Annotated in this window: 51 protein-coding genes and 2 tRNA genes (1 of these 53 running past the window's edge); 27 read left to right on the top strand and 26 right to left on the bottom strand. The window is 37.2% G+C overall.

Going from position 1 to position 57,671, the window contains the following annotated elements:
- The 4 genes from coaBC to FFS26_RS17920 all read right to left on the bottom strand — a co-directional run.
- Nucleotides 1–769, bottom strand: partial view of a bifunctional phosphopantothenoylcysteine decarboxylase/phosphopantothenate--cysteine ligase CoaBC gene (gene coaBC, locus FFS26_RS17935; RefSeq protein WP_137905710.1) — the 5' portion only. Its footprint begins 437 nt before the window's first position; the window shows 769 of its 1,206 coding nt (coding positions 1–769); its start codon is at nt 767–769; its stop codon lies off the left edge, out of view.
- A 123-nt stretch (nt 770–892) separates the two neighbouring features.
- Nucleotides 893–1,216: a DNA-directed RNA polymerase subunit omega gene (locus tag FFS26_RS17930; RefSeq protein WP_029298198.1), complete on the bottom strand. Its 324-nt coding sequence runs from the start codon at nt 1,214–1,216 to the stop codon at nt 893–895.
- Nucleotides 1,217–1,258: 42 nt separating this feature from the next.
- Nucleotides 1,259–2,254 (bottom strand): outer membrane protein assembly factor BamD, encoded by a 996-nt coding sequence (locus FFS26_RS17925; RefSeq protein ID WP_110011530.1) that lies wholly within the window; start codon nt 2,252–2,254, stop codon nt 1,259–1,261.
- Between the two features lie 103 nt (nt 2,255–2,357).
- Entirely contained in the window at nt 2,358–2,987 is a 630-nt protein-coding gene (locus tag FFS26_RS17920) for a TetR/AcrR family transcriptional regulator (RefSeq protein ID WP_034692722.1), read from the bottom strand.
- A 96-nt stretch (nt 2,988–3,083) separates the two neighbouring features.
- On the opposite strand from FFS26_RS17920, the gene FFS26_RS17915 reads away from it, so the two are divergent.
- The 4 genes from FFS26_RS17915 to FFS26_RS17900 all read left to right on the top strand — a co-directional run bounded on the left by FFS26_RS17915 (nt 3,084) and on the right by FFS26_RS17900 (nt 5,663).
- Nucleotides 3,084–3,710 (top strand): TatD family hydrolase, encoded by a 627-nt coding sequence (locus FFS26_RS17915; RefSeq protein WP_110011531.1) that lies wholly within the window; start codon nt 3,084–3,086, stop codon nt 3,708–3,710.
- Nucleotides 3,703–4,434 carry a ThiF family adenylyltransferase gene (locus FFS26_RS17910; protein WP_110011532.1) on the top strand — a complete coding sequence of 244 codons (732 nt, stop codon included), beginning with the start codon at nt 3,703–3,705 and terminating at the stop codon, nt 4,432–4,434. The genes FFS26_RS17915 and FFS26_RS17910 overlap by 8 nt, the downstream gene beginning before the upstream one ends.
- Complete coding sequence (gene rnpA, locus FFS26_RS17905; RefSeq protein WP_110011533.1) at nt 4,434–4,805, top strand: ribonuclease P protein component; 372 nt, start codon at nt 4,434–4,436, stop codon at nt 4,803–4,805. Before FFS26_RS17910 ends, rnpA begins: the two co-directional genes overlap by 1 nt.
- A 249-nt stretch (nt 4,806–5,054) precedes the next feature.
- The gene (locus tag FFS26_RS17900) at nt 5,055–5,663 is read left to right on the top strand and encodes a DUF4126 domain-containing protein (protein WP_110011534.1); all 609 of its coding nucleotides are present in this window, start codon (nt 5,055–5,057) and stop codon (nt 5,661–5,663) included.
- Between the two features lie 39 nt (nt 5,664–5,702).
- Here the strand turns inward: FFS26_RS17900 and FFS26_RS17895 are convergent, their stop codons facing one another.
- From FFS26_RS17895 to FFS26_RS17845, 11 genes are all read right to left on the bottom strand, one after another.
- The gene (locus FFS26_RS17895; RefSeq protein WP_137905709.1) at nt 5,703–7,841 is read right to left on the bottom strand and encodes a hypothetical protein; all 2,139 of its coding nucleotides are present in this window, start codon (nt 7,839–7,841) and stop codon (nt 5,703–5,705) included.
- 1 nt (nt 7,842) lies between these two features.
- Nucleotides 7,843–8,394, bottom strand: coding sequence for an LptE family protein (locus FFS26_RS17890; RefSeq protein ID WP_110011536.1), 552 nt, complete (start codon nt 8,392–8,394; stop codon nt 7,843–7,845).
- A complete protein-coding gene (locus FFS26_RS17885; protein WP_110011537.1) occupies nt 8,384–9,088 on the bottom strand; it encodes a hypothetical protein in 705 nt (234 codons plus the stop codon). The genes FFS26_RS17890 and FFS26_RS17885 overlap by 11 nt, the downstream gene beginning before the upstream one ends.
- Before the next feature lie 13 nt (nt 9,089–9,101).
- On the bottom strand, nt 9,102–10,391 hold the full coding sequence (locus FFS26_RS17880; RefSeq protein ID WP_110011538.1) for a sigma-54 interaction domain-containing protein: 1,290 nt from the start codon (nt 10,389–10,391) through the stop codon (nt 9,102–9,104).
- A 36-nt stretch (nt 10,392–10,427) separates the two neighbouring features.
- Nucleotides 10,428–11,225: a tetratricopeptide repeat protein gene (locus FFS26_RS17875; RefSeq protein WP_110011539.1), complete on the bottom strand. Its 798-nt coding sequence runs from the start codon at nt 11,223–11,225 to the stop codon at nt 10,428–10,430.
- Between the two features lie 225 nt (nt 11,226–11,450).
- Complete coding sequence (gene miaB / locus FFS26_RS17870) at nt 11,451–12,887, bottom strand: tRNA (N6-isopentenyl adenosine(37)-C2)-methylthiotransferase MiaB (protein WP_110011540.1); 1,437 nt, start codon at nt 12,885–12,887, stop codon at nt 11,451–11,453.
- Nucleotides 12,888–13,064: 177 nt separating this feature from the next.
- Nucleotides 13,065–13,547: a hypothetical protein gene (locus FFS26_RS17865; RefSeq protein ID WP_228406576.1), complete on the bottom strand. Its 483-nt coding sequence runs from the start codon at nt 13,545–13,547 to the stop codon at nt 13,065–13,067.
- A 130-nt stretch (nt 13,548–13,677) separates the two neighbouring features.
- Nucleotides 13,678–15,411 (bottom strand): thiamine pyrophosphate-dependent enzyme, encoded by a 1,734-nt coding sequence (locus tag FFS26_RS17860; protein WP_137905708.1) that lies wholly within the window; start codon nt 15,409–15,411, stop codon nt 13,678–13,680.
- A gap of 245 nt (nt 15,412–15,656) precedes the next feature.
- Nucleotides 15,657–16,859, bottom strand: a complete 1,203-nt coding sequence (gene lysA, locus FFS26_RS17855; RefSeq protein WP_170872057.1) for a diaminopimelate decarboxylase — start codon at nt 16,857–16,859, stop codon at nt 15,657–15,659.
- A gap of 261 nt (nt 16,860–17,120) precedes the next feature.
- Nucleotides 17,121–18,344, bottom strand: coding sequence for a PolC-type DNA polymerase III (locus FFS26_RS17850; RefSeq protein WP_110011542.1), 1,224 nt, complete (start codon nt 18,342–18,344; stop codon nt 17,121–17,123).
- Nucleotides 18,345–18,492: 148 nt separating this feature from the next.
- Nucleotides 18,493–20,019 (bottom strand): helicase HerA-like domain-containing protein, encoded by a 1,527-nt coding sequence (locus FFS26_RS17845; protein ID WP_110011543.1) that lies wholly within the window; start codon nt 20,017–20,019, stop codon nt 18,493–18,495.
- Nucleotides 20,020–20,158: 139 nt separating this feature from the next.
- Between FFS26_RS17845 and FFS26_RS17840 the strand changes: the two genes are divergently transcribed.
- The 4 genes from FFS26_RS17840 (at nt 20,159) to FFS26_RS17825 (ending at nt 23,539) form a co-directional block, all read left to right on the top strand.
- Nucleotides 20,159–21,220 carry a hypothetical protein gene (locus FFS26_RS17840; RefSeq protein WP_110011544.1) on the top strand — a complete coding sequence of 354 codons (1,062 nt, stop codon included), beginning with the start codon at nt 20,159–20,161 and terminating at the stop codon, nt 21,218–21,220.
- Nucleotides 21,221–21,434: 214 nt separating this feature from the next.
- Nucleotides 21,435–22,844 carry an MBL fold metallo-hydrolase gene (locus FFS26_RS17835; RefSeq protein WP_137905707.1) on the top strand — a complete coding sequence of 470 codons (1,410 nt, stop codon included), beginning with the start codon at nt 21,435–21,437 and terminating at the stop codon, nt 22,842–22,844.
- Nucleotides 22,845–22,848: 4 nt separating this feature from the next.
- Nucleotides 22,849–23,226 carry a rhodanese-like domain-containing protein gene (locus tag FFS26_RS17830; RefSeq protein WP_137905706.1) on the top strand — a complete coding sequence of 126 codons (378 nt, stop codon included), beginning with the start codon at nt 22,849–22,851 and terminating at the stop codon, nt 23,224–23,226.
- Nucleotides 23,227–23,239: 13 nt separating this feature from the next.
- On the top strand, nt 23,240–23,539 hold the full coding sequence (locus FFS26_RS17825; protein WP_034692844.1) for a thioredoxin family protein: 300 nt from the start codon (nt 23,240–23,242) through the stop codon (nt 23,537–23,539).
- 117 nt (nt 23,540–23,656) lie between these two features.
- On the opposite strand, the gene FFS26_RS17820 is transcribed toward FFS26_RS17825, so the two are convergent.
- Nucleotides 23,657–24,409: a nitrilase-related carbon-nitrogen hydrolase gene (locus FFS26_RS17820; protein ID WP_137905705.1), complete on the bottom strand. Its 753-nt coding sequence runs from the start codon at nt 24,407–24,409 to the stop codon at nt 23,657–23,659.
- A gap of 219 nt (nt 24,410–24,628) precedes the next feature.
- Between FFS26_RS17820 and FFS26_RS17815 the strand changes: the two genes are divergently transcribed.
- The 6 genes from FFS26_RS17815 to FFS26_RS17790 all read left to right on the top strand — a co-directional run bounded on the left by FFS26_RS17815 (nt 24,629) and on the right by FFS26_RS17790 (nt 33,411).
- Nucleotides 24,629–25,069 (top strand): DUF6646 family protein, encoded by a 441-nt coding sequence (locus FFS26_RS17815; RefSeq protein ID WP_110011548.1) that lies wholly within the window; start codon nt 24,629–24,631, stop codon nt 25,067–25,069.
- 106 nt (nt 25,070–25,175) lie between these two features.
- Nucleotides 25,176–26,666: an RIP metalloprotease RseP gene (rseP, locus tag FFS26_RS17810; RefSeq protein WP_110011549.1), complete on the top strand. Its 1,491-nt coding sequence runs from the start codon at nt 25,176–25,178 to the stop codon at nt 26,664–26,666.
- A gap of 80 nt (nt 26,667–26,746) precedes the next feature.
- Nucleotides 26,747–26,820, top strand: a tRNA-Asn gene (locus tag FFS26_RS17805).
- 273 nt (nt 26,821–27,093) lie between these two features.
- Nucleotides 27,094–30,264 (top strand): S41 family peptidase, encoded by a 3,171-nt coding sequence (locus tag FFS26_RS17800; protein WP_137905704.1) that lies wholly within the window; start codon nt 27,094–27,096, stop codon nt 30,262–30,264.
- A 265-nt stretch (nt 30,265–30,529) separates the two neighbouring features.
- Nucleotides 30,530–30,603, top strand: a tRNA-Asn gene (locus FFS26_RS17795).
- A 276-nt stretch (nt 30,604–30,879) separates the two neighbouring features.
- Complete coding sequence (locus tag FFS26_RS17790; RefSeq protein WP_228449455.1) at nt 30,880–33,411, top strand: DUF5686 family protein; 2,532 nt, start codon at nt 30,880–30,882, stop codon at nt 33,409–33,411.
- Between the two features lie 88 nt (nt 33,412–33,499).
- Here the strand turns inward: FFS26_RS17790 and FFS26_RS22605 are convergent, their stop codons facing one another.
- From FFS26_RS22605 to rplU, 3 genes are all read right to left on the bottom strand, one after another.
- Nucleotides 33,500–33,664 carry a bacteriocin-like protein gene (locus FFS26_RS22605; RefSeq protein ID WP_171006347.1) on the bottom strand — a complete coding sequence of 55 codons (165 nt, stop codon included), beginning with the start codon at nt 33,662–33,664 and terminating at the stop codon, nt 33,500–33,502.
- Nucleotides 33,665–33,839: 175 nt separating this feature from the next.
- Nucleotides 33,840–34,097: a 50S ribosomal protein L27 gene (gene rpmA, locus FFS26_RS17785; protein WP_002984034.1), complete on the bottom strand. Its 258-nt coding sequence runs from the start codon at nt 34,095–34,097 to the stop codon at nt 33,840–33,842.
- A 12-nt stretch (nt 34,098–34,109) separates the two neighbouring features.
- A complete protein-coding gene (rplU, locus tag FFS26_RS17780) occupies nt 34,110–34,688 on the bottom strand; it encodes a 50S ribosomal protein L21 (RefSeq protein ID WP_110011737.1) in 579 nt (192 codons plus the stop codon).
- 184 nt (nt 34,689–34,872) lie between these two features.
- On the opposite strand from rplU, the gene FFS26_RS17775 reads away from it, so the two are divergent.
- On the top strand, nt 34,873–35,760 hold the full coding sequence (locus FFS26_RS17775; RefSeq protein WP_137905702.1) for a metalloprotease: 888 nt from the start codon (nt 34,873–34,875) through the stop codon (nt 35,758–35,760).
- A gap of 146 nt (nt 35,761–35,906) precedes the next feature.
- The gene (locus tag FFS26_RS17770) at nt 35,907–37,004 is read left to right on the top strand and encodes an acyltransferase family protein (protein ID WP_137905701.1); all 1,098 of its coding nucleotides are present in this window, start codon (nt 35,907–35,909) and stop codon (nt 37,002–37,004) included.
- 12 nt (nt 37,005–37,016) lie between these two features.
- Here the strand turns inward: FFS26_RS17770 and FFS26_RS17765 are convergent, their stop codons facing one another.
- Nucleotides 37,017–38,186 (bottom strand): porin, encoded by a 1,170-nt coding sequence (locus FFS26_RS17765; protein ID WP_202840940.1) that lies wholly within the window; start codon nt 38,184–38,186, stop codon nt 37,017–37,019.
- Nucleotides 38,187–38,387: 201 nt separating this feature from the next.
- Here FFS26_RS17765 and FFS26_RS17760 point away from each other — a divergent pair, with 201 nt between their 5' ends.
- The 6 genes from FFS26_RS17760 (at nt 38,388) to FFS26_RS17735 (ending at nt 46,234) form a co-directional block, all read left to right on the top strand.
- Nucleotides 38,388–38,966 (top strand): tRNA-(ms[2]io[6]A)-hydroxylase, encoded by a 579-nt coding sequence (locus FFS26_RS17760; RefSeq protein ID WP_110011741.1) that lies wholly within the window; start codon nt 38,388–38,390, stop codon nt 38,964–38,966.
- 23 nt (nt 38,967–38,989) lie between these two features.
- On the top strand, nt 38,990–39,607 hold the full coding sequence (locus tag FFS26_RS17755) for a DUF502 domain-containing protein (RefSeq protein ID WP_047377240.1): 618 nt from the start codon (nt 38,990–38,992) through the stop codon (nt 39,605–39,607).
- A gap of 93 nt (nt 39,608–39,700) precedes the next feature.
- The gene (locus FFS26_RS17750) at nt 39,701–41,077 is read left to right on the top strand and encodes a tryptophanase (protein ID WP_110011742.1); all 1,377 of its coding nucleotides are present in this window, start codon (nt 39,701–39,703) and stop codon (nt 41,075–41,077) included.
- A gap of 328 nt (nt 41,078–41,405) precedes the next feature.
- Complete coding sequence (locus FFS26_RS17745) at nt 41,406–42,482, top strand: FAD-dependent monooxygenase (RefSeq protein WP_110011743.1); 1,077 nt, start codon at nt 41,406–41,408, stop codon at nt 42,480–42,482.
- A gap of 2 nt (nt 42,483–42,484) precedes the next feature.
- Complete coding sequence (locus FFS26_RS17740; RefSeq protein ID WP_110011744.1) at nt 42,485–43,642, top strand: pyridoxal phosphate-dependent aminotransferase; 1,158 nt, start codon at nt 42,485–42,487, stop codon at nt 43,640–43,642.
- Nucleotides 43,643–43,804: 162 nt separating this feature from the next.
- Complete coding sequence (locus tag FFS26_RS17735; protein WP_137905700.1) at nt 43,805–46,234, top strand: TonB-dependent receptor plug domain-containing protein; 2,430 nt, start codon at nt 43,805–43,807, stop codon at nt 46,232–46,234.
- Nucleotides 46,235–46,402: 168 nt separating this feature from the next.
- Here FFS26_RS17735 and FFS26_RS17730 read toward each other — a convergent pair whose 3' ends face one another.
- Nucleotides 46,403–47,617: a PQQ-dependent sugar dehydrogenase gene (locus tag FFS26_RS17730; protein WP_137905699.1), complete on the bottom strand. Its 1,215-nt coding sequence runs from the start codon at nt 47,615–47,617 to the stop codon at nt 46,403–46,405.
- Nucleotides 47,618–47,656: 39 nt separating this feature from the next.
- Here FFS26_RS17730 and FFS26_RS22600 point away from each other — a divergent pair, with 39 nt between their 5' ends.
- Both FFS26_RS22600 and uvrB read left to right on the top strand, forming a co-directional pair.
- Nucleotides 47,657–47,821 carry a hypothetical protein gene (locus tag FFS26_RS22600; protein ID WP_171006346.1) on the top strand — a complete coding sequence of 55 codons (165 nt, stop codon included), beginning with the start codon at nt 47,657–47,659 and terminating at the stop codon, nt 47,819–47,821.
- Nucleotides 47,822–47,987: 166 nt separating this feature from the next.
- Complete coding sequence (uvrB, locus tag FFS26_RS17725) at nt 47,988–49,979, top strand: excinuclease ABC subunit UvrB (RefSeq protein WP_137905698.1); 1,992 nt, start codon at nt 47,988–47,990, stop codon at nt 49,977–49,979.
- Between the two features lie 81 nt (nt 49,980–50,060).
- On the opposite strand, the gene FFS26_RS17720 is transcribed toward uvrB, so the two are convergent.
- The 4 genes from FFS26_RS17720 to FFS26_RS17705 form a co-directional block, all read right to left on the bottom strand.
- Entirely contained in the window at nt 50,061–50,297 is a 237-nt protein-coding gene (locus FFS26_RS17720) for a DUF3820 family protein (RefSeq protein WP_110011748.1), read from the bottom strand.
- Between the two features lie 10 nt (nt 50,298–50,307).
- Entirely contained in the window at nt 50,308–51,387 is a 1,080-nt protein-coding gene (locus FFS26_RS17715; RefSeq protein WP_137905697.1) for an AI-2E family transporter, read from the bottom strand.
- A 12-nt stretch (nt 51,388–51,399) separates the two neighbouring features.
- On the bottom strand, nt 51,400–52,125 hold the full coding sequence (locus FFS26_RS17710; RefSeq protein ID WP_110011750.1) for a beta-carotene 15,15'-monooxygenase: 726 nt from the start codon (nt 52,123–52,125) through the stop codon (nt 51,400–51,402).
- A 72-nt stretch (nt 52,126–52,197) separates the two neighbouring features.
- The gene (locus FFS26_RS17705; protein WP_228406598.1) at nt 52,198–52,749 is read right to left on the bottom strand and encodes a hypothetical protein; all 552 of its coding nucleotides are present in this window, start codon (nt 52,747–52,749) and stop codon (nt 52,198–52,200) included.
- Nucleotides 52,750–52,967: 218 nt separating this feature from the next.
- Here FFS26_RS17705 and FFS26_RS17700 point away from each other — a divergent pair, with 218 nt between their 5' ends.
- Entirely contained in the window at nt 52,968–53,945 is a 978-nt protein-coding gene (locus FFS26_RS17700) for an aminodeoxychorismate synthase component I (protein ID WP_137905696.1), read from the top strand.
- Nucleotides 53,929–54,555 carry an aminotransferase class IV gene (locus FFS26_RS17695; protein WP_110011753.1) on the top strand — a complete coding sequence of 209 codons (627 nt, stop codon included), beginning with the start codon at nt 53,929–53,931 and terminating at the stop codon, nt 54,553–54,555. The genes FFS26_RS17700 and FFS26_RS17695 overlap by 17 nt, the downstream gene beginning before the upstream one ends.
- 2 nt (nt 54,556–54,557) lie before the next feature.
- Here FFS26_RS17695 and menD read toward each other — a convergent pair whose 3' ends face one another.
- Complete coding sequence (menD, locus tag FFS26_RS17690; RefSeq protein WP_110011754.1) at nt 54,558–56,228, bottom strand: 2-succinyl-5-enolpyruvyl-6-hydroxy-3-cyclohexene-1-carboxylic-acid synthase; 1,671 nt, start codon at nt 56,226–56,228, stop codon at nt 54,558–54,560.
- 84 nt (nt 56,229–56,312) lie between these two features.
- On the opposite strand from menD, the gene FFS26_RS17685 reads away from it, so the two are divergent.
- Nucleotides 56,313–57,263: an isopenicillin N synthase family dioxygenase gene (locus tag FFS26_RS17685; protein ID WP_110011755.1), complete on the top strand. Its 951-nt coding sequence runs from the start codon at nt 56,313–56,315 to the stop codon at nt 57,261–57,263.
- Nucleotides 57,264–57,671: the final 408 nt, after the last annotated feature.

Raw genomic sequence — 57,671 nt, 5'->3', positions numbered from 1 at the left:
CTGAAGTCACTTTATGAACTTCAACATTCGGATCGTTGAGGGTTTGCGCGCTTGGCCCTGAAATCAGGATTACTTTTGCTCCTCTTTTTGAAGCTTCTTCTGCCAGAGAAAATCCCATTTTACCGGATGAATGGTTTCCGATGAATCTTACAGGATCTATCGCTTCATAGGTAGGTCCTGCAGTAATTAAAACCGTTTTTCCTTCAAGGCTTCGGGATTGGATATCCGAATTAAAATAATGTTCAACAGCATTAAAAATTGTTGCCGGCTCTGCCATTCTTCCCTGCCCGATCAGTCCACTGGCAAGCTCTCCGTTTTCCGCCGGAATAATAATATGTCCGAAGCTTTCCGCCTGCTCCAGATTTTTTTGGGTAGAAGGGTGTGCATACATATCAAGGTCCATTGCAGGCGCAATGAATACCGGACATTTTGCAGACATATAGGTTGCAATAACGAGATTATCACACATCCCGTGAACCATTTTAGACAGCGTATTGGCCGTACATGGGGCAACAATCATAACATCCGCCCACAGAGCCATTTCCACATGGCTGTTCCATGTTCCGTTATCACTGTAAAAATCCGAATACACCGGTTTTTTGGATAATGTAGACAGACTTAGTTTCGTCACAAAGTTTTCTGTATCAGGAGTCATAATAACCTGTACTTCGGCACCTTTTTTCACAAAATCCCTGATCAGAAAGTGGATTTTATATGCCGCAATTCCTCCGGAGACAGCGATAAGTATTTTTTTACCGGAAACACTCATTAAGTTCTAATTTTTGGAAACACTAAAGTACTTATTTTTTCCCACACAATGAGGTTTTAAAACAACAAAGGTCATAAAAGAAGTGAATTCCTTTATGACCTTGATTTATTAAAACACAGAAGATTACTTTCTTTCTTCTGTTTTTCTGAAATAAACATCTCCGTTTAACCATTCTTCAATAGCAATTGAAGTTGGCTTTGGAAGCTTTTCGTAATGTTTAGAGATCTCAATTTGTTCTCTGTTTTCGAAAACCTCTTCTAATGTAGAATTGTGAACGGCAAATTCATCCAGTTTGTTGTGAAGCTCCGTACGGATCTCCGCATTGATCTGCTCTGCTCTCTTTCCCATGATAACAATAGCTTCATAGATTGAACCTACTTTATCTTCAATCTTATCTTTATCGTAAGTAATTGTATTTACTTCTGCTTTTGTATCTTTTACACTCATTTTGAGAAAATTATTTTTATTTTAAGATGGCAAATTTACGAATTATCTTTGAATTTTGAAAGTCGCTGCCGGCGGAGGTGTTTTAAGTGCTGCACTGTCCCTCTGTAACTGCATTGCTTTCTTTTCATTGCTGATCTGATCTTTGATCTGCTGGTCAGCTTTATCCTTATCAGCCAGTTTTTCAGCTTCTTTTTTCTGTCTTGCCGTTAAAGCCGCCATTCTGGCTTCAGTTTGTTTTTTAACAACTGCGAAGTTTTGTTTTTCTTTTTCCAGTTTTTCTCTAAGATCTGTTGCAGTTTTAGAATATTCTGTATTAGGAAGCTCTTTCTCTACAAGCTTTGTATACGTAAGCGCGCTCTCAATACGTTCATCTTTAAGATTATAAACAGATTTCATCGCCAGTTCATAACGTGCTTTCATGATATAATCGTAAATTTTTGAACGAAGCTTTGTACTTGGAAAATCTTCCAGCACATTATCAAATGCTACGTTTGCTGCTTTATACTCACCCATTTTGTAGTATTGTCTTGCATTTTCATAAGCTTTAAATTCCAGCTTATAAGACAATTCATCAATTAACTGGCTGATATTCTTAGATCTTTCAGAGTTGGGATAATTGTTCAGGAATTCCTGAAGCTCATTAATGGCCAATTCTGTACTCGACTGATCCAGGTTATAGTCCATAGAACCTTCATAGTAGCATAAAGCAGACATATATGCTGCTTCTTCTGCTCTCGGGTCTTTTGGAAAACTTACTGCAAAATTCTTAAACTGGTGTCCTGCCAGCTTATAACTTTTGTCGTAATAGTTGGCATAAGCTGTATTGAAACCTACGTTAGGAAAATCATCTGTTCCCGCCACAAGATTGGCAAGCCTGTCGTAAAGAGCCAATGCATTTTTCCATTTTTTCTTGGCAAAATTTTCATTAGCTGCCTTTAAGATAAATTCTTTATCAGCACTTCTCATTGCTCTCTCCTGCTGACTTACACAAGATGTAATCACCGCTACAGCAAAAAGACCTAAAATATATTTTTTCATATATAAAATTCAACAGTTTTCGGATTATACAGCCGATTTACTAATTTGCAAAAATATAACTTTTTTGCCAATAGATTTTTTTTTATGAATATTTAACGTAATTTTAGTCTGCAGCGTATCCCAAAATTGCAAAAACACTTAATAAAAGATTCATTCTCACCTTTTTCTCAGCTTCTTTGGCATAGGTTTCCTCATTTTTGCTCGGAACATAGAGCTCATAGAAATTTTTATTCCTGATGACAAATAAAGTGGATCCGATGATCATGGTAAGAATATCTTCAGGTTTGGGTGTAAAAGTAAAAACACCTGATGCAACACCTTTCTTAATGACTTCATCCAGTTTTTTCACGAATAGCTGATAGAAATCCAGCAGTTCATCTTTAAGATTCTCCGTATGACGAAGCTCCTGGGTTACAAAACCATGGAAATAATTATACTTGAAAAGCTGAGAAACGATGTACTTGATCATTTCCCGCAGCTGCATTTCAGGTTTACCTTCCTTGATGGTATCCGCAAATTCTGAAAAATTCTCTCTTGTTTTCAATACTCTGTACTGATAGAGATAAGACATCATTTTCTCTTTAGAACCGAAGTAATAAGAGATCATGGCGACGTTGATATTCGCTTTAGAACAAATATCTCTTACAGAAGTTCCCTCATATCCTTTCTTCGCGATAAGCTCTTCTGCAATATCCAGTATGTGAATCTGTTTTTCTGTAAATTTTTTTTTCATGAAGTGTACTTTGAGTAAAGTTAAGAAATTTTTAACACATTTATAAACGATCGTTTAATAATTTTAGATTAAATCTGAAATTGCTTACTTTTGAATATGGATTTTTTTGATTTTCATCATCATAAGAAATATATCAGAAACGGAATTTACAATCTGAACATAGAACAAATTCCTCCTGATTCTCCTTATTCTATCGGAATTCATCCCCAGGATATTGATGTTACCCATCTCGAACAACAGTTTTCATGGATGGAAGACACGATGTTTCAAAACTGTTTTGCTATCGGTGAATGTGGTTTGGATTCTTTGGTTTCTATTGATCAGAAAATCCAGGAAGAAGTTTTTTTAAGACAGATAAAGATGGCCAATGAAGTCGAAAAACCTTTGATCATTCATTGTGTCAGAAAATTTTATGAGGTCATTTCTTTGGGGAAGAAGGCCGAACAGCCCATGATCATTCATGGTTTTAATAAAAAACGTCAAATTGCAGAAGATCTTCTTGCCAATAATTTTTACCTGAGTTTTGGAAAAGCTGTTTTGTATAATTTATCTTTGCAGGATATTGTGAAAAACACTCCATTAAACAAATTCTTTTTAGAAACTGACAATGAAGACTTTAATATCGGAGAATTATACCTTAAAGTTTCGGAAATAAAAGAAATTTCTCTGGAGCAACTTAATGAACAAATTTTAGAAAATTTACATACAATAAAAAATGGATAAATACTGGCTGGAAAGGACTGAACTTTTGATAAAGGAAGATGGATTGGATAAGCTCATCAAGGCCAATGTGCTTGTGGTAGGCTTAGGAGGAGTAGGTTCTTTTGCCGCAGAATTTCTTGCCAGGGCCGGCGTAGGAAATATGACCATAGTGGATGGAGACACCGTAGATATTACAAATATCAACAGACAGCTTCCTGCCTTACATTCTACTGTTGGCAAACATAAAGTAGAGGTTGTAGCTGAAAGGCTGCTTGATATCAATCCACAACTTAATTTAATCAGGATCAATGAGTTTCTGAATCCTGAGAGAATGGATGAAATCCTTGATTCCGGAAAGTTTGATTATGTACTTGACTGTATTGACAGTGTAACGCCAAAAATCTGTTTAATAAAAGCTGCCAGAAGAAGAAAGATCAAGATTGTAAGTTCTATGGGAGCCGGAGGAAAAACAGACCCGAGCATGGTGATGGTAAGGGATATCAGTAAAACCCACAACTGTTTCCTTGCAAAGCAGGTAAGAAAAAGGCTTAAGAAAGAAAAAATCAATAAAGGAATCAGATGTGTGTTCTCCAATGAAATTCAAAAGGAGGAAAGCTTAAAAATGACTGACGGAAGCAATTTCAAAAAATCATTCTATGGCACCATTAGCTTTATTCCTGCAATTTTCGGATTGTATGCAGCCGCTGAAGTGATTAATCATTTAGTGAAAAAGATGAAAGATTAATGCAGAACTTCAAATATCCAAGAGCGGAAAAGCTCAAAAAAAACACGGAAATCAGTTTGCTTTTTGAGAAAGGCAAATGGAGAACGAGTGGAAATCTAAGGATCATTGTTCTGAAAGATAAACCTAACCTTCCGGTAGAAGCTGCAAGATTCGGAGTTTCTGTTTCAAAAAGATACTTTAAAAGAGCTGTGCACAGGAATCGCATCAAGAGGCTGCTGAGAGCATGTTACCGCCTGAATAAAGATCTTTTCAGGCAGGCCTTTGGAGAAAAATCTATGGCAATGCTGTTTTGGGTTTCTTCTGAGATGCCACCGAAATTCCAGGATGTGGAGGCACAGTTTATCAAGCTTTGTGAAGCTCAGAAAAAGTAATCATCTATTCCCATGAAATAATATAGAACTGTGAGGCATTTTCTTACAGTTCTTTTTTATTTCCCACAGATCGCACAGATTGTCACAGATAAGTATGAATAAAATATTTTTAACTCTACGCTAAATCACGAATTGCAAAGCTCGAGACTCGGATCACGTATCACTCACCCCAAACTCAGACATTAACATTACTTCAAATATCATATAGTTTTTGTATTTTTAGGGAAAACAATAAATCTGAAAATTAATATGTTAGACAATGTTCCCTATTTTTCTTATATAATCAGTGCTTTTATCGGTATTGGACTGGCGGCAGCTACAGGCTTCCGGGTATTCCTTCCCATGTTTGTTGTAAGTCTTGCTTCTTATTTTAACTGGATTCCGATGAATGAGCATTTTGAATGGCTTGCTGGTCTCCCTACGCTTATTACAACAGGAATAGCTACTGTTATTGAGATCCTCGCTTACTACATCCCTTTTGTTGATCATTTACTGGATACTGTTTCCATACCTATGGCAACTGTTGCTGGTTCCATATTATTTGCCAGTCAGTTTGCTGAACTTGGAACTTTTCCACAATGGGCACTGGCATTGATTGCCGGAGGAGGTACCGCTGCTACGATCAGCTCCGGATTTGCAGGAATAAGGGCTGCTTCTACTGCTACTACCGGAGGTTTGGGAAATTCCATGGTCGGCACAACGGAGACGGCAGGTGCCGGTATAATGTCTGTTCTTGCGATGGCAGCACCGGTTATCGCCGCAATACTTGCCATTATTACATTAATTATTGTTCTCGTATTCGGACGAAAGGCCTGGAAAAAAATAAGAAGCAGTAAAAGTACTTCTCAGAAATTATAAAATAAAAAGGTACTGTTTTTATCAGTACCTTTTTATTTTTTAGTTTTTACTTCTGAAGTCCTTGATATCCTGAATTTTGGATTCAAAATATTCTTTTTTCTCAGGATTCTTTTTGATTAATATTTCAAACGCTTTTATTGCCTTTGTGTAGAGTTTCTGTTCGAAATAAAGATTAGCTAATGTCTCCGTCATCAAATGCGAGATATCATCGTTCTTTTCTTTTACGACATAGGTACTTTCTTCCTTTAGCTGACTGATTCTGGGATTGTTCTCAATAAAGGTTTCAATAGCCTTTTCTTTGATTTCGGCTTTGTCCTTTACTGTTTCTTCTGTTCTGTCAATCTTAAGCCAGCTCTGCCATGTATTGATAAAACCCGGAACATTACTGTCTATTGATGATTGAGTGGTATTTTTCATAGTAACCTCCTGTACTTTTTCTACAGGTTCCTGTTTCTTTTCTTCAACCTTAAGGGTAGAAATATCGGTTCCAAAGAAAGAAACATTCATTACAGGAACATCTTCATTTACTGTTTCTGTTTCCGTTTTTTCTTCCTGAGCTGATTCAACCGGAGCAGAATGATCTTTTTCAACTTCAGAATTTTCTGCTATTGGTAAAGCTTCTTCCTGAGCAGTTTCTTCAATAATTTCATTTGTCTCACCTGATTTTGACTCCACGGTAGTCACTTCCGGCTCTGCAACAGTTGCAGCTTCTGTTTCCTGAGTTTTAATTTCAGGGGTTGATGCTTTTTCTGCTTTACTGATCAATGAATCGGGTAAATGAGATTCCACACTCATTGGCTTCCATGCAGTCTGCACTTCAGGTGTTTCCTGTAATTCTTCTTCTGCAATTTCTGATGTAACATCCTCGACAACAGACGGTTGGTTTTCAACAATTTCTACCTTTACAGGCTCTTCTTTTATTTCTTCAGGCCTTTCTTCACTGGTTGACCAGAAATGGAAACTTTGGGTATCAGCGAAGCTAATTTCATGATCTTCAGAAGCTTCCGGCTCGACTTTTTCTTCCTGAACAACAGGCTTAGCCTCCTTCATTTTCTTTTCAACTTCCTCAATAAGGCGTCTCATCTCTTCCTCATGTTTATTTACATTGGATTGAGATACTTCAGCTATTTCAGAAATCTCCTCGTTGTTGGCCTGGATTTTAACTTCCGGCATAAAAGATTCTGTTCCATGGAAGCTTACTTCCGCACCAGACAATTCCGCTGAAGGCGCTTCTTCATTACCATTTTCTTCTTCTTTTTCAAGAGAAATCTGATCTTCATCAATGATGGTTTCAGGTGTAAAGTTTTCTCCGGCGTTCTCTTCTGCTACAACTTGTATTTCTTCTTGCTGAACAGGTTCTTCCTCAGAAACAGTTTCCGTTTCATGTGCTGTTGATTCAGCTTTTACAGGTTCTTCTGCTACTGCCTCTTCAATATGTACTTCCGGCGCCAAAGAGGCTACTTCATGGAAGCTGACATTTTCTTCTTCCTCAATCTTTTCTTCCTCTTTTTCTGAAGAAATCTGCTCTTCGTGAATGATGGTTTCCGGTGTAAAGTTCTCTCCTCCATTTTCATCACTCTGAGCTAGTATTGATGCTGCTTCCTCTTGAACCGGTTCTTCAACTACAGTATCTGTCTTTTGTGTTACCAGAGTACCTGATTCAAGGGTAGATTCAATATCTATGGTCTCAGAATTTACTTCATCCAGGAAGTTTTCCTCTCCTTCAAATAAAATTCTGTTTCGTTCACCTTTTACATAAATAGGCTTCGCTTCCTGTGAGGTTGGTAATACACAAGTGTTTTCCTTTTCTTCCGATGGTTTTTCCAAAGAAATATCCTCTTCTCTTTTAATAGGGAAAGATTTTGCCTTTGGAGCTAATTGAGCAGGCTTTTCGATTGTTGCAGAAGGTTTCTTCTCTTCAACAATTTCCGGTTTGGGCTCTTGTTTGATCTTCCCGTTAATCAACTGATACAGAATTTTCTTATCAGTAGTATACGCAGCTGTTGTAGAAAGCTCTTTCTGATAGTTTTCTTTTTCGTACAGATGCACGCCATACAGGTGAAGTGCCCTGATATTCTGAATATAAGGAAAAGCGTGAATCTCTTCTTTCAAAAGACCAAGGTCTTCAGACTGAATATTTTTCGGATTTTTTATTAATTCTAAAACTCTCGGATTCATCTTACCAGTTCGCTACAATGTCGTTAAATATCTTGTTAATAATTCTATCTGTTACCAGTTTTACCTGCTGGTCTTCGATCTGACTTAAGGATACATCACTGTTGAAAGCGGCTTCATCAGAATACGTTCTGTCAAAACTTGCATCCGGATGGATTTTATTTTCATAATGTACCTTTACCGTAATCGTAAGTTTATTCTGTGCCTGTTGAATCACTCCACCAGAAGGGTTGGTCTGGGTATTGGAACTGATGGTGGTAGGCGTAATGGAATAGTCTGTAATTTCTCCTTCAATCAGGATATCCGGGTTTTCTTTCGTTCCCTTCAAAGTTGTTCTTTGAAGGAATCTGTTTTGTATTGCTGTAGAAAACTGTTGTGATAATGCAGGATTTACCAGCGGTGCATTATTGGGAAATTCATTGATCTGAACTGTTTTCTCATCTGTAAGAGACGATCCCGTAAAGCTGTAGCATGAATTTAAAACTCCCAGCAACGCAAAGAGCATTCCCGTGAATAATGATTGTTTCAGGCTTATATTTTTAATTTTAAAATCCATCTTTAAATCCGATTTCCGTAATTTCATCATACTCAATTTGTTGAATAGCATCTTCATAAGCAAAATAATTTGCTGTATATAAGAATGGTAAGGTAATAAAAATTCCTATCCCGCAGGCAATAATACCAATCTGAGCCAAAATACTTACTACCACTGAGAAAAGGAAGATTGACAATAGATTACCTTTGGTCATTATTTTTGAAATAGCCCAGGCTTCTTTTACTTCCCTGATGCCTTTAAGACTGATTAATGGTATGATATAAAAACCTTTTAATACAAAGTAATATATCGCGCCAATCAATAAAAACATATAGGGAAACACAAAAAATGCTACCATTGGATTAGGCTCATTACCCTCAGATAATGCACCTGATATTCCCAGCACAGCAAATAAAGGAATGTAAAGCAGTAAAACACCTCCGAAAACAATTAACTGCAGCATAAAATAAGGCATAAAATCTTTAAAATCAAAGATATCTCCGGGACTTGCCGGCTGGTTTCTGTTCAGTCTTTGAAGGTATTTGTATAAATTACCCATCGCTAATAATCCGCAGAACGGAATAATCGACATGATAAAGCACACTAAAAATGCTACAAAAATATTTCCGAAATCTTTCTTTAAAAGTTCGAAACCTTTATTAATATATTCTCCGAGTTTAAAATTGATCGGCTTAGGTGTTAAATTGACTTTCATTATTTATGTTGTGCTAATCTTCCAGGTTATATTGTTTTATTTTTCTGTATAAAGTTCTTTGTGAGATTCCCAGTTCATCTGCAGCTCTGTTTCTACGTCCCTTATGCTTCTCCAAAGCCTTGATAATCAAATCTTTTTCATTATTCTGAAGAGAAAGTGATTCCGGTCTGTTTTCTTCAATTTCGATATCTTCAATATCTTCATAGCTGTCATCAGGGTTTGAAATAATCGTAGGAGTCTGAACGGCCGGTGTATCATTATTATTTTCAAAATATAACATCGACCCGGAATTCACTTGTGACTGACTATCAGAAGTGTAAATTCTGTTGATCAGGTTTTTCTCATGATTGCTCAGATCTGCTGTACCTCTGTTCTTGATCAGTTCCGAAGTTAAGGATTTTAAATCATTAATATCGTTCCTCATATCGAACAGGATTTTATACATAATTTCCCTTTCGCTTCCGAAATCGTTTTGCTTGGGAGTACTTTGAGTATTTACGACCATTGGGAGATGGGTTTCCATCGGAATATACTCGGCAAGTTTTTCTGCAGTGATATTTCTGTTTCTTTCCACAACAGTCATCTGCTCTACTAAGTTTCTTAGCTGGCGGACGTTCCCCGGGAAAGAATAACTTTCTATATAGTGAACAGCACTCTGCTCCAGCTCCAGCTCCGGCATTCTGTATTTTTCAGCAAAATCTATTGCAAATTTTCTGAATAACAAATGGATATCTCCTTTTCTTTCTCTCAAAGGCGGCATATCAATCTGAACGGTATTCAAACGGTAATACAAATCCTCACGGAACCTTCCGTCATGGATGGCTTTCATCATATTAACGTTGGTAGCGGCCACAATTCTCACATTGGTTTTCTGTACCTGTGAAGAACCTACTTTCATAAATTCACCACTTTCCAGCACTCTTAAAAGACGTACCTGAGTCTGCAGGGGAAGTTCTCCTACCTCATCCAAAAAGATGGTTCCGCCGTCTGCCACTTCAAAATATCCTTTTCTTGTAGCTGTAGCTCCTGTAAAAGCTCCTTTTTCGTGCCCGAATAGCTCAGAGTCTATGGTTCCTTCCGGAATGGCTCCACAGTTTACCACGATATAAGGCTGATGTTTTCTTCTGGATTCTGAATGAATGATTTTCGGAATAAATTCTTTTCCCACCCCACTTTCTCCAATCACAAGTACAGAGATATCTGTGGGTGCAACCTGGATAGATTTTTCCAGGGCACGATTGAGTGCAGGAAAGTTTCCGATAATTCCGAAACGGTTTTTTATGTTTTGTAGCTCGTTGCTCATAAGTAAATTTTTGATTATTGATTGAATGTTAATCTTCTACAGCACTTCAACCTGTTGTGTGTAGACCTTGTTAAATTGATGAGTGTAGACAGCTTTCATGGTCTTTTCTTCATCATACGTTTGCAGGGCTAACATGTTTAAATCCAAATAATCTTTGTTTCTGATCTTAGAAACTTTACTTTTAAAGTATGTATTCTCAGCAAAGTCGTACCCTTTGCTTTGTTTTTCAAAATTTTCCAGGGCTTTGTCATATCTTCCCAGCTCAAGATAGGTAACACCCAGCTGATAATGATCAAACATTCCCTTCGCATAACCTCTGGCAGCCAGAAGCCTTTCTATAATCCCAGCCGCTTTTTCTTTCTGTCCTGAAGCACTGTAGGATATCGCTCTTACTACATCTGCATTATAGTCTCCGTTTTGAGACCTTCCTAAGCCTCCGGGCTTATATTTTTTTAAACCTTCTAAATCCTGAATTGCACTTCTATAGCCTCTCAGAAACTGAAACTTTGTCCAGCCTCTGTAACCAGGGTGCATCCCGGGATCTAAGGCAACGGCTTTATCAATTAAAATCTTCCAGGTTACAAAATCTCCGTTTTTAAGATATGGAACGGCTTTTTCCATATAAGCATGGGAAAAATCCGGACACAATTCAACGGCTTTATTAAAACCTTCCTGAGATTCTGCGAAACTTTGTAAATCTGAAGCCCAGTTGTATAACTCACACGCTTTTTTGCAGTTCTCACCCTCTACTGCATTACAGTTGACCTGTGCAATAGTATTGGTGTAAACGATAAGTAACAAAAAGCTAAGGTAATACCTCTGAAACTTTTCCATTTTCAATTTTATAGGTTAAATCCTGATAATCATCTACTTTTAAACCTTTTATCTCTCCCGGCATCCAGCCCTCGAGTGATTTTGTAAACTGCGTAACAATTTACTAAAAATCTTACGGTAATATACCCGTTGATTTTTTCAGAATATATATTTTTCTTTTAAGTTTTTCAGGGATAGCATCTTTTCGCTTGTCTGGCCAAATTCCTTTGAACCCTGAACTTAATTTTATTCAACTGTTCTCCCTAAAAGTGTGCCTTGCGTATTGTCATACACAAAAACGTTCACAATGTCACCTATTTTCTGTCCTTCCAGTTTATCGAAGACACATACGGCATTCTGAGAGTTTCTTCCTTTCCACTGGTTTTTATTTTTCTTGGAAATTCCTTCAATCAGAATCTGATGCTCTCTTCCAACATACGATTTCATTCTTTGTTTTGAAAGCTCTCCCTGAAGGGCAATAACCTCAGCAAGACGTCTCTGCTTCACATCAGCCGGAATATTATCTTCCATTTTCTTGTGAGCAGGGGTTCCCGGCCTTTCTGAGTACGCAAACATATAACCGTAGTCATATTCCACTTCTCTCATCAGACTCAAGGTATCCTGGTGATCTTCTTCTGTTTCATTACAGAATCCTACGATCATATCCTGTGAAAATGCTACTTCCGGAACAATTTCCTTCGCTTTTCTGATCAGATCAAGATATTCTTCACGGGTATGCTGTCTGTTCATTGCTTCCAGCATATTATTACTTCCGCTTTGTACAGGAAGATGTACATATTTACAGATGTTGTCATGTTTTGCCATCATTCTGAATACGTCCAGACTCATATCCTGAGGGTTGGAAGTAGAGAATCTGATTCTCAATCCAGGAACAGCTTTAGCCACTAAATCAAGAAGTTGAGCAAAATTTACGGCTGTTGCTTTCTGCATTTCAGAGGCTTTGGCAAAATCTTTTTTAGGACCTCCTCCATACCAAAGGTAAGAGTCTACGTTTTGTCCTAAAAGGGTAATTTCTTTATATCCGTTATTGGCAAGATCTTTACATTCTTCAATAATAGAGTGTGGATCACGGCTTCTTTCTCTTCCTCTGGTAAATGGAACCACACAGAATGTACACATATTATCACAACCTCTTGTAATGGTAACAAAAGCGGTAACACCGTTTCCTCCTAAACGGACAGGATTGATATCGGCATACGTCTCTTCTTTGGAAAGAATAACGTTGATGGCATCTCTCCCATCATCGGTTTCTTTCAAAAGGTTTGGTAAGTCTCTGTAGGCATCCGGACCTACAACAAGATCCACCAACTGTTCTTCTTCCAAGAACTTGGTTTTCAGCCTCTCCGCCATACATCCCAGAACACCAACCGTCATATTCGGTCTTTCCTTTTTAAGATTTTTGAACTGAGAAAGACGCATTCTTACGGTCTGTTCCGCTTTTTCGCGGATGGAGCATGTATTTAAAAGAATCAGGTCGGCTTCTTCAACTTTCATCGTTGTATTATAGCCCTGTTCATTAAGAATGGATGCAACAATCTCAGAGTCAGAGAAATTCATCTGACAGCCATAGCTTTCTAAAAACAGTTTTTTAGAGTTCTCCGGTCTTTCTGCAATAGCAAAAGCTTCGCCCTGTTTTGTTTCGTCTATATATTTTTCCTGCACGATAATCGATTTAAGGTTCGTAATTTAAAATTACGAACGAATAAGTTTGCAAAGATACAAAATATTGTGACAGAATGTCAGCGCTATTATTTTAACAAAATCATAAATTGAAAAAGTGTTGGAATTCTCTCATTGAGCCTCCCATTACTTTAATTTTGAAAAAGAAAACTAATAATCCTAATCGATATCTGCAGACATTGAAGAGAAGTTCATTTTAACTTTAATCTGTGAGGCTACTGGCTTCCCGTTACAAGACGCCGGAATCCAGTTTTTCTTTATCCTTCTTACAACGTACTGCATATCATCAAAGAAAACTTCGCTGTTAGCCACCTTAGGCATTCCTTTCACATCCGTTACTTTTCCCTTTTCATCAAGCACTAAGGTAAAGGTAAAATCTCCAGTCAAAGCATAGAAATCAGAATTCAGGTACGCATACATATATCGGTTCAGGATATCTTTGTAGGCTGCAACACCTCCTTCAAAAGCAGCGGGTTTAAAATCATTACATTTTACAGCAACCTGCATAAAGGGTTCTTTAATATCTATTTTTAAAAGATTTTTATTACTCTCTCTGATAAAAGAATCATCCCTTTCTTCCTGATCCTGCGCCAGTGAAAAATTCATTGCACATAAAGCCAAAAATAAAAATATAGTTCTCATGCTTGTTTCCTAATAATAAACAAAGGTAAATATTTAGCTTATGTATAAAAAAGAAAAACTTCACGCAAAGCATGAAGTTTTATATATAGTTTCTGAATATCAGACAACTGTCTGATTATTTCTTTTCTTATTATAGCAGGCCTTTGATATGTTTATAATTGGTCTTCACCGTTTCAAAAACCTCATCCATTTTACCGCCAAGCATAAGCTGAGCCATAGACTTTGTCATTCCCATAATCTGATCAAATTCAACCTTCGGAGGAAGAGCCAGCGCATTGGGATTCGTAAAAATATTCAGAAGATAAGGTCCTTTGTAATCCAGGCATTCTTTGATAGCGCTTTCCACATCTTCGGGAAGATGGACATTTTTTCCCGGATATCCCATGGCATGCGCGATCATGGCAAAATCAGGATTAATCATGTCTGTCTCATTGTCGGGCATTCCGCCAACTTCCATCTCCAGCTTTACCATTCCCAGGGTTCTGTTATTGAAAACAATTAATTTGATTGGTAATTTATACTGAAAAATAGTAGCCATATCCCCTAAAAGCATAGACAATCCTCCGTCTCCACATAGAGCAATTACCTGTTTCTCAGGATGCGCTAAAGCTGCCCCGATAGCCATTGGCATCGCATTCGCCATTGATCCGTGGTTAAACGATCCCAGCATTTTCCTTTCGCCTGTTCCTGTAATAAATCTTGCTCCCCAAACGCAGCACATTCCTGTATCTACGGTAAAAATAGCATCATGTTTAGCAAGTTTGTCTAAAGTGTGGGCCACATATTCCGGCTGAATTGCATTCTCTTTTCCAGAATCTTTAACATACTCCAACTGGTTTTCTTTCACTTTATCGTAAAACGCCAGCTGTTCATTCAGAAAATGAACATCCGTTTTTTCGTCAAGTAACGGCAATAATGCTTTGATGGTTTCTTTGACATCTCCGGCAAGTCCTAGCTCGAGTTTTGCTCTTCTTCCCAATCTTTCAGGACTTTCATCAATCTGGACGATTTTATTTTTTAAAGGCATAAATTTCTGATAAGGAAAATCCGTCCCCAGAAGAATGACGAGATCAGCTTCATGCATAGCGTGATAGGCTGAAGGAAATCCTAACAGACCTGTAAGTCCCACTTCATTTGGATTATTGGGCTGAATAGCCATTTTCCCGCGGAATGAATATCCTACAGGTGCCTTTAATAGCGTTGACAAAGCGATCACTTCATCGCGTGCTTCAGCAGCACCTATCCCACAGTACAGGGTTACTTTTTTGCTTTTATTCACCAGTTCCGACAAACTTTTCAGCTCATCATCCGATGGTCTTATCACAGGATTGGTTTTAAAGATTTGGGTGGAAGTAGAGCCTTCTTCCGCATCCAGCTCAGAAACATCTCCCGGCAGACCTATGACCGCAACTCCTTTTTTGGATATAGCATGCTGAATGGCGGTCTGCACGGTTCTCTGTACCTGTTCAGGTCTTGTAATCATTTGATTATAATAGCTGCAGTCATCAAACAGCTTTATTGTATTGGTTTCCTGAAAGTAATCCATGCCCATTTCATCACTGGGAATGGTGGAAGCAATCACCAGCATAGGAACATGAGAGCGATGAGCTTCATACACTCCATTGATCAAATGAACGTGTCCGGGGCCGCAGCTTCCGGCACAAACTGCCAAACCATCAAGCTCAGCCTCTGCCGCTGCGGCATAAGCCCCTACTTCTTCGTGTCTTACATGAATCCACTGGATACTGCTTTTTTTAACGGCAATATTCAGATGATTGAGACTGTCGCCGGTTACTGCATAAATTCTTTTCACATTGGCATTTTCGAGCATTTCAACAATCTGCTCTGCTATGTTTTTTGCCATAATTGGTCTGTTTTGGTGGTTATTTTTTGGTGAAAATAGTATTTGAGAAGAAGAAAATCTTCCTATCTCTATCAAATTTAACTAATAAAGTTGAGACTCCATCCCTAACTCGATGTTAAAAAATTGTAATTTAAATTTTGATTCTATTGAAACCTCACGGGTTTTGAAAACCCGTGAGGTTTCATTTCCATGTAAAACAAAACAGCCACCAAAAAGGCAGCTGCTTATATCATATGTTTCGGATTTTACATTACTATTTCAATCTGATTTCTCAACAAATCTTCAAATTCATCTCTTTTACGGATCAAATGAGCTTTTCCGTCTAAGAATAATACTTCAGCAGGCTTTAATCTTGAATTGAAGTTCGAACTCATTTCAAAACCGTAAGCTCCTGCATTATGGAAAGCAAGAATATCTCCTTCTCTTACCTCGTTCAGTTTTCTGTCCCATGCGAACGTATCTGTTTCGCAGATATTTCCTACTACCGTATAAATTCTTTCTGCACCTTTTGGATTGGACAGGTTTTCAATCATATGGTAAGAATCATAGAACATTGGGCGGATCAGGTGATTAAATCCGGAATTAACTCCAACAAAAACAGTAGCTGTTGTCTGCTTGATCACATTAGCTTTCACTAATAAATACCCGCTTTTTCCTACTAAGAATTTTCCAGGCTCAAACCATAATTCGAATTTTTTTCCTGTAGATTTTGAAAATTCAGAAATTACTTTCTCTACTTTTTTACCTAATGTTTTCACATCAGTTTCTTCTTCACTGTCCTGGTAAGGGATTTTGAATCCGCTTCCCATATCCAGATATTTAAGGTTCGGGAAATGCTCAGAAAGTTCCAGCATAATCTCCAAAGCCTGAAGGAATACATCCGGATCTTTTATTTCACTTCCCGTATGCATGTGAAGACCTTCAACATTAAGGTTGGTACTCTTCATCACTCTTTCGATGTGACGAACCTGGTGAATAGAAATCCCGAATTTACTGTCAATGTGCCCAGTTGAAATCTTATAGTTACCTCCTGCAAAAATATGCGGATTGATTCTTACTAAAATCGGATAGGTATTTCCGTATTTATTCCCGAATTGCTCAAGAATAGAAATGTTATCAATGTTAATATGAACTCCAAAAGTCATTGCTTCCTCTATTTCAGCAAGGTCAACACAGTTGGGTGTAAATAATATCTTTTCTTTCGAAAATCCTGCCTTTAATCCCAGCTTAACTTCGTTGATAGATACACAATCCAAAGATGCACCCAAATTCTTGACATACTTAAGAATATTGATATTGGTCAAGGCCTTCGCTGCGTAGAAGAACTTAGTATGTTTTAAAAATGAAGAGGTAAGTTTTTCGTATTGAATTTTGATGGATTCAGCATCATAAACATACACCGGTGTGCCAAACTCATTGGCAATCTTTAATAATTCTTTTGAATTCATAATTTCATTTTAACATAAAAAAAGGCAGATTCTTCGAAAAAGAGCCTGCCACATTGATTATTTTTTTATGCAAGACAACTCTTTTAAATATTCCAAACCTTAGAGAACTTTACAGTTCCCTTTTTTCCAGTTTTATTTTGTTTAAAATTTTGCATTGCTACTATTTATTTTTTGCAAAAATACTATTTATTTTTTGATTTCAGGAAAATTGATTTGAATTGTATTCTCCTCAGAATAAACTTATAACATGAAGACACTCTATCACTTCGGCAGTGGTAATGTCTCAAAATCCGCTCGAAGAAGTGCCAGCTGCAGTTCGTTATTCAAATCTGTAGAAGACAGCGGAAGGTCAATTTTCAGTTTAGCCAGCTTACTCAGCGTCTGAATCTGTGTAAACAATTCATAGAAACCAAAGGAGACCACTTTTCCGTTTTCTATAATTAAAAACAGTTTTTCTCCTAATTTTCTTCCCGGCCCGAGCCAAAGTTCATTTCTTTTTCTGAATTCAATTTTTTGTTTCAAGACAGAAAAATCTTTAAATTCTTCCTGAGAACCAATAAATTGAACAGCTTTTGTTCCCTGGGTAAATGACCTGAATTTCAAGACCGGCTTCTCAGTTTTATTAAGCTTATTTTTCTCAACTACATATTTATTATTCCTGAAATATAATCCGAAAGGTAAGACCTCTTTCTTTTTAATATTTTTGGAATTAAGGATCAGTTTGGCAATAATATCTGTTCCTGTAAGCTCAAAATTAATCTGTTCAACATCTTTCTGGATCTTCTCCCATTTTTTTGATTTCGAATTGAAAACTTTTTTGGAAAATTTGTTGATATCCTGAACGTAATCAGAAAACATAATACGTCCCGCTTCATCCTGAAAATACACAAAGCCTTTGTCATTAGGAAGATCCTGCGTAAGTTCTTTGATCTTGTTGATATACGTTTTGGCATTAGACTCATCGTGTTGCTTCTGAATAATCTCATTTTCAATATCTTTTGAGATCAGAAGTTTGAAAAGTTCTAATGTAGCTCTTGCATCGCCTTCCGCCCTGTGATGGTTGGTCAATGGAATACCCAATGATTTTACCAGTTTTCCCAAGGAATAACTTACTTCATCAGGAATCAGTTTTTTTGCTAACGGAATTGTATCTAAAGTATTGATTTTAAAATCATAACCAAGCCTTTTGAATGACTGGCGAAGCATTCTGTAATCAAAATCAATATTATGACCTACCAAAGTTGTATTCTGAGTAATTTCTATCACTCTTTTGGCAATTTCATGAAATTTCGGAGCAGTCTTGACCATTTTTGGGGTAATACTGGTCAACTTTTGTACAAAAGGAGTAATATCACCTTCGGGGTTTACAAGGGATATAAACTGATCTGTAATTTTCTGACCGTCATATCTGTAGATGGCGATATCTATAATGCATTCATTTCTATAACCTGCACCATTACTTTCTATATCTATAATTGAATACATGAATGTGTGTTAACTGCTGTTTTTCTAGTTTACTATTTAGACCTGCTTTTATTCCCCAATAAAATAAGGCTCTGTTTTACTGTTATGTAAAGATAACCTGCTAAAATAACAAAAAATATATCAAAACACAGCAGGTTAGCTTTCAAAATTATCTTCTTCTGCCTCCCAGCCCGAACATTCCGAGAATAGCTTTTGCTCCTTCCCTCATTAAAGTAGAGGTAAAGGTACGGCCAGCCTTACTCTGTAAAACCTGTTCGAACATTCCGGGTTCTTCTTTTACGGGTTTTGCCTTCTGTGCAGGTGCGGGGTTTTGTGCTGCCTGTTCCATCCTGGTGGTCAGCATTTCGTAGGCAGACTCTCTGTCTAATGCCTGCTCATATTTTGCTACCATTGCTGATCTGGAAGTAAGATCGGAGACTTCCGCCTCACTCAGAACATCCATTCTCGATTCGGGAGAAATCAGGTAAGTATGCACTAATGGTGTTGGTATCCCTTTTTCGTCCAGTGCTGTCACAAATGCTTCTCCAATTCCCAGATTCTGGATCAGGCTGGAAGCTTCGTAATATTCTGTGGTAGGATAATTTTCTACCGCTTTGGTAATTTCTTTTTTATCTTTTGCCGTAAATCCTCTTAGGGCATGCTGTATTTTTAGCCCTAATTGGGAAAGAACATTTTCTGGAACATCCCCGGGAATCTGGGTAATAAAATAAATTCCTACTCCTTTGGAACGGATCAGTTTCACCATTGTTTCGATCTGTGAAAGAAGCGCTTTGGAAGCTTCATCAAAAATCAGATGGGCTTCATCAATGAATAATACCAGCTTTGGTTTCCCACTGTCTCCTTCTTCCGGAAACGTCATATAAATTTCAGCAAAAAGCGAAAGCATAAACGTTGAGAAAAGCTGTGGTTTATTCTGAATATCTGCGACTCTTAAAATATTAACCACTCCTTTTCCATCCCTTGTTTCCAGTAAATCATGAACGTCAAAGCTTAATTCACCGAAAAATCCTGCTGCGCCCTGCTGCTCCAAAGCTACAATAGATCTTAAAATAGCTCCCAAAGATGCTGATGCAATGGATCCATAATTGGCTGCAAGCTCAGCTTTTCCCTGTGCATTATCGGTCACATACTGCAATACTTTCTTCAAGTCATTAAGATCAATCAAAGGAAGACCTTTATCATCACAATATTTGAAGACTATAGACATGATACTTTGCTGGGTATCATTCAATTCAAGGATTTTACTTAATAAAACAGGCCCAAATTCTGTAACAGTAGCTCTCAGTTTCACTCCTTTTCCTCCGGAAATACTCATCAATTCTACAGGAAAGCCTTGGGGATTATAAGGAAGCTGTGTCTTCGCATATCTTTCCTCAATGATAGGATTCATTTGTCCTGCTTCTGCAATCCCGGAAAAGTCTCCTTTAATATCCAGAACCAAAGACGGAATTCCTGCGTGAGAAAGCTGTTCTGCAAACACCTGTAACGTTTTTGTCTTACCGGTTCCGGTAGCTCCTGCAATAAGACCGTGGCGGTTAATCGTTTTCAGAGGAATGGTTACGTTTACTTCCGTAACAACTTCTCCATCCAACATCCCTTTTCCTAATATTATATGCTCTCCTTTTGGAGTGTATCTCGTGTTTAATTCTTCAATAAATTGTGTTTTGTCTGCCATTTGATCGCTTTTTTAACTTATAAATATAGAATTTTTTAGAAAAATTTGAGTAAATAAAATAATATAATGATTAAATTATATTCTAAGTTCCCTAAATTTATTTTCTAATTTAGCCTTGAGAACAACATATATACCACACATGATTTCATTAAAAAAAATTCTACTCGTTATTTTTGCTTTTTACTCCACCTTGTTTCTTGCTCAGAAAAGAAATGAACCTGTTAATTTACAGATTAAAGGCGATTACACCCACTTGCCGACATCAGCCGTTTTCCCTGTTTTATGGTCTGGCTTTCAAAGAGAAGAAATAGTATCTTATGATCTACAGAATAAGCACATTGTGGTAAGCTATGTACAAAAACACCGTAAAAAAAGTAAAACGGTCCTGACCTTCTATATTTATCCTAAAAAATTAGTTGACAACCAGCTTTTGAGAGATGAATTTTCCATATATGAAACGGTTCTGAATCAGAATTCCAATAAAAGTGTAGACTTAAAACCTATGTTTGGAAATATATCCAATGATAAGGTAAAAGTAAACTATATCTATTCAATTTTTGATCATTCAATGGGTGAACGTGATTTTTTCAAAGGTGTAAAATATACTGATAAGAAGTCACTCCTTTCTATTTATGAATGTGGAGGATGGGGCTTTAAAATCCGAGGATCAAGCGATGAAATGACCCATGATCAACTGTCTGAACTCAAAAACAAAGCTGAGACATATTTTGGTGTATTGGATATCGCTGCTAAAAAAACTCTTCCTGTTAGCCATACTCCGGATATCATCTTATCTCCTGTTATCAAAAGAGATTCCATGATGACTAATGCTGTGCTTGCTTCGGTGTATGCAAAAACAAAATGGCTGGGAGAAAATGCAGATAAAAAAGAACTTCTGACAGGCTTCAATGATATGAATATCGAGTCTGAAGTATATGCCATAGACAAAATGATAGAATTCTATAAAACTCATGAAACAAAGTGGCCGATGCACGAAGACACTAAAAAATATTTTGGTGAAATAATTAGATTAGCAGACAACGGAAAAATTAAAGATTACCTCTATGACAAGTACAAAAGACTGATCCGTTATGATGAGGGAGAAGCTAATAAAGAGGAATATCTCCAATTCAAAACAGAGAAGAACATTACAGAAAACACCAATGAAATTCTGTACAAAATATATTATCAGATAGAGTAAAATGAATGCTTTAAAGACATTGTTCCAGAAGCAGGACATGATATAAAACAGCATTTGCCAATTGACATTATGTAAGGCATTCTTTTTGCTAAAAAACAGCAGATACCAAACGTACGTTTAACAAAGTATTGAAAGAAACTATCAATGGAATTTAACATTTCATTTAGAATTGATCTAATACTTCGTATCTTTAACTCATTAAAAAAAAGACCCAATGAAAATTGAACAAATATATACGGGCTGTCTGGCTCAGGGTGCCTATTATATTGTATCAGAGAATGAAGCTGTCATTATTGATCCTTTAAGAGAAGTAAAACCTTATCTGGATCGTCTGGAAAAAGATAATGTCACTTTAAAATATATTTTTGAAACTCATTTCCATGCTGATTTCGTATCCGGACATTTGGATTTAAGCAAGAAAACAGGTGCTCCGATTGTATACGGACCTACTGCTGTTCCGGAATTTGACGCTATTATTGCTGAAGATAATCAGTTTTTTGAGATCGGAAAAGTGAAAATAAAGGTACTGCACACACCGGGACACACCATGGAAAGCAGTACTTACCTTTTAATAGACGAAAATGGTGTTGAAACTGCAATCTTCACAGGTGATACGTTGTTTCTGGGAGATGTAGGAAGACCGGATCTTGCCCAAAAGGCGACTAATCTTACCCAGGAGGATCTTGCGGGAATTCTATATGACAGTCTTCAGAGCAAAATCATGCCATTGGATGACAGCATCACTGTTTATCCGGCTCACGGCGCTGGTTCTGCCTGTGGAAAGAATATGCAGAAGGAAACTGTTGATATTCTGGGGAACCAGAAAAAAACCAATTATGCTCTTAACCAACCGGACAAAGAGTCTTTCATCAGAGAAGTTCTGGATGGTTTAACAGCTCCACCGAAATACTTCGGAATGAACGTCGCTTTAAATAAAGGTGGCTATGAAAGCCTTGATGTTGTAATGAACAAGGGACTACAGCCTGTTGAAGCGGAGGACTTTGAAGCTTTGGCTGAAGAAACTGGAGCATTAATTTTAGACACTAGAGGAGCTGCGGACTTCCATAAAGGATTTGTTCCCAACTCTATCAACATAGGACTGAAAGGAGATTTCGCCCCATGGGTAGGAACGCTTATTGTAGATGTAAAACACCCTTTATTATTAATTACTGATGAAGGTACTGAAGAGGAAGTGATCACCAGACTAAGCAGAGTAGGCTTTGATAATGTGATCGGATATCTTAAGGGAAGTTTTGAAGCATGGAAAAATGCAGGCAAGGAAACGGATGAGATCAAAAGAATTACTCCGGCTGAATTTGCAGAGCAGTTTACAGCAGATGCTACCGTAATTGATGTAAGAAAACTGACTGAGTATTCTGCAGAGCATATTGACAATGCATACAACAAACCGTTGGATACCATCAGTGACTGGGCGCGTACTATTGATGATTCTGAACATTTTTTCCTTCACTGTGCCGGCGGATACAGAAGCATGATTGCAGCAAGTATACTTAACTCACACGGAATCAGAAATTTCACTGAAATAGAAGGTGGTTTTAACGGGATCAAAAAAACGGAAAAACTGCCAACTACAGATTTCGTATGCCAATCTAAGACCCTGTAAGATCATGAAAATTCAGTTTTCCGGATTAATTTTAGTGTTAGCTTTTATGCTAAGTAGCTGTAAGACATCACCTACAACAGCAGTTCCTACTGCCAGCATTAAAGAAGTAGTCAACAGTTCCGAGGTAACGCTGGTAGATGTGAGGATTCCGGAGCAGTACGCTGCAGGAACAGCAAAAAATGCAATCAATATTCCTTTGGCAGAGATTCAAAACAACATAGAAACTTTAAAAGGAAAAAAAGTTGTTGTATTTTGCAATAAAGGAATTCAGGCAGATCAGGCTATGGAAATTCTGAAGAAAAATGGTGTGGAGGCTTATGATGGTACAACCTGGAAAAATGTAAAAGCGATTCAGGACGAAACAAGCAAAAAAGCAAACTAATAAAACCAAAACTATGTCACAAAAATTTCAGGAAATTATAGATTCCGAAAGACCTGTTCTGATAGATTTTTTCGCAACATGGTGCCAGCCCTGTAAAGTACAGTCTTCGGTATTGAATACGGTAAAGGAAAACATTGGCGAAGGGGCCAGAATTATAAAAGTAGATGTAGATCAATATCCGGCATTGGCCGCTCAATACGGAGTGCGCGGGGTTCCTACACTGGCCATTTTCAAAAAAGGAGAAATGCTATGGAAGGAAAGTGGTGTTCATGATGTGAATACCCTCACCCAACTTTTACAAGAATATGCTTAAAACTGTGATTTTTCACAGTTTTTTTTATAACTCCCACAGATCGCACGGATTTTCACAGATGTTTTTCTTTATATAGATTAAAAATCTGTGAAAATCTATAAAATCTGTGGGAAAATCCTAAAATTCAATAGAAAAAGAATCACGGTCATTCAAAAACTGGAAATGTTTTCTAAAGTCCTTCAATTCCTCCAGATACAGTTCTGCAAATACGAGATTTCCCTGTTTCTGAGAAATTTCTTTTCCGTCACCAAAAAAGCAGTGAGAACTTTCCTGATACAACAGATCATTTCCATCAGTTCCTATTCTGTTGAGACCAAATACAAAAGATAAATTTTCAATTGCTCTGGCTTTCAACAGATGCTCCCAGGCCCCTACTCTCTTCTCGGGCCAGTTGGCAACATATAAAATGGCATCATAATCATCATTATTGCGGGCAAAAACAGGAAAACGAAGATCATAACATACCTGAAGCAGGAAACGTATTCCTTTGTATTCAACGATTACTCTTTCTTTTCCCGGTGTGTAGACCTTATCTTCTCCGGAAAAAGAGAACAGGTGTCTTTTATCATAAAAGGAGATTTCGCCATCCGGCTTCACAAAATACATCCTGTTGTAGAAATTACCGTTTTGTTCTACCGGAGCACTCCCGCAGAATGCTGCATTTTTCTCTTTTGAGATCTTTTTCAAAAATTCCAGCGATTCATTATTCCTATCTGATACTTCGGAAGCATCCATACAGAAACCTGTTGAAAACATTTCAGGAAGAAGAAACAGATCTGCCTCCACATTCAGCAGTTCACTTTCTATATGTGCAAAATTCTCAGTTTTTTTTTTCCAGATGATATCTAAATTAAGCCCTGCAACTTTCATCTTTTATTCTTTTAATTATTTCAAATATGAAGTATAAAAATACAGCTTTTATCTTTACAAAAGGAGAATTAAATGGTTGAAAAAGTAGTTTTTCATACAAAAATCGGGTACTTTTTCTTAATAATGTATTAAAGTCAACCATTTTTATATTATTGCTATTCTTTCGGTTTCATTTTTGATAGAAATATTTTTTATTATTATCCTTAAAATTAAAAATTTATGAAGAAATTGTTTTTTATGGTGGCGATCTTCTTTTTTGGTGCTATGGCTAATGCTCAGGCCTGGACGGGAAAGGGAGATCAGAAAATACAACTGGGGCTGAGCGCCTGGGGATATGGAACCGGAGTAACGGGAACTTATGACTATGGACTCAACAAACTTATTTCAGTGGGTGCCGGGATCAATGGGTATTTTGACAATTACAAAGACAACGATAAGGATAATCGTGTTTTTGTTTTCGGAAGACTGAACTTTCATTTGCAGGAAGCCCTGAATCTTCCTTCAAAATGGGATATTTACCCAGGTGTAGACCTTGGAGTGCTTGGAAGAGACTTTGGAGTAGGCGCTCACATCGGAGCACGTTATTTCTTCACAGAGAAAATTGGGGTTTTTGCAGAAGTAGGTAACAATGGCAGTCTTGGCGTTTCTTTCAATTTATAATCAAATCGTCTTTAAATATGACAAAGCTTCTCGTTTCGGGGAGCTTTTTTATTTGGCATAGTTTTGATAATTGTTACCTTTGCAAATTAAAATCTAAAATTTATTAATGGAAATAGCAATCAAACTTTTTCAGTTCATTCTGAGCATCTCTATACTTGTGCTTCTTCATGAGCTTGGGCATTTTTTACCGGCAATATGGTTCAAGACCAGAGCAGAGAAGTTTTTCCTGTTTTTTGATCCTTACTTCTCCATATTCTCCATGAAGAAAATCAACGGAAAATGGCAGTATAAATTTTTATCCAAGAATCTGCCGGATTCTGAAGTAATAGAGGTTAACGGAAAGAAGGAAGAAGTTCCTATCGACATATCAAAACTTCCGGACAACGACTGGAGAAAACACCCTGAACAAACAAAATACGGAATCGGCTGGCTTCCTTTTGGAGGATACGTGAAGATTGCAGGAATGGTGGACGAAAGTATGGATACTGCCCAGATGAAAAAACCGGCAGAACCTTGGGAGTTCAGATCAAAACCAGCGTGGCAGAGGCTTATCATTATGCTGGGGGGAGTTACCGTTAACTTTTTTCTTGCGTGGTTAATCTACAGCTGTTTATCATTCTTCAACGGAGAAACTTATACAGATATTACAAAATTTAAAAATGGTATTGAAGCCACTTCTGCAGGAAAGAAAATGGGTTTCCAGAATGGTGACAAAATCATTAGTGTAGACGGAAAACCGGCAGAAAGACTTGAAAATACTTCCATCAATATTCTTTTGGGAGATCATGTTACCGTAAACAGAAACGGACAGGAAGTTACTTTCCCTGTCAATGCAGACGGTGTTGCAGATGTTCTTAAGCAGAAAGAAGCAAAACTATACATCTCTCCAAGGGTATCTATGGTTATTGATTCGTTGGCTACTCCTTCTTCCCAGGCATCCGGACTGGCAAAAGGTGATAAAATTGTAGGAATCAACGGTAAGAAAGCGGCATTCTTTGATGAAGTAAGCACTCTTTTAAGTGAAAATAAAGGAAAAACAGTTTCTGTGGATGTTGAAAGAAACGGAGCTGTAGAGACATTACCTGCTGTTTCTGTGGACAAAAACGGAAAACTGGGGATCGCCATCGATACCAAAAGCATAGCAAAAGATATTGTAACGAATAAAAAGTATTCTTTCGGAGAAGCTATTCCAAGAGGATTCACAAGAACTATTGAAGCATTAACGACTCAGGTAAAGCAGTTCAAAATCATGTTCAATTCTAAAGTTCAGGGGTATAAGAACGTCGGAGGGCCTATTGCTATTGTAAAAAATATGCCTGTGGATAAAGATGCGGATGGAAGCGTTAAAATCAACTGGGTGGCTTTCTGGAGCTTTACAGCGATGTTCTCTGTATGGCTGGCATTCCTGAACCTTATTCCTATTCCTGGACTTGATGGTGGGCACGTTTTATTTACTTTATATGAAATTATTGTAGGAAAACCTGTTCCTCAGAAAGTTTTGGAAAACGCCCAGATGATCGGAGTTATCTTCCTGTTAGGTTTGATGTTACTGATCTTTGGAAGCGACATCTTCAAAGTATTTATGGGTAAATTATAATTTTTTTTAAATTTTTCTTAAAAATATTTGTAGGGTATAAATATTCGTCCTATATTTGCACCACTTAAAACAAAGGACATTCCTCCTTAGCTCAGTTGGTTAGAGCATCTGACTGTTAATCAGAGGGTCGCTGGTTCGAGCCCAGCAGGAGGAGCAAAAAAGACTTACAGAAATGTGAGTCTTTTTTTGTGCCTTAATCTGACGAATTGTACAACTGTACTATACAATAACCATGTGCAACTTACTTTCTGTTTCAACGAATATTATTCAGTTTTCCAGATGTTTCATGTAACTATTTCCGTAATAATTCGACTATTATTGGAAGAGTTATTCAAACTGAGAAAATTTTCTTCAGATGAGTATTTCTCTGCAACAACAAAGAATAATAAAATCAATATATCGTATTGCATAAATACCCCATTCTACCATGAAGAAAACTATTATTTCGTTATTAACAGCATTTTCTATTGCAGGGATTTCGGCACAGGAAAAGTCTTATTTTTTATCAGGTCCCTCATTAAGTCCGGATGGAAAAACAGCTTATTTTGCATATGACGGCGATATCTGGAAAGCAGACTCTAATGGAGGAAATGCTTCAAGAATTACCGCCCTGGATGGAGAAGAGATCAATCCCCGTCTTTCCCCGGATGGAAAATGGCTTGCATTCAGTTCTAATCAATATGGAAATTATGATGTGTATGTAATGCCTGCAGGAGGTGGAACCATCAAGCAGTTAACCTTCCATACCGGAAGGGATGAAATGGAAAGCTGGGCGTGGGACAGCAAAACGATTTATTTTACTTCCAACAGAAATAATAATTTCGGCAGCTTTAAAACTACAATTGAGGGAAAAACCCCACAAAAGCTTTTCAACAATTATTTTAACAACACCAATGGTCTTGTCGAAAGTCCTTCAGGAGAATATCTTTTCACAAGTTCTTCGGAAAGCGCCCATCAGGTACAGCGTAAGCGTTATAAAGGAGAAAATAATCCTGATATTCTGGGGTACAACCCAAAAAACAATTCTTTCAAACAGTACACCAACTATGAAGGGAAAGATTTCAACCCAAGTGTAGATAAAAATGGTATTATCTATTTTATTTCTGATGAGAATAATGGAGAATACAATCTTTATAAAATCGAAAATGGTAAAAAAACTGCTTTAACGCAATTTGATACTTCTATTAAAAAGCCTTTTGTCTCAGCAGACGGATCTAAAGTTATTTTTGAGAAGGATTACCAGCTTTATACTTATGATGTAGCCTCAAAAAACACAACTCCTCTCAACATCAGCCTGAATACCAACAAAACATTGGAAAAAGCTCAGAATTTCAATGTGGAAAATAATATTTCCTATTATGACGTATCTCCGGACGGTAAAAAAATGGCATTCATAAGCCGTGGAATCATATTCGTTTCTGATATTGAAGGAAAATTTGCCCAGCAGGTTTCTGATGGAAAAGAACGCGCCATGGAAGTGAAATGGCTGAAAGATAACCGTACTCTTCTTTACAACCAGACTTATAACGGCTATCAGAACTGGTTTACTATTCCGGCCGATGGAAAAGGCAAGCCGAAGCAATTAACGGAAGATTCAAGAAATAACCGCAGCATCACACTCAATAGTGATCTTTCAAAAGCAGTGTATTTAAGCGGAAGAGATGAAGTACGATTATTGGATTTAAAAAGTTTTACATCTACAACTATTGTAAAAGACGAGATTTGGGCATTCCAAAACTCAAGGCCTTCTTTCTCCCCTAATAACGAATATGTATTATTCTCGGCAAAAAGAAACTTCGAGCTCGATATTTTCATCTATAACATCAAAAAAGGACAGACTTTAAACCTTACCAATACAGGCGTTTCTGAAGAAGATCCCGTGTGGTCTCCGAACGGAAAATATATTTATTTCGCCAGCGACAGGACCAATCCGTCTTATCCATTAGGCATGCAGAAATCCAACATTTACCGTATGGCTTTAGATTGGTTTGACGAGCCATTTAAGTCTGAAAAATTCGACAATCTCTTCACTGAAGAAAAGAAGGAGGAAAAATCTTCAGATAAAGAAAAAGACAAGAAGGATAAGAAAGAGGAAGACAAGGATAAAAAGGAAGAAAAAGAGCCGGTAATCAAAGAACTAAAGGTTAATCCTGATGATACCCTGGACAGAATTGAACTGGTTACCGACCGATATGGATACCAGGATGATCCAGCTGTTTTCGCTGATGATAAAAAAGAAATTCTTCTTTTCAATTCTAATCAGGACAATGGAAAAAGACAGCTGTTCAAAAAGGTATTCACAGATTTTGAACCTGCCAAATCTGAAAAAGTTTTCGAAAAAGCAGCTTATTATGTAACCAAAAATGATAAAAACCTGTTTGCCCTGATAGAAGGTAATATTTACAAAACAACTGTAGCGGCATTAAAGCCTGAAAAGATCAACATCCAATATAGTTTTGATAAAGATCTGGCATCAGAATTTACCCAGATGTACGCTGAAGCATGGACAGGTGTGGAAGAAAATTTCTACGATGAAAAGTTCCATGGTATCGACTGGAAAGCTAAAAAGGAGCAATATGCCAAGTATCTTCCGTATGTTCATAACAGGAATGACCTCAGAATATTATTGAATGATCTTTTAGGAGAGCTTAATTCTTCACACACCGGATTTTCTTCTACCGGAAAGGAAGAAACCATGTTCCTGAACTATTTTACGAACGAAACAGGAATTATCTTCAAAAAAGACCAGCCCTACACGGTAGAAAGCATTCTGAGAAAATCCCCTGCTTACCGTTCCGGCGTTGATATCAAACCTGGAGACCAACTGACTTCTGTAAACGGGAAAAAGATTGATCTTAACGAAAATATAGAAACGTATTTCACAAGCCCTAAAAAACAGGATGAGCTGGTTCTTACCTTTAATCGTGATGGTAAAACGGTAACTACCAAAGTACATCCGATTTCTAATGGAGAATTAAAAGGCTTGCTTTACGACGATTGGATCTACAATAATCATCAGCGTGTAGATAAGCTTAGCAACAACCGTATTGCCTACTCCTGCATGAAAAACATGTCTACTGATGAGCTGGATCATTTTCTTCTGGACATGGTAGAACAGGAAAACAGAAAAGATGCTGTCATTCTTGACTTACGTTACAATACCGGTGGAAATGTGCATGATAAAGTATTGAATTTCCTTTCTCAAAGACCTTATTTACAATGGAAATACCGTGAAGGAAAAATAACAACCCAACCCAACTTTGCTCCTTCCGGAAAACCTATCGTCCTTTTGATTAATGAAGCTTCATTGAGTGATGCCGAAATGACTGCAGCCGGGTTCAAAGCACTGAAACTGGGGAAAATCATCGGTCAGGATACTTACAGATGGATTATTTTCACTTCAGCCAAAGGATTGGTAGACGGATCTTCTTACAGACTTCCTGCATGGGGAACCTACACATTGGACGGACAAAATCTTGAGAAAACAGGTGTAAAACCAGACATTTATGTTAAAAACACCTTTATGGATCGTCTTCAGAACAATGATCCTCAGCTGGAAAGAGCTGTTCAGGAAATACTAAAAGATTTAAAGAAGTAAAAATTTCAGAACAATAAAAAATAAAAAAGACTTACATTGCTGTAGGTCTTTTTTATTTCTTTTAAAAAAAACAGGTCTAAAAATTCCATTGCTTACAGCTTAGAATTTATACCATTCCGAATAACGTCTGCCCATCGCAAAAAATATTTAAAATTTAATTTATTGAAAAATAAATCAATAGCTTCTTTCGATGAATATTCAAGAATAAAAACTTGCTTGGTATGGATATTCATACTATATTTGCACCACTTAAAACAAAGGAAATTCCTCCTTAGCTCAGTTGGTTAGAGCATCTGACTGTTAATCAGAGGGTCGCTGGTTCGAGCCCAGCAGGAGGAGCAAAAAAGACTTACATTTCTGTAAGTCTTTTTTCATTTTATAAGTTCCACAAAAAAACACCGAAATGATCTTAAAAATTTTCACTTTCACGTTGTTTTAACGCTCTGATTATTATATTTTAAGCATAAAAAATTCCCGGTTAATTTTTAATCAACAGATATATTATTTTCGCTACTTTTGTCGTTTTATAGGATAGAATAAAAATATTTTATTTTTTTACCTGTTTTTTAATTAAACTGCATGCTTTTTGTTTATGCTAAATGCCTGAAGAAACAAATGATGTTAAACAATAACTCCCAAAAACACTATCTTTTATTTTTTTTCCTGATTCTCGCCGGTTCCGTATGTGCTCAAAACACGGCCAGCGGCAAGGTGGTTGACGAAAAGAACAATAAAGAACTGAATAACGTTGATATTTTTATCAACAATGATAAAACACCTGCCTTAACGACAACTTCGGGCAGTTTCATTGTTCAGTCAGACAGCATCATTCATCAGTTAAGATTTTCCAGAAAAAATTATACCACAGAAACCCTTGATATCAGCCCTGAAAATGCTGACAATATTTTCGTACAGCTGTCACAGGCTAAAGTAAGCGATATCCAGGAGATCGTTCTTCAAAGCGGTAAAACAAAATACAAAAACAAGAAAGAAAATCCGGCTTATGCAATTATGCAGAAAGTGTGGGCACAAAAAAGAAATAACGGACTGGAAAAATTCGATACTTATTCATATAAAGAATACGAAAAAACACAGTTTGACCTGAATAATCTTGACAGTGCGTTCATGAAGAAAAAGATTTTCAATAAACTTGATTTCATTTTCAGTTATGCAGATTCTACTGCGAGTGGAAGACTTGGTCTTCCTATCTTCCTGAATGAAGCCGTTTATGAAAATTATGGTAAAAACAGGCCGGACAAAGACAGTAAAAGAACACTGGTTGCCCAAAAGACCTCAGGCTTCCAGGACAATCAGGTCATAACGGTTTCTGCTAAAAACTTATACCGTGATATCAATATCTACGACAATACCCTGAATTATTTCGATATCGGATTCCAGAGTCCTGTTGGTACTGATGGCTTCAATACTTACGACTATAGTCTTATGGACACCATTACGATTCGTGGGGAAAAAGCCTTCCAGATAAGATACCAGCCAAAGAGAAAAGATGTCCTTGCATTTCAGGGAAACCTTTACATTGATACAGATACTTATGCCGTTTTAGGAGCAACATTAAAGTCAACACAGAAGATTAACGTCAACTTTGTCAATAGTGTGTATACTCAGGTAGAATATGACAATCCTGATGATGCTACGTTTCTTCCCAAAAAACTGGTGACAGAATTTGAAATGAGCCCTTTCTCAAAGAAGAAAGGCGCCAAAAGTATCATCGCCAAAAGATCGGTAGATTACTCCGATTATCAGTTCAATAAACCTCTTGATCCGAAAGTATTCAAACGTACCGAAGAAGAATACGAAGATAAATTTACCAATAAAGATGATGCTTACTGGACAAAAGTCAGACCTGACACCTTATCCAAAGCAGAACAGGGCGTTTACAACATGCTTGACCAGCTTCAGCAGACCCCGAAATTCAACCGGATGGTAAAACTGTTTGAAACGCTTGGTTCACGTTATTATAATGCCTTTAAAGGAATAGATATCGGGCCTATATTTTCGATTTACGGAAGAAATGAAGTAGAAGGAGACAGAATAAGATTAGGAGCAAGAACTTATTTCGGATTGAATGATACCTGGAGAGCACAGTTTTATACAGCTTATGGATTCAAAGATCAGCAGTTTAAGTATGGTGTTGAGGCAAGATATATGTTCAATAAGCTTAACCGATTTATGATCGGAGCCGGAACCAGCAGAGATATTGTTCAGCTTGGGGGACAGCTTACATCAGGTGATGGAGTTACGCCGCAATCCTCATCTACCAGTACCTTTTTTGCCAGAGGAGAAAACATTTCCTTAAGTTCTGTAAATAAAACAAGTGTTTTTGCAGCTATTGAGCCATGGAAAAACTTTCAGATAAGAATAGATGGAGTGATGCAGAGTATTAAATCTGCTATCCCTGAGAAATTCAATCTGATGTATTATAAAGACGGCCAGCTAAGGAAAACTGTTAATGATTCCCATGTTACTATCAGCTTAATTGCAAAACCCGGAGCTAAGTTTTCACAAACCGGTATTGACCGTTATCAGGCGAGAAACCTGGCACCAACCATCGTTTTAAGATACACGCGAGGTATTGAAGGATTATTCAATGCTGACTTCAATTATGACAAGCTTCAATTCATGCTATACAAGCCGTTTTTGATTGGAAGTATGGGAAAACTAGTGGTTAATTTTGAAGCTGGAAAGAATTTCAATACAGTTCCATTGGCACTGCAAAATATTATTCCAGCCAACCTTTCCTATGGTTTAGTACCAAACACATTCTCTCAGCTAAATTATTATGAGTTTGTGACAGATGCCTATACTACACTTCAGCTTGAGCATCATTTTAACGGTAAAATACTTTCTTATATTCCATTGATTAAAAAGCTGAAATTGAGAGAAGTTGCATTCATCAGAGGAGCCTACGGAACATTAAGTGATGCTTCCAAAGCAATCAATGTAGAAGGTTTTAAATATTCTGCACCAAGCGAACATATCTATTATGAATACGGATTCGGAATAGAAAATATAGGAATCGGAAACCTGAGAATCTTCAGAGTAGATTTTAACTGGAGAGGAAATTATCTTGACAAACCGGATATCTCAAAGTTTGGCGTTAAAGCAGGATTCCAGGTAGGATTCTAAAGTAAATATACCATATAACAGATTCGGCGGCTTCTTTGAAGCCGCCGAATTTTTTTTAAAGCTTATATAATAAGGACTGCCTTGATGATTAAAAGCACTCGCAACCTTCTACATCAAGCAGGCAACGCATTTGCTGCTCCTTTGTCAATCCGCACCATACACTACATGATGTAATTGGTTTTGCCGGACACCACACTTCTCCGCCGTTAATATTTCTCAGACTGGCTTTGGTTAGTTTTCTTAAATTTTTCATGATTGTTTAGTTTTATTTACTGCCTACTCTATTTGCTTTTCGGCTTCCGCAACTATTTTAAAGCATGTCAGTTATCAAATATAAACATATTTCACCAAAAAAAGAATTTTATAAAAACAGTACATAAAAAAACCTCAGTAAAAACTGAGGTTTTAATTTTTATAAAACGCTTAAATTATGCGTTTGGTTCTACAGATACGAAAGATCTGTTGTTTGCTTTCTTTCTGAAAACTACTTTACCATCTACTAATGCAAACAAAGTGTGATCTTTACCGATTCCCACGTTATCACCTGGGTGGTGCTGAGTACCTCTTTGTCTAACAATAATATTTCCGGCAATAGCTTCTTGTCCTCCGAAAATCTTCACACCTAATCTTTTAGAGTGAGACTCTCTACCGTTCTTGGAACTACCGACTCCTTTCTTGTGTGCCATTTTATTACTGGATTATTTATTAAGTGCTTTAAATTGATCGATGTTCTTAATGATAGCAGCATCTACTTCTTCATGAGTAAGAACATTCTTTTCTAATTCAACTTTAACTGCTTTACCTAAAGTAATTAAAGTTTCTCTGTTCTCTTTAGACTGAGACAAGTTGTTTTTCTTTAAGTGATAGTTCAACTCGTGATCTTCACCAAAGTTAACAGTTGCGTTGTCAGAAAGAACTTCACCTTTCACAGTTTCTTTTTTAGCAGCAGCTTTTTTAGCACCACCTTCAAAACCTGTAATACCAGTGATTACGATTTGAGTTAAAGATTGTCTGTGACCGTTTTTCACTTTGTAACCTTTTCTTCTTTTCTTTTTGAAAACGATTACTTTATCAGCTTTAACGTGGTCAAGGATCTCTGCTTCTACAGTGATTCCGTTTACAGCTGGGGCGCCTACAGTGATTGCACCGTTTACAGTAAGAAGAACTTTATCGAAAGAAACTTTTCCTCCTTTATCTCCTTTTAAACGGTTTACAAACAACTTCTGGTCTTGCTCAACTTTGTATTGAAGCCCTGCTATTTCTACAATTGCAAACATTGTTTATAAATTTTTAGTTATTTCGAGGTGCAAATATACATATAAATTTCTAAATAGCTTACAATCAAAGCAATGTTTTTTCAAATAAAATCTTATTCACTTTATTTTGATTAATTTTTTTTATTAATGTACTCACAATTAAGAGATAATTTCATAAATTCGTTTTACCAAATTGATATTATATATGAAAAGAAACTTTAATCTCTGCTTACTAGCAGGTGCCATTGCTGTAACTTCATTGACAGCATGTAGTGATGACCAAATGGACAACAATGTTCAACCTCAACAAGAAGCACTGAGTGCAAAAGTTGATCAGCCGGGAACTACTGAAAAAGGATGCTCCTATGTAGACAACAACTGGAGCACCAATTCAGTCTTACTGACCGGGCTTCAAAACTCCACAGACACCAATTTTATGAACGGCCAGATGACCAGAATTGCAAGCATGTGGGGAAGAAGCACCCCTACTCTGCGTTTTGTAAATGATCCGTCCAATTTCAATTCAACCTACAATGCTATTTCCTACTCAACAGGAAAGATCTATTATGGGTACGCTATTTATTATGATGCAAAATCAAAAGGCGGCGATATTGTAAACGCAATGATTCTTGCTCATGAATACGGACATCAGCTGCAGTATATCTTCAATCTTCCTTCTGTATCGGAGTCAACGTACAGACCGAACGAGCTTGAGGCAGATGGTTTTGCAGGATATTATCTGAGAAGACCTAACGGGTACAATAAAACCAGCTTCCCGGAAATTGCGGCAGCCTATGAGTTTGCTCAAAGTATCGGTGACTATCAGACAACAAATGTAAACCACCATGGAACACCGGCACAGAGAAGATCGGCAGTTCGTTTAGGATTCCTTCTGGGCCAGTACGATCTTAATGCCTCCAATTTCGATTACAACTTCTTCTATTATTATCAGGGAGTTTTAAATGGCACTTATAAGATGGCTAAAAACACAGTAAATCCGGAAATTGATGCCTACATGAGTCAATATATAGATGAGCTGAGAAAAATTCAGACAGGAGAAATTTCTGCGGAAGAATTTAAACATCTTCAATAAACGAGAACATTCATTTTTAGCATATTTAAGAAAGGAGGCGGGCAGTATGTTCCGCCCCTTTTTTGTTTAAAAAATCTTTTATGTCTTAAACAATCAATTTGTTTGTATTTTTGAAAAAATTACAAAGAACTTCCAACCCACCTATAATGAACAGAGATCTCTATATTGATTTCGCCAAAGGACTGGCAACACTTTCCATCATATTTATCCATACCGCTTTCTGGTCCGGACAATTTTATATTCCCGCTGAAGTAAGAGTTTTCTCGCTTGTTTTTGACGTAGCTCTTTTTTATGCTTTGAGCGGAATCACTTCGGGAGCGAATATTGAAAAAACATTATATCGTCTTCTGAAACTCCAGATCACCTATATGATTTTTGTGACTCTCCTGTTCTTTTTAGATTACTTCTTTAAAGTGTTTGGCCTGAGTTTCTTTTCCATGGAATGGCTTCAAAGTTTTTATTCAACATTTGGGTCAAAATACTCCGCAACCAGTGTTTCAGCATACCCTCAATGGGAAAATCTCGGAAACTGGTATCTTCATCAGTACACCAATGCCGACACGTTTCCGGTGGTAATGGGAAGCTTCTGGTATTTAAAAGTCTATTATGTACTTACCGTTTTCGGTGTCCTTATTTTAAGGTTCTTCCCCAAACATATCAATTGGTTCATCGGACTTTGTATTGCTCTAACCTTGCTATTCAATATCTTCCCGGAATATTACCCAACAGGACAAGTGGGATATGTTGCTTTCTACCTTGCTGTTTTTTTAGCAGGACACAAAATGCGTGGAAAAAAGATCCCCACCAAAGCGATTCCTGTACTATATGCACTTACAGGAATGGCTCTTATATGGATGTTCTGGTACTATGGAGGAGATATTTTCTACAAAATCAATAAAAATAAATTCCCGCCGAAAATCCCTTATATCATCTGGGCATTATTCTCTCTGGTAACCTTATTTGTTCTTTACAACCGGCTGAAGATCACAAAAGAAAACTTTATTACCTATATCGGGAAGAATGCTATTTTCTTCTATTTTGCACAGGGAATAAGCTCTTCGCTCGTTTATTTCCTGGTAGTTCCACTAAAAGAAAATATGCCATGGTGGCTTTTAATACTCATTATTTATGGGATTAATATTATTTTAGCCTTCATTATTTCAGCAGGATTGAAAAAAGTAGATGAAACAGGCTGGAGACTTTTAGAATACTTCAGGAAAAACACAGCCATTAATAAATCATAATAATTATATCTTTTAAAGGTCAAAATTTTTAATGAAAGTTTTGGAGAGATCAATTTTTAGTCCAAGAGTAAAAACACTTTTTTCTCTTTCTCCCAATGATGTTTTACCCATAGAAATTCTTTGTTCTGAATAAATCTGGACAAAATTAAAGGGGTGATAAGAAACACCAACAATACAATCATTCCTTTTAAAACCCGGATCCAGATGATACTGCCCGGAAATTATTTCTGTATTTTTTATATCCGGGACATATAAATTATATCCCGCAAGAATAGAAAACTTATCAAGTTTATATTTTCCAAAAAACTCCAGTCCTTTAGCATTGAATACCATAATTGATTGAGCTACCTCCATTCCAGGGTTCTGATAAAAACTCTGTGAAAAATCTCCGTTTTTATGCAGAACAAAAAGAACACTCCAATCCAAAATTTTCCCGGTGTACTTTGCTCCTAAAGAAAAATAAGTGGGTTGGCCGGTAATACCTATTGCCCCGCCATTCTGTATTAGACGGTCACTCAGAAAAGCCCTGTTATAAGCTGCTCCGGCAAAAAAACCATCTGTAATTTTATATTGAACAGAGCCACCAAATCCATCAATAAAATGATCATTATTTCCCCCTCTGGCCTGGATCTGCCCTCCGATATACAGATTTCCAAAGCGGTTACGGTAAATAAGGGCCTGATCCGCACGTCCTGTTCCGGTTTCTCCACCATCAGTACCTCCGACAAATGTAGCAGATGCTCTTGCCCCAAAAACATTAAACCGGTCAGTGTAAGAAGTGATGTCCCGATAAACACCCCATTGCTTCCCAATGGTAAGGATTCCATATTTCCCCAGATCAATTCCCAAATAACCAAGCCTATTACCGAAAACCTGTCTAGATTGTGAGGATTCTATCGAAACAAATCCACTGGAAAGGCTTCCATCCACATTAAATGAGGTACTTCCACGAAACATATTTAACTGCACTTCTCCGCCTGCAATAAAACCCAATGTTCCTTTTTTGATATTCAGCTCCATTCCGATTCTTGATGCATTTTCCTGAAGTTCCATTTTATGGTCATACACTGCCATATGACCGCGAAGACTCGCATAGGGTCTTAGAGATATCTCAACTGAATCTTTTACATTTTGACCATAGACAGGTAGTCCTTTCACCGTAAAAAGTAATGAAAATAGCATGGGCAAATAGTATTGTCTAATCATTGTGATTGAGTCATTAGTTTTTTTATTACCGTAAAATAACAGGATATCATTAATTCATATTTGCAATGCTACAAAAAAGACAGTTCTGATTGTACAAAATTCAATAGAAAATAAAATCTGTCACATCAGAAGCATTAAATATGTCCAATTTGTTTAAATTTACAAAAAATTTACAACATGTTTAAGTTGAAACTACCTACCGACCCAAGGTGGGCAAATATTGCAGAAGGAAACATTGGAGAAATTTTAACGGATCATGCCTGGTGTGAGCAAAAAGCAGCAACCAATGCAATAGGCCTGATCACGATGCTTCCGGAATATCCTGAGATTGTAACAGAACTTCTTGCCATTGCACAAGAAGAACTGGATCATTTCAATCAGGTACATGAAATCATCAAAAAAAGAGGCTTTACTTTTGGAAGAGCAAGAAAAGATGATTACGTGAATGAGCTGGCAAAATTTATCATTCAGGGAAGCAGAGAAGACCTCATCGTAGACAAAATGCTGTTTGCCGCAATGATTGAAGCCAGAAGCTGCGAGAGATTCAAAGTTCTTACCGAAAATATCAAAGACGAAGAGCTTAAAGTTTTTTACAAAGAACTGATGATTTCCGAAGCCAATCATTACACTACTTTTATCGGCTTTGCAAGACAACTGGGAAATCCTGAAAAAGTAAACAAACGTTGGGAAGAATGGCTGGAATATGAGGCCAGCATTATTAAATCCTACGGAAATAAAGAAACGATTCACGGTTAAAATAAAATAGTAAAGAATACACCTTGAAGAAGCCAAGCTTTGAAAATATTGCCAATCTGTTCCTGAAGAATTTTTTTCAGGGGTTGGTTATCATTGGGCCTATCGGGCTTACTATTTTTGTGATCTGGTATATTGTAAGTGCGATTGACAACCTTGTGCCTTCTCTTGCCAAGCAGATTCCGGGGCTTGTATTTGTATCTATCATCCTGTTTACGGCTATTCTGGGGTATTTAGGAAATAAATTCGTAGTCGGAAGATTCTTTTTCGACACGATGGACAGCTTACTGGAGAAAACTCCGGGAGTAAAACACATCTATACTCCTACGAAAGACGTCATGTCTTCATTTGTAGGCGACAAGAAAAAATTCAACGATCCCGTATGGGTAAAAACCAATGAAAATCCGGAAATCTGGAGAATTGGCTTTTTAACTCAAAAAGAAATGTCGGACGTTGATAAGCATAATTACGTTGCGGTATATCTTCCCCACTCGTATGCCATCTCGGGCTGGGTAATTGTTACTGAAGAAAAAAACATCAAACCTGTAGTAGGAATGACAGCAGCTTCTGCCATGAAATTTGCTGTGAGCGGCGGTGTAGCCGGATTCCATTCTGATGAAAATATATTTAAGGCTCCGGAATAATCCCTTTTCCGACTTATCTATACATTGATGAATTTTGAAAAATTATTTTCAAGCACATTTTCTTTACAAACAATTTAAAACATAATTTAACTCATGAATTTACCGTACGCGGAACCTTTCCGCATTAAAATGGTGGAAGAAATCTATCAATCCACCAGAGAAGAAAGAGAGCAATGGCTTAAAGAAGCTAATTATAACCTTTTCAACCTAAGATCTTCACATGTTTATATTGACCTGCTTACCGATTCAGGAACGGGGGCTATGTCTGATAAACAATGGGCTGCTTTAATGACCGGAGATGAAAGCTATGCCGGATCACGTTCTTTTGAACAATTACAAAAAACTGTTGAAAGAATAACAGGATTCAAATATTTATTACCTACCCACCAGGGAAGAGCTGCAGAAAACGTTCTCTTCTCAGTATTGGTAAAAGAAGGCGATGTGGTTCCGGGAAACTCACATTTTGATACAACAAAAGGACATATCGAATTCAGAAAGGCACACGCTATCGATTGTACGATAGACGAAGCTTTTGATATTAATGATCTTCATCCTTTCAAAGGAAATATCAACCTTGAAAAACTGGAAGAAGTTTATAAAAGCCATCCTAAAGAAAACATTCCTTTCTGTTTAATTACCATTACATGTAACTCTTCAGGAGGACAGCCTGTTTCTCTGGAAAATATGAAAGCCGTGAAAGCCCTTTCAGACCAGTACGGAATCCCGGTATTCTTTGATTCAGCGAGATTTGCGGAAAATGCTTACTTCATCAAAAAAAGAGAAGCAGGACAGGAAAACAGAAGCATTAAGGATATCTGCAAGGAAATTTTTTCCTACGGAGACGGAATGACAATGAGTTCTAAAAAAGACGGTTTAGTAAACATCGGAGGATTCATTGCTTTGAATAACGAAGAAGTTTTCAGAAAAGCGTCCAACTTCACCATCATTTACGAAGGTTTCATTACTTACGGAGGAATGGCCGGAAGAGATATGGCTGCATTGGCCGTAGGTCTTGATGAAGCTACTGAGTTTGCTTATCTTGAAAGCAGAATCTCTCAGGTTGAATATCTGGGTAATAAATTAATTGAATATGGAATTCCTGTTCAAAAACCTATCGGAGGACATGCTGTATTCATCGATTCTTTAAACTTTCTTCCGAATGTATCCCGTGAAGAATATCCGGCTCAGACCTTAGGGCTGGAAATTTATAAGGAAGCAGGGATCAGAACTGTAGAAATCGGAACATTACTGGCAGACAGAGATCCAGCGACCAGAGAAAACCGCTATCCGAAATTAGAGCTGGTAAGACTGGCTATTCCAAGAAGAACCTACACCAACAACCACATGGATTATATTGCGGCTGCTATCAGAAACGTATATGAAAGACGTGATGAAATAGCAAAAGGATACAAGATTACATGGGAACCGGAAATCTTAAGACATTTTACTGTTCAGCTTGAAAAAGCTTAATCATAAAACCGGAATTTCTTCCGGTTTTTTTATGCACCAGAAGTGAGAGTTTTTAAGCAAAAAACAATCTCAGTCTTCACATTACCAATTAAATAAATTAAAGCTATTTAAATATTGAAAATAAATCTTTTTTATAAATAAATATAAACCAAACATATATTTTTATTATCCGGCATATCTTATTCTTTTTGTCTTATTTTTCAGGAAATAAAAATTAAATAATGGCATTTTTGAAATAGTGAATGTTTTTAATTTAATTTTGTATTGATCTAAAGGATATTTAAAATATACTTAAAAAACCAACCTGAAAAATACTTTATTCCGAAAAATGAAGAAAATTGCTGTCGTGGGCGCCGGTATTTCCGGCTTAAGCATGGCGAATTACTTAGAAAAATACAATATTGATTATCATATTTACGAAAGGAGAAAAAAGAAAGATCTGGCAGGTCACGGTTTTCTCATTCCGAAAGAAGGAATGGATTATCTTTATCAGATCATTGATCCTGATGTTCTTCTCCAACATGGAAATTTCCTGAAAAAATACATCCAATATTCCCACACCGGAAAAATTCTTGCAGAAAAAGAACTGAACAATGTTTTTGCCATTTCAAGACATTCATTAATCAGCTTACTGACACAAAACCTCACTCCCGGCAAAATAACTTATGAAGAAACTATTATTCCTGATGCCCAGCAGAACGGAAAACTGAAACTTTCTGACGGAACTGATATTGACGCTGATATTGCAGTGATCTCTGATGGCTCCAGAAGCCGGATCAGAAGAAGTCTTTTTCGAGATGAAACCATGAGAATAGTAAGAGAAAGTGAAGTAGTCAATATCATTCAGAATAAAGAAATTGCAGATGTTATTGATAATGACTTTATGAAGTTTCACCATGAGGAAGGCGGGCTGACTTTCGGTATTCTTAAGCTTTCTGATGATACCATTCTTTGGTATTCACAGTTTGACAATCAAAAATATATGATCAATGAATGTTCCGCAGAAAACTTAAAGAAATATATGCTTGGCGTTTTCGAAAACTGGCATCCTTTAGTCCCGGAAATTATACAGAAATCACATTATAAAAATGTACATTTATGGAATGTATATGAACTGGAAGAGTTAAACCCTTTTTACAAAAATAATTTCGTATTCATCGGGGATGCAGCGCACCCACTTATTCCATTTACCAGCCAGGGAGTTACTTCAGCTCTGAAAGATGCTTTTGTATTAACGAAATACTTAGTTGAAGAAGGAAATGCACAGAAAGTCTTCCATAAATATGAGGCAAGCAGAAAGCCCGAAATAGAGATTCACATTCATAATGGAAGAACATTGCTTAAGCAGTTTTTACTCCCGCTCCATCAACAGACTGAAAATATTTTACCCATATCTTATAAATAAATATGTTTACCAATAACGACATCAACTTTGAAGCCCTGAAAAGAAAAGCCTACAACGGAAGATGGGCAGCCCTGGAAGACGGAATCATTCCTCTTACGGCAGCCGACCCCGATTTCAGAACCGCTCCTGAAATAGAACAGGGAATTATTGAATACCTGAAAGACGGCTACCTAAGCTATGGGCCGTTTTCCGGACTTCCTGAGTTTAAGAAAAGCGTTGCAGATCATTTTAACACAGAAAAACACGGAAGTTTCTCACCAGAAAATGTATTGGCAGTCAATAGCGCTGCCCAGGGAATGTTTCTTATCGCATCCTACGTTCTTAATCCCGGAGATGAAGCCATTATCCTGGATCCCGTTGATTTTCTTTTCAAAAAATCGGTAGAAACTGCAGGTGGAAAAGTAATGCTTTGCCCTGTGGATACAACAACAGGAGAAATTGATTTTGAAAAACTAGTTTCCTTAATTAATCCCAGGACTAAACTTATCAGCCTATGCAATCCTCACAATCCGCTTGGAAAAGTTTATTCTAAAGAGGTTTTAATACAAGTGGCAGAAATTGCATCTGCTCATGATCTTTGGGTGATGAGTGATGAAATCTGGAGTGATATTATTTATGATGATAAAGACTTCCATACCTATTCTTCTGTTTCGGAGAAGGCCAGGAAAAAAAGCTTTACGGTCTATGGATTTTCAAAATCATTCGGAATAGCAGGATTAAGAATAGGCGCTGTGCTGTGTAATGACCAGGATATTCTTGAAGACTTCACAGAGAAATCCAATTTCAATTCCACAATAGAAGGTGTTTCTACTTTATCGCAAATCGCGGGAAGTGTAGCATTGGAGAAAGCAAAGCCCTGGTACAAAGAGTTTCTGGCTCATTTACAGAACAACAGAGATCTTGCGTTCAGACTATTAAGCCGTTCAGAAATTGTAACCCCTAATCTGCCTGAAGCTACGTTTGTATTGTTTCCAAAGATTGAAAACGGAATGACAAGTGATGAGTTCGCCCAGCATGTTCTGCAGCAGGGAAAAGTAGCCATTGTTCCGGGATCAGAAAGATGGTTCGGCAAAGGAGCCGAAGGACATATAAGAATTTGCTTTTCAACATCCACGGAAATTTTGGAAGAAGGAATTAACAGAATCATTACCAGCTTTTAACGTTAAAATTTTTAATTAAATTTGTGTAATTAATTATTATTTTTCCGAATTTATCACAAATCAATGTTAAATTAAGATATTCATACTAAATATTTAATTTCAGTATGGATTTAAAAATAAATATTAATAATTTTGATCGGATCATCACTCAAAATTATTATTATGAAGATAAAATACATCAGTATTATTTTACTTGGAGTGTCTACCCTCTCTTATGCCCAGCAGATAAAAGACACGTTGAAAGAATCCAAGATCGACGAAGTAGCCATTACAGGAAGCCGTAACAAAAAGAGAACGGTGATTAATACGCCTGTTCCTATTGACATCATCGACATTAAGCAGGTAAGCAAGTCTACAGGGCAGATAGAAGTCAATCAGCTTTTGCAATTTTCTGCGCCCTCTTTCAACTCCAACAAGCAATCAGGATCTGATGGTGCTGATGCTGTAGATCCAGCGACTTTAAGAGGTCTTGGTCCCGATCAGACCTTACTTTTATTGAATGGAAAAAGATATCACCAGTCTTCACTGATCAACCTTTTTGGAACCAAAGGAAGAGGAAACACCGGATATGACATGAACACCATTCCGATCGGTGCTATAAAAAGAGTGGAAGTTCTTCGTGACGGAGCTTCCGCCCAATACGGTTCTGATGCTATTGCAGGAGTTATCAACGTTATTTTGAATGACAGAGACAAAGGTTTTGAAGGAAATGCTTTTTATGGCATGAACCTTTTTAAAAGCCCCGGAAACAATGATGTTGTTTCTGATCACAAAGTAGACGGAACGACCTTTGATTTCAGTGGAAATTTAGGGACCAAAATAGGCTCAAAAGGCGGTTTTGGAAACTTTACAGTAGAGTTTGTTAATAAAGATTACGCCATACGAAACGCAAATCCGGATATTTACACAGCTCCAAGACAGCGTTTCGGAGATGCCAAGGCTCAAAATATTTACTTTTTCGGAAATATTGAACTTCCTTTATCTGATGGGCTGAAATTCTATTCCCGCCAGGGTTTTTCACATAGAAATACTAAGGCTTATGCATGGACCAGAACGCCTGATGCAGATGGCAATATCCCCGAAGTGTACCCTGCAGGGTTCAACCCGATTGAAAACACCAGCATTACAGATTTCACTTTTGACAACGGCTTAAAATTCAAAGTGGCCGACTGGGATGTCGATTTTTATAATGCTTTTGGGAACAATAGATTCACCTATCAGATAGACAATACAATTAATGCCACTTTAGGAGTCAAATCTCCAACAAGCTTTAATGCAGGAGGACATTCTCTGCTGCAAAATACAACCGGGTTTAATGCTGTGAAACAATTTAAGGTACTGGAAGGACTGAATATTGCTTTCGGATCAGAATTCAGATATGAAAAATTTGATATCATTAAAGGAGAAGAAGCCTCCTATACCATGTATGATAAAAACGGAAATCCTGTTACACCAGACACCCCTGAGAGTTTACTGGTTACCAACCCTTTAAATGACAATAGCGTAAGGCCAGGCGGTTCGCAGGGATTCCCGGGGTATTCTACAGATATCGGTAAAAGCAGAAATAACTTTGCTGCCTACATAGATACTGAACTGGATGTGACTAAAAACTGGATGATAAGCGTTGCCGGAAGGTTTGAAAATTATAATGATTTCGGAAGTACACTGAATGGTAAGTTTGCTACACGATATGCATTTACTCCTCAGTTTGCTTTCCGCGGATCTGTTTCTACGGGTTTCAGGGCTCCTTCTTTGGCTCAAAAATACTACAGCCAGCAGTTTACCAACTTCCAGGAAGGTGAATTGGTGACTATTCAGCTGGCGTCTAATGACAGCAAACTGGCAAGCAGTCTCGGAATCCCTCAATTGAAACAGGAAACATCGGTGAACGGGAGTGCAGGATTCACTTTTAACACAGGAAAATTCACGGCAACAGTGGATGGATATTATATTGAGGTAAAAAACAGAATTGTTCTTACCGGATATTTTACACAGGCAGACCTGCCGGCAGAGGTTCAGGCAGAAAATCCGTTTATTGATCAGGTACAGTTCTTTTCCAATGCAATTGATACGCGCACGAAAGGAGTTGACCTTATCTTGAGCTATAATGAAAATATAGGCTCCGGGAAACTGACTGCTACATTAGCGGGGAACTATAATGATATGGAAATCACCAAAGTAAATACTTCGGAAAAGCTGGCAGGAAAAGAAGACATTTACCTGAGCGAAAGAGAAAAGGCTTTTATTCTTGCTTCTGCTCCGAAAACAAAAGTGAATTTAAACCTCAATTATAAGATCAGTAAATTCAATGCGAATCTGCAGCTGGTAAGATTTGATAAGGTCACGCTGATTGGTTATGACGGTACAGAACAGGTTTATAATCCAAAAGTAACAACAGACCTTTCTTTTGGTTATGAATTTAGTAAGAATCTCAATGTAACCCTGGGCAGTAAAAATCTGTTCAACAGATATCCTACCCTGCAAACCACCCAGGTAAGTGATGGTAACACAGAAGGTGGAGGTATTTTTGATCCTGTTCAGATGGGATTTTCCGGAAGACAGGTTTTTGCCAGACTTAATTTTAAGTTTTAAGAGAATAAAAAGAAACTGTATCAAAATGTCATTCTGAACACAGACTGAAGGTCTGCGAACGTAGTTCAACAATGTAGTGAAGAATCTTATATTATTGGTTTATAAATGAGATTCTTCCTTCGTCAGAATGACAAAGGTGAAATTATTAATCTTTGATACAGTTCTTTCCTATTTTTTTGAAATTTTATAAAGTTTACCGCTATCTGTTACGGCATACAGATTTCCATCCATTCCATTTAATACATCCCGGAAACGCTCTTTCTGATCTGCAATACGTTCTTCTCCTACTACTTTATTGTCTTTCATGACAATTCTGTCAATATGCTCACCGCTTAAACATCCGATAAACAGATTGCCTTTCCATTCGTCTATATTTCCTGTATAAAAAGTTATTCCACTTGGTGAGATCACAGGATCCCAATAATAGACCGGCTGTTCTGTTCCTTCTTTTTGAGTGATACCCTGTCCTACTTTATCTCCGGAATATTCAATTCCATAGGTTACATCTCCCCAACCGTAATTTTTTCCGGGTTGGATCAGATTGATTTCATCACCACCTCTTGGCCCCATTTCAACATCCCATAGATTGCCATTGGGATCGATGGCCATTCCCTGCGGGTTCCGGACTCCATAAGCGTAGATTTCCGGTTTACATCCTGATTTTCCGATAAAAGGATTTCCCGGAGCCGGTTGCCCATCCTTTGTAATTTTTAAAATTTTCCCAAGATAATTATCTGTTTTCTGGGCATATACACGGGTAACTTTATCTGATCTTTCTCCTGTGCTGACAAATAAGTTTCCATCCTTATCAAAAGCAAGACGGCTTCCATAATGTTTATCTCCATCATAAGAAGGTTCTGCACGGAAAATAACTTTTACCTCTGAAATACTTTTAAGATCTGCCGAAAGCTTTCCTTTGGCAACAGATGTTAAGTTTCCTTTTCCAAATGGCTCCGAGAAGCTGAAGAAAATAATACTATTGGTTTTAAAATCAGGATCAAGAGTAACATCCAGCATTCCTCCCTGCCCTTTTGAATCTACTTTTGGAAAGCCTTCTATTTTGGAGACCTGCTTCCCATCTGGTGAAACAATATTCATGTACCCTTTCTTATCGGTGACGAGGAATTTCCCATCAGGTAAATTGATAATGCCCCAGGGTCTTCCCAAATCTTTATTTAATATTTCAACGTTATAGGCTGTTGTCGTCTTTACGGCCTTAATTCTCGTCTGTCCTTTAAATGCCGGCCTGTAATCAGAATTAGGGTTTTCTGTTTCTACACTTCCGTCATTTCCTGTCTTTTGAGCATTCGCATGATTCTCTTTGCATGATGACAAAAAAAGAAAAAGGCTTACTACAGGAAAGTAAAATGAATTGATTTTCATGTTATTATGATTAGGTGTAATACAACGAATGGAAAAATAATGCCAATAACCACTTCGGGAGAAAATGAAATTCTGAACCGGGAACTTTTAAAAACAGTCACTGAAATCAATAATGAAACAGTATGGATACCTGCAATGAAAGATGGAAAAGCCGTTGCTTCAGTATTGAAAGTTCCGGCAACCATGACTTTTACACGGCCCTAACAATAAAGCGCTATTTTCAGCGCTTTTAATTTTTCTTAGTCAGACAACTTCAAAAAATCAAAAATCAAGGTAGATAAGTTAAAATTTTATTATCAAAATATTCACCTTCAAAACATTATACAGCCTAATAATTTCTTTCGTATTTTTGTTGTATACATTCTTTTCTATGGATTTTAAGCTTCACTCAGAATATAAACCTACCGGAGATCAGCCCCAAGCTATTGAAAAACTTACTGAAGGAATAGAGATTGGTGAGAAATATCAAACGCTTTTAGGGGTAACAGGTTCCGGAAAAACCTTTACTGTTGCGAATGTTATACAAAAAGTACAACGTCCAACTCTGGTACTGGCACACAACAAAACGCTTGCTGCACAGCTCTTCATGGAGTTTAAAGAGTTTTTTCCCGAAAACGCAGTGGAATACTTTGTCAGCTACTATGATTATTACCAGCCTGAGGCTTATATTGCCACAACAGGAACTTATATTGAAAAAGACCTGAGCATCAATGAAGAGGTAGAAAAACTACGTCTTTCTGCAACTGCCAGCCTTCTTTCGGGAAGAAGAGACGTTTTGATTGTAGCTTCTGTTTCATGTATCTATGGTATCGGGAACCCTACGGAATTTCATAAATCTTTGATTTCTATCGCCATTGGTGAGAAAGTTACAAGAACTGCTCTTCTCCATTCATTAGTTAACGCACTATACGCGAGAACGCTAAATGAATTCCAGAGAGGAACATTTCGTGTAAAAGGAGATGTCATTGATGTTTTCCCTGCCTACACGGATAATGCAATCAGAATTCAGTTTTTTGGAGATGAAATTGAAAAGATTCAAAGTTTCGATCCGGTAACAGGAAATGTAGAAGATAATTTTGATCAGATACAGATTTATCCTGCCAATCTTTTTGTAACATCGAAGGAGACCTTAAATGGCGCCATTAAGGAGATTCAGGATGACATGGTAAAACAGGTTGATTTCTTTAGTTCTGTCGGGAAGCCTTTAGAAGCAAAACGCCTTCAGGAAAGAACAGAACTTGATCTTGAAATGATCAAAGAACTTGGCTATTGCTCAGGAATTGAGAACTATTCAAGGTATCTGGATGGCCGTCTTCCGGGAACAAGACCTTTCTGCCTGATTGACTATTTCCCTAAAGATTTTTTAATGGTTATTGACGAGAGTCACGTAACCGTTCCACAGGTTCATGCCATGTACGGAGGAGACCGAAGCAGAAAAGAAGCATTGGTGGAATACGGTTTCAGACTTCCTGCTGCAATGGACAACAGACCTTTAAAGTTTGAAGAATTTGAAGCTATTCAGAATCAGGTTATTTATGTTTCTGCAACACCTGCAGATTATGAACTTGAAAAAACGGGAGGTGCTTATATAGAACAGATTATCCGTCCTACAGGGCTTTTAGATCCGATTATCGAAGTAAGACCTTCACTGAACCAGATTGATGATCTGATGGAAGAAGTCCAGAAAAGAGCCGATGCGGATGAAAGGGTACTGGTGACTACTTTAACCAAGAAAATGGCGGAAGAACTTACCAAGTACTTCACCAAATTCGGAATCAGAACGAGATATATTCACTCAGATGTAGAGACTCTGGAGCGTATTCAGATTATGCAGGATCTTCGTTTAGGGCTTTTTGATGTATTGATTGGGGTTAACTTATTAAGAGAAGGTCTGGATTTACCTGAAGTTTCTCTGGTTGCCATTCTGGATGCTGATAAAGAAGGAATGCTGAGAAGCAGAAGATCAATGATCCAGACCGTAGGGCGTGCCGCAAGAAACGTGAACGGAAAGGCAATCATGTATGCTGACAAAATTACAAAATCTATGCAGGCTACTCTGGATGAAACCGAATACCGACGAGCCAAGCAAATGCAGTACAATGAAGAGCACGGTCTGAAGCCAAAAGCATTAAATAAAAAGATATCTGAAAATCTTGTAGGAAGAAGCAAAGACTTCCCTGATGAAAAATATACTCAAAAGGAAATTCTTCAGAAAGTTGCCGAAACAAAAGCAACCTACGCCACTGAGGATATTGAGAAAATGATTGCCCAAAAACAAAAAGAAATGGAAGCGGCAGCAAAAAATCTCGACTTTATTAAAGCTGCCAAGCTGAGAGATGAAATTTCAGCATTGAAAGCGTAAAAGGATTAATGATAAAATAATTTCGGCGGCATCTTCGATGCCGCCGAAATTATATACTAAAATGGGTATTTTTTAATTTTTTTATAATCCATTCCTTACTGCTGCCCGGATAGGAGTCAAAAGATCCATCAATCCGTTTAACTTGATTTCGTAAACCGTTGAAAGCTGCATTCCCAATTTTCCTTTTGGCATTCCGTTTTTATTAAACCATTCCAGATAGCTGATGGGAAGGTCCACCAGAACCGTTCCTTCATATTTACCGAAAGGCATTTTCATGACACAGATTTCTTTTAATATTTCGGGATTAAGTCCTTCCACTTTTATATAATTAAATTAATTGTTCTTTAATATCATCCTGAGCGGGCAGTTCAAGATCCGGAGGAGTATCTTCATCCGAAAATTCGTTTCTATATACCTGCACCAGAAGAAGTGTCAATGAGATCAGAATAGGTCCGAAAATCAACCCCATAAACCCAAACAGATTCATTCCCATGATGATTCCGAATACGGTATTCAATGGGTGAATATTTTCCAGTTTCTTTAAAAGGGTAAAACGTAGAAGATTATCAGTAAGTCCTACCACCACAAGGCAGTAGATCGCTAAACCAATTCCTTGTCCGGTATTACCTTCAGCAATCATAAAAATACACACCGGAACGTAGATAATAGCCGTTCCTACCACAGGAATTACAGAAGCGGCAGCCGTTAATGCAAAAAGCAATGCTGCTCCCGGTGCTCCAAAAATCAGATAACCGATGAGAGCAACAATCCCCTGCCCTACTGCTACAACCGGAATTCCGATAGCATTTGCCATGATTAATTTTCTCATTTTATCGCCAATCAGAGAGATATTTGCTCTCTTCAGCGGAGCGGAAGAAGTCAGAATCTTTTCAAAGAGCCTCGATTTTTCCAACATAAAATAAAGAATAAAATACATGGACATCACAACTGTAAGCGTATTGAATGTCCCACTGACTGCAGAAGTAGAAAATTTTCCTACATTATCTTTCAGTTTTGCCATATTTTCTTTGCTCAGAATATCAAACCCTGTTTTTGAGAAAATATAAGCATGTATTTTATCCAGGAAAACATTGAACTTGGCCATATAAGCCTGTGCATTTCCCAGTTTATCAATAATCAGATCGGCAATAAAATAGATCGGAAGAATAAGAACAATAAGACTTGCAAACATCAATGCAAAAGCAGCCAGTGACGGTTTCCATTTCTTTTCTTCCTGCAGATAAAAATTATACTTTCTGCAGACCACATAAATGGTAATCGCTCCCAGAACCGAGGGAATAAACAATGCAAGATTAAAGCAGATCAATCCGGTCAATACCAGAATGATGGCCAGTAACGACATCTGCTTTATCGCAACACTGCTTATTTGTTTGTCCTTATTCATCATGTATTTTATATTTTATTTGCTGTACATAATCTGTCTTGGTTTTCCTAAGAAAGCGCAATAGGTAGAGTACATTACAATCATAATAAACGGAGCAGTCAGGATAATCCCTATTCCACAAAGAATAATTCCTGCAATAGAAATCAAAAATCCTAAAAATCCGGTTAATAAGAAAGTTCCATAATTTTCTTTAGCAATATTGAACGACTTTGATAAAGCCTCTGTAGCTGAAGCATTTTCAAATAACAGAATCGGATATCCTATTAAAAGGAAAGGATATACAAAAATGATAGGCAGAACGCATAATGCCAAAGCAATGGAAGAAATTATCCACGCAAGAAGACTATAAATCAGGATGTTTACAAAATTCTGGCGGTATCCGATAAAAAGATCAGAAAATTCAATCGGACTTTTGGTATTGTATTTATTGACCATATAGATCAATCCTACATACAAGGGAGATAATAAAAGGCCGAAAAGGCTGGATGCTCCCATATATAAAGGAAGTCCCGGAGCACTCCAGTAATTAAAATCTCCTCCTGATTTCATTTCTTCCACCATAGAAGCAGAGTCAAACCCTGTAAGCATTTGAATAACAGAACCTCCGATCAGGTAGATGATCATAGCTACAATTCCGTAACCGAAAACGCCTTTGTACATTTCAAAAGCATGAGAAATAATTGATCCCGTTTCTCTGTTGGGTACAGAGCCCTGTTGATCAAATTCGTTAAATTCAGACATAGTTTAAATATTTAATGATTTTATCAAATTTACTTTTTTTTAGTAAAAAATCCCATTAAACACGAATGAATTTTAACTTTTCTCTGAAAAAACAGTTTTATACAATGAGTAAATCATTGCATTCCAAAAAGGAAAAGTAAATAATCCTCCAATAAAAAATAGGGCAAAGCCCAAATACTTAAATAGAAAGGCAACGATTACACATACCGTTATTTCCAGAAAATACATTCTGAGCGCTTTAAAATTCAGGGAAATGGATTCAAAGATTCTTTTATTGGTAAAAAACATCAACGGAGCAACAAATACAGTTGCTATCACCCAAACGATTCCAAGAATAATAGTCTGGGCAGCATTGATATAAATGAAAAACCAGAAAATATAATATCCTATGTACTTAAAAAAGTTAAGGCCATTATATCCCACCAATAAATCTCTCAGTTCCAGCTTTTCTTTAAGATCAATTTTTCTGTAAATCTGATAAAACCCGATATTGAGAGGATAAAGAAAAATCATAGTTCCCACAATCATCAGAGAAAAATTCTGAAATTCCGGAGTAGAAACCATTTTGGTATATTGTGCAGCATAGGCCTGCATACCATCCTTAAGATACTTGCTAGTTTCCATGTACTGGCTCAAAATATTATATTTGAGATCTGCGGCGAAAAATACTGTGAGGAAAATTCCAAAGTAAAAAATGGAAAACATCAACTGAAAAACGAGTGTTTTATTCCAATAAAAAAAAGCCTGCTTCAATATAAAATCTATTCCCGGTTTCTGAGGATATTTGTTCTGCATCATAAAAAATTTATGCAAAAGTAAACATCAATAAGTACTTTTGCAGAATGTTTTCAGTGAATCATCAAAAATTTATGGAAATGGACGAACTTTCCCTTCGGAAAGTTCCCTATTTTTTCATCATCGACTTTCTCTCGGAGAATGTTGAAATCTATCAGGAAAATGAAATTGAAAAACAGGGTTTAATTGTTGATTTTCAAGAATTTTCAACCTCAAAAGAAACTCATGCGCTGAATAAAAAAGTAGTTTGGAAATCCTTTCCTGAAACATTGGAGAGCTTTCAGGCCGGCTTTGATAAAGTTCAGAAAAATATTCGTTTGGGAAACTCTTACTTAGTAAATTACACTAGAAAAACACGTATTGAGACTAATTTAACCCTGGAAGAAATTTTTTATCATTCAAATGCGAAATACAAAGTTTTTTATAAAGATTTTTTTGTATTTTTTTCTCCGGAAACTTTTGTAAAGATCATTGACGGAAAAATTTTCACCTATCCTATGAAAGGAACCATTGATGCATCTATTGAAAATGCAGCAGAAATTCTTAAGAATGATAAAAAGGAGAAGGCAGAACATTACACGGTTGTAGATCTCCTCCGGAACGATCTAAGCATGGTAGCTGACGATGTAAAGGTAGATCAGTTCCAACAGATTGATTTTATCAAAACCCGGCAGAAGGATCTGTATGCAATGAGTTCCGAAATTTCAGGGATGATAAAACCTGAATATGAGGGAAAAGTAGGAAGTATTATGAAGAAACTGCTTCCGGCAGGCTCTATTTTAGGAGCTCCCAAACCTAAAACACTGGAAATTATTCTGGATGCGGAAGGGTACGACAGAGGATATTACACGGGAATCTGTGGTTGGTTTGACGGCCAAAATGTAGACAGCTGTGTAATGATACGCTTTATTGAAAAAGAAGAAGATCAATTGTATTTCAAAAGCGGAGGCGGTATAACGCACATGAGCAAATTAGAAGACGAATATCAGGAAATGAAAAATAAAATCTATGTCCCAATTCATTGAAAGCATTAAAGTAGAAGATCAGGAGGTTTTTCTATTGGATCTACATCAGAAACGTGTCAACCAAACATTTTCCCATTTCGGGAAAGAAGACTCTATTGATCTGGCCAAGATCTATAAAAATCTGCAGCATGATGAAGATGGTCTTTTCAAGCTGAGAATTGCTTATGACCTTGATAAAAAGATCAGAACACAGATGATTCCTTATGCGATTCCCGAAATACAGGACTTTCAGCTGGTGGAAAACAACAGCTTTGATTATTCATTCAAGTTTGAAGACCGCAAAGAGCTTGATAAAATGAAGATGAAAGCAAAAGCAGAAGAAATTATCATCGTTAAAAATAATCATATCACTGATACCTCTTTCTCCAACATTTTATTTTTAAAAGGAAAAGACTGGTTTACCCCTTCTACTTACCTGTTGAACGGTGTGCAGAGACAACATCTTTTAAAGCATAAAAAGATCAAAGAAACGGAGATCACTTTACAGAATATAAAGCAATTCACCCATTTCCAGATCATTAATGCGTTGAACGATTTTGATGATATGTTTATCTATCCTATCGATAGAATTATCAATCTGCCGGGGAATGAAGAATATCTTGACCTTTAAATTTATTTCATAAATTCAAAATACGATTTCAGTACATCTGCGCTGTTCTTCCCGTGAGTATTTACTTCCAGGATTTTTGGCTGCGCATCAGGTTTGAAAAAATTCTCAAGAACTCTGTCCAGGGTAAGCTCATCCTCTACCCGGATGTAGGAGAAGCCAAAATGTTTCGCCAGAGATTCTGCATTTTTGCGGTGTTTTGTAGCAATAAATTCGTCCAGAGTATTCGGATTGGCATTTCCAGGCCCCGGAATAATTTTAAAGATATTTCCTTCACCGTTATTGAAGATCATAATTCTTACAAATGGCGGAATATATTGGTTCCAAAGACCATTGATATCATAGAAAAAACTCAGGTCTCCTGTAATCAATAAGGTTGGATTTTCATTTTTAATGGCAAATCCCATTGCCGTAGAGGTAGATCCGTCAATACCGCTTGTTCCTCTGTTACAGTACATTTTTCTCTTCCCAAAATCAAACAGCTGCGCATACCTGATCCCCGAGGAGTTACTGAAATGAATATTATAATTCTCAGGAATTGTTTGTGACGCTTTATTGAAGAAATAAAAATCTGAGAAATCAATTGTATTTAAAAACTGTTCGTGTTTAGCATCTTTTTTATCCCTTAAGACGTCCCAAAGGTTATAATAAGGTCTTGGTTCCAGATTGATAAATTTCAGCAGTTTTGAGAAGAAAACCTCAGGTTTTACCTCGATCTTTTCTGTGAGTGAGAAATAAGTATCAGGCTGCCACACTTCATCCAGATGCCAGTGTTGTTTAGGACGGGCACTTCTGAGGAATTGTTTTACTTTTTTGGAAACCACATTCTGCCCAACTGTAATCAACAGGTCAGGAGCATATTTTTTGTAATCCTCTTCTGTAAAATTGAAAATATAACGGTCTATATGTTTGAAGAATTTTTCATGATGCAGGTTTGAATTGGCTTCACTCAGTACCACAACAGAATGGTTTTTCACCAACTGAGTCAGCTGGTTTTCCAGTTCCGGACTGTAGTCTCTTGTTCCCACCAACAGCATAATTCTTTGTGAAGTATGCCATTCTGCAATCAGATTGGACGGAATTTCATACTCTTTATGCTTAATTGTCTTTTCTACCGTAGGAAAAGTAGGAAGCTCTGAAACCAGCTCATACAAAGGTTCTTCCAGAGGAATATTAATATGTACCGGACCTTGCTTCTCAAAGCAAAGTTCAATAGCTTTTTTAATGATATCGAAATTAATATCTTCTGCATTCTCCTTACTGTCTTCCAAAAGCTGGAAATCACCATAGGAATGCTGATGAAAAACATCCTTCTGCCTGATTGTTTGCCCATCGAATATATCAACAAAATCTGTCGGCCTGTCTGCAGTAAGTACCAAAAGGGGCACATTCTGATAAAATGCTTCCGTAACCGCAGGATAATAATTAACTACAGCAGATCCGCTGGTACACGTAACAGCTACTGGTTTTTTCTCACTTTTCGCCATTCCCATTGCAACAAAAGCAGCACTTCTTTCGTCTACAATGCTGTAACAGTTGAAACTATCTACCTCTGAAAAATGGATGGCCAAAGGAGCATTTCTCGACCCCGGAGAAATTACGATATCTGCAATTCCGTACTGTTGAAGAAGATGTGCAAGTATTTGGATACTTCTCTTAGAAGAATATTTTTTCATACAGCAAATTTAACTTATAAATAATGATTTTAAAATCATTTAATTTAAAAAAAATGTAATTTTGCTGTTCGTAAATTTCTAAAAATGGATAAAATACCTAGTGTAGACCTGCGTGATTTCCTTTCGGGCAACCCGGAACGCAAACAGAAATTTGTAAATGAAATCGGAAAAGCTTATGAAGAAATTGGTTTTGTAGCCTTAAAAGGCCACTTTCTTGATGACAACCTAGTGGATGATTTGTATGGAGAGGTAAAAAACTTTTTTGAACAGCCAGTGGAAACGAAACAAAAGTATGAGATTCCAGGAATTGGTGGCCAGAGAGGTTATGTAGGATTCGGTAAAGAAACTGCAAAAGGTTTCAAAAAAGGAGACTTAAAAGAATTTTGGCACTTTGGACAGTATCTGACTGATGATTCAAAATACAGAACTGAGTATCCGGACAATGTAATCGTTGAAGAACTTCCAAGATTCAACGAAGTTGGTAAAGAAGCATTCCAGATGCTTGAGAAAACAGGACAGTATGTGTTAAGAGCTTTAGCATTACACCTTGGTTTAGATGAATTTTATTTTGATGACAAGATCGCCGAAGGAAATTCTATTTTAAGACCAATTCACTATCCGCCAATCACTGAAGAACCAGATGATGCGGTAAGAGCAGCTGCTCACGGAGACATCAACCTTATCACTCTTTTAATGGGAGCACAAGGAAAAGGTCTTCAGGTTCAAAATCACAATGGAGAATGGATTGATGCCATTGCCGAACCAGATGAACTGATGATCAATGTTGGTGACATGCTTTCAAGACATACCAACAACAAATTGAAATCTACCATCCACAGAGTGGTAAACCCACCAAGAGAAATGTGGAGTACTTCAAGATATTCAATTCCTTTCTTTATGCATCCAATTAGTGCCATGTCTTTAAATGCACTTGAGAACTGTGTAGATGAAAACAATCCTAAATTATACGAAGATACTACCGCCGGAGAATTCCTGCATGAAAGATTGATCGAACTGGGATTGATTAAAAAATAAAAAGAAACGGCTGTCTCTATTTGAGGCAGCCGTTTTTATTTACATATTCATTTTACATCTTTTTATCCTGTTATACAATAAAATTCGGGGCACGGATTGGGTTGTGTAAAAGTTCCCCATGGACAGATACAGGTATAAGTATCGTCGCCACCTCCAGGATTTTCTCGACCTCCAGGATTTTCGTAAGGAACACATTTTCCCCCTGAGCAGATTTGTCCTGCAGAACAGCCACCTTCTCCCGGTCCACCGCCTTCTAAGCAATAGGCTGGGAAATTAATCCCCGCAACAATACATTTTCTGTCTTATATTGAAAGTTTTTTAAAATTTTTCATAGTTATTGGTTTTTGGTATTCCTACTCTATAAGCTTTTCGGATAACGCTAGCTTAAAATTACTATTTATTATATTA

Source organism: Chryseobacterium sp. 2VB (assembly GCF_005503635.1).
GTDB classification, from domain to species: domain Bacteria; phylum Bacteroidota; class Bacteroidia; order Flavobacteriales; family Weeksellaceae; genus Chryseobacterium; species Chryseobacterium cupriresistens.
This window is presented reverse-complemented; position numbering and strand designations above follow the sequence as displayed.

What these genes read in the sequence shown, in the direction of transcription:
- FFS26_RS17740 (WP_110011744.1), top strand. Translation starts at nt 42,485, where the DNA reads ATGTTTACCAATAACGACATCAACTTTGAAGCCCTGAAAAGAAAAGCC.
- FFS26_RS22605 (WP_171006347.1), bottom strand. Translation starts at nt 33,664, where the DNA reads ATGAAAAATTTAAGAAAACTAACCAAAGCCAGTCTGAGAAATATTAAC.
- FFS26_RS17710 (WP_110011750.1), bottom strand. Translation starts at nt 52,125, where the DNA reads ATGTCTGAATTTAACGAATTTGATCAACAGGGCTCTGTACCCAACAGA.
- FFS26_RS17915 (WP_110011531.1), top strand. Translation starts at nt 3,084, where the DNA reads ATGGATTTTTTTGATTTTCATCATCATAAGAAATATATCAGAAACGGA.
- FFS26_RS17920 (WP_034692722.1), bottom strand. Translation starts at nt 2,987, where the DNA reads ATGAAAAAAAAATTTACAGAAAAACAGATTCACATACTGGATATTGCA.
- FFS26_RS17760 (WP_110011741.1), top strand. Translation starts at nt 38,388, where the DNA reads ATGTTTAAGTTGAAACTACCTACCGACCCAAGGTGGGCAAATATTGCA.
- lysA (WP_170872057.1), bottom strand. Translation starts at nt 16,859, where the DNA reads ATGAATTCAAAAGAATTATTAAAGATTGCCAATGAGTTTGGCACACCG.
- FFS26_RS17735 (WP_137905700.1), top strand. Translation starts at nt 43,805, where the DNA reads ATGAAGATAAAATACATCAGTATTATTTTACTTGGAGTGTCTACCCTC.
- FFS26_RS17930 (WP_029298198.1), bottom strand. Translation starts at nt 1,216, where the DNA reads ATGAGTGTAAAAGATACAAAAGCAGAAGTAAATACAATTACTTACGAT.
- FFS26_RS17900 (WP_110011534.1), top strand. Translation starts at nt 5,055, where the DNA reads ATGTTAGACAATGTTCCCTATTTTTCTTATATAATCAGTGCTTTTATC.
- FFS26_RS17705 (WP_228406598.1), bottom strand. Translation starts at nt 52,749, where the DNA reads ATGGAAACTAGCAAGTATCTTAAGGATGGTATGCAGGCCTATGCTGCA.
- FFS26_RS17820 (WP_137905705.1), bottom strand. Translation starts at nt 24,409, where the DNA reads ATGAAAGTTGCAGGGCTTAATTTAGATATCATCTGGAAAAAAAAAACT.
- FFS26_RS17790 (WP_228449455.1), top strand. Translation starts at nt 30,880, where the DNA reads ATGATGTTAAACAATAACTCCCAAAAACACTATCTTTTATTTTTTTTC.
- FFS26_RS17890 (WP_110011536.1), bottom strand. Translation starts at nt 8,394, where the DNA reads ATGGATTTTAAAATTAAAAATATAAGCCTGAAACAATCATTATTCACG.
- FFS26_RS17830 (WP_137905706.1), top strand. Translation starts at nt 22,849, where the DNA reads ATGAAAATTCAGTTTTCCGGATTAATTTTAGTGTTAGCTTTTATGCTA.
- FFS26_RS22600 (WP_171006346.1), top strand. Translation starts at nt 47,657, where the DNA reads ATGCCAATAACCACTTCGGGAGAAAATGAAATTCTGAACCGGGAACTT.
- FFS26_RS17835 (WP_137905707.1), top strand. Translation starts at nt 21,435, where the DNA reads ATGAAAATTGAACAAATATATACGGGCTGTCTGGCTCAGGGTGCCTAT.
- FFS26_RS17885 (WP_110011537.1), bottom strand. Translation starts at nt 9,088, where the DNA reads ATGAAAGTCAATTTAACACCTAAGCCGATCAATTTTAAACTCGGAGAA.
- FFS26_RS17750 (WP_110011742.1), top strand. Translation starts at nt 39,701, where the DNA reads ATGAATTTACCGTACGCGGAACCTTTCCGCATTAAAATGGTGGAAGAA.
- FFS26_RS17910 (WP_110011532.1), top strand. Translation starts at nt 3,703, where the DNA reads ATGGATAAATACTGGCTGGAAAGGACTGAACTTTTGATAAAGGAAGAT.
- FFS26_RS17765 (WP_202840940.1), bottom strand. Translation starts at nt 38,186, where the DNA reads ATGCTATTTTCATTACTTTTTACGGTGAAAGGACTACCTGTCTATGGT.
- FFS26_RS17815 (WP_110011548.1), top strand. Translation starts at nt 24,629, where the DNA reads ATGAAGAAATTGTTTTTTATGGTGGCGATCTTCTTTTTTGGTGCTATG.
- menD (WP_110011754.1), bottom strand. Translation starts at nt 56,228, where the DNA reads ATGAAAAAATATTCTTCTAAGAGAAGTATCCAAATACTTGCACATCTT.
- rplU (WP_110011737.1), bottom strand. Translation starts at nt 34,688, where the DNA reads ATGTTTGCAATTGTAGAAATAGCAGGGCTTCAATACAAAGTTGAGCAA.
- FFS26_RS17770 (WP_137905701.1), top strand. Translation starts at nt 35,907, where the DNA reads ATGAACAGAGATCTCTATATTGATTTCGCCAAAGGACTGGCAACACTT.
- FFS26_RS17695 (WP_110011753.1), top strand. Translation starts at nt 53,929, where the DNA reads ATGTCCCAATTCATTGAAAGCATTAAAGTAGAAGATCAGGAGGTTTTT.
- FFS26_RS17730 (WP_137905699.1), bottom strand. Translation starts at nt 47,617, where the DNA reads ATGAAAATCAATTCATTTTACTTTCCTGTAGTAAGCCTTTTTCTTTTT.
- FFS26_RS17715 (WP_137905697.1), bottom strand. Translation starts at nt 51,387, where the DNA reads ATGATGAATAAGGACAAACAAATAAGCAGTGTTGCGATAAAGCAGATG.
- FFS26_RS17860 (WP_137905708.1), bottom strand. Translation starts at nt 15,411, where the DNA reads ATGGCAAAAAACATAGCAGAGCAGATTGTTGAAATGCTCGAAAATGCC.
- FFS26_RS17800 (WP_137905704.1), top strand. Translation starts at nt 27,094, where the DNA reads ATGAAGAAAACTATTATTTCGTTATTAACAGCATTTTCTATTGCAGGG.
- rpmA (WP_002984034.1), bottom strand. Translation starts at nt 34,097, where the DNA reads ATGGCACACAAGAAAGGAGTCGGTAGTTCCAAGAACGGTAGAGAGTCT.
- FFS26_RS17700 (WP_137905696.1), top strand. Translation starts at nt 52,968, where the DNA reads ATGTTTTCAGTGAATCATCAAAAATTTATGGAAATGGACGAACTTTCC.
- rnpA (WP_110011533.1), top strand. Translation starts at nt 4,434, where the DNA reads ATGCAGAACTTCAAATATCCAAGAGCGGAAAAGCTCAAAAAAAACACG.
- FFS26_RS17845 (WP_110011543.1), bottom strand. Translation starts at nt 20,019, where the DNA reads ATGGCAGACAAAACACAATTTATTGAAGAATTAAACACGAGATACACT.
- FFS26_RS17925 (WP_110011530.1), bottom strand. Translation starts at nt 2,254, where the DNA reads ATGAAAAAATATATTTTAGGTCTTTTTGCTGTAGCGGTGATTACATCT.
- FFS26_RS17865 (WP_228406576.1), bottom strand. Translation starts at nt 13,547, where the DNA reads ATGAGAACTATATTTTTATTTTTGGCTTTATGTGCAATGAATTTTTCA.
- uvrB (WP_137905698.1), top strand. Translation starts at nt 47,988, where the DNA reads ATGGATTTTAAGCTTCACTCAGAATATAAACCTACCGGAGATCAGCCC.
- FFS26_RS17745 (WP_110011743.1), top strand. Translation starts at nt 41,406, where the DNA reads ATGAAGAAAATTGCTGTCGTGGGCGCCGGTATTTCCGGCTTAAGCATG.
- FFS26_RS17775 (WP_137905702.1), top strand. Translation starts at nt 34,873, where the DNA reads ATGAAAAGAAACTTTAATCTCTGCTTACTAGCAGGTGCCATTGCTGTA.
- FFS26_RS17840 (WP_110011544.1), top strand. Translation starts at nt 20,159, where the DNA reads ATGATTTCATTAAAAAAAATTCTACTCGTTATTTTTGCTTTTTACTCC.
- FFS26_RS17685 (WP_110011755.1), top strand. Translation starts at nt 56,313, where the DNA reads ATGGATAAAATACCTAGTGTAGACCTGCGTGATTTCCTTTCGGGCAAC.
- FFS26_RS17825 (WP_034692844.1), top strand. Translation starts at nt 23,240, where the DNA reads ATGTCACAAAAATTTCAGGAAATTATAGATTCCGAAAGACCTGTTCTG.
- FFS26_RS17850 (WP_110011542.1), bottom strand. Translation starts at nt 18,344, where the DNA reads ATGTATTCAATTATAGATATAGAAAGTAATGGTGCAGGTTATAGAAAT.
- FFS26_RS17875 (WP_110011539.1), bottom strand. Translation starts at nt 11,225, where the DNA reads ATGGAAAAGTTTCAGAGGTATTACCTTAGCTTTTTGTTACTTATCGTT.
- FFS26_RS17895 (WP_137905709.1), bottom strand. Translation starts at nt 7,841, where the DNA reads ATGAATCCGAGAGTTTTAGAATTAATAAAAAATCCGAAAAATATTCAG.
- FFS26_RS17880 (WP_110011538.1), bottom strand. Translation starts at nt 10,391, where the DNA reads ATGAGCAACGAGCTACAAAACATAAAAAACCGTTTCGGAATTATCGGA.
- rseP (WP_110011549.1), top strand. Translation starts at nt 25,176, where the DNA reads ATGGAAATAGCAATCAAACTTTTTCAGTTCATTCTGAGCATCTCTATA.